This window comes from Oscillospiraceae bacterium MB24-C1 (assembly GCA_030913685.1).
Lineage (GTDB): Bacteria > Bacillota > Clostridia > Oscillospirales > Ruminococcaceae > Yanshouia.
The window spans coordinates 576,716-634,386 of the sequence record CP133187.1; the positions used below are offsets into that span (position 1 = coordinate 576,716).

The following is a 57,671-nucleotide window of genomic DNA, read 5'->3' on the forward strand; positions in this document are numbered from 1 at the left end:
GGTGTAGACCTCACCGATATAACCGCGCAGATAAATGGAGTCCGGCTTGCTCATTGTCAGCTTCAAAACCTTTTCATAGCTCAATTCCGGCGCAGAAATATCAGCAAAATCCCCTTCGGGTAAAACGGTATAGGTATCCGTTTCATAGCGCATACGGTGAATATCCATCAGGATATTGCGCTGATTCTTTTGCAGTAAGTATGCTGTTTTTGCCGGAACATTCCCCGGAACCAGCAGCAAAATTCCCGAACCGATCAGGCAGGCAGCTAACAACACCGCTCCCGCCGAAAGCATTACACCTCCACTGTTTTTAGCACCCGGTGCGGCGGCAAGGCAACGACACAGCAGCAGCGCCACGCCGATAAAAAGCAACGCCGACCAAACACCAGTGTGGTTGACCGCCTCAAACACACTGACGGCGACAAATGGCGCCAGGATGACCAACCCTACCCAGCCGAGCGCTTTACGTACTATAAAAATGCACGCCAGCGCCAGTAGCACGGCAAATGGCGTGAGAAAGAGTGTTCCACAGGCGAGAAAAATCGCTGGCGCCACGTCGATAGTATATTGCGCATTAATACGTAAAAATTCAATATCCACCGCCGTTGAAAGGCTATTCAAGGTCAAGGACAAGCCAGCCCGAGCATATTTCGCCGCCAAAATCCACAGGATGATGATACAGGTAATGAGCATGGCGACACCAAGCAAGCGGCTTTTCGTCGTGTGACAAAACATAAAGGCACAGATGATAATCAAAACACCTAGTACCGCCGGCACCACGCCGAGTACCGGCAGTTTAAATAGGCTGACCATCAGCCCACCTAAGCCAAAATAAAGCAGCAGTGCAAGGACAATGTTGCTAGCCGTTTCGGTGAGATCAATACCCGATGTCGCTTTATCGGGAGAAAGCGTCAATTGTATAGCAGAGCCGCGATGCAGTTTCAAACGGGTCACCTCACTCAGAGAATTAAGTTGGCCAGGTCCTTCTGATAAGACGCTGGCGTAAAAAAGACGACTGATTCATCGCCTTGTTCGTTGTCCTTTTGGCGTGAATCGGTGCAACACAGTACCGTCATCTTGGCGTTTGTATCAAAATAAATCGACGGCACTGCCGTACAGAGCCATATCATTTGTGAAAAGCGTAAATTCTCAAACAGATTGCTCCCCTGCCCTTCCGACAGCACACCCAAATCATGTGCACAAAGCATCTCGGGCAGCGCTTCTGTTAAGTCGTCGGCGTTTTGTACCGAAGCGTGCGCCAACGCTCCGTCTGGCTGGCGCCATCCGATGAGATGCGCAATGCCTGCGTCCAGCAGCGCCTGTGACAACGAAACCGCCACCTCTGCAAGCGCATCAAAACAAGCCGGTGAGCTTTTTTTCTTGTGACTGGTAGAAAAATCCAAAAATAAAAGCATCGCATGCTTTAGAGGCTGTCCGGCCTGTTTGACCATAAGGTGGTCAAATTTACCGGTCAGCTTCCAGTGGATCTGTCGCACGCTGTCCCCCGGAATATATCCGCGTATCTGGTGCACTTCACTGACATCATACCCCGCCCTGTCCGGCTCGTACTCATCGCTCTCCTCTGGGCAAACACTGTCTATCACAGGCAAAACCCGCATGAGAAAGGTGTTTGGCATAATAATGGTATCGGCCTCAGCTTCAAATTTCAGCGGATATCGTGTCATACCAAAAAAATCGACAGCGGCCACTCGCTTAAAGGTGACGGCCACCTGCCCGCAGTGTTGTGATTTTATGCGAAAGGTCACCTTTCGCCGACTCATTGGCAACACCGGTACCGAGACTGCCTGTCCGGTCTCCTCGCCAGTCAGCAGATTGCGCAGCAAAAGGGTGCAACGCAGTTGCATCACGGGCAGATAGCTGCGGTTTATAACCTGAAGTTCGCCCCGTGCGCCCTGCTTTTTACCTCCGCCCTCCTTAACCTTGACCGAAAGCGTCAGCTTTTTAGACGCCAGCCAAGTCGCAAGGGCCGATGCCACAAAGCAAAACGGCAACAGCATCAGCAGCCAGCGCAGCGCAGGAGTTTGTCCAAAAACTGCCACGAGGAGTATGGCAGCCAGCCAAATCAGCCATACTGCTGCATTCATCTGCGTCTTCCTCTACCAGAGAGTACCGACGAAGTGCCCGAAACCGGTTTTGCAATGGACTCCAGCACCTCTTTTAAAATGTCAGTAGCGACCAGGTTAGCCAATCGAGCCTTGGCACTCAGCAGCATGCGGTGTGCACAAACGTCACAGAAAATTTCGGCAATATCATCTGGCACAACAAAATCACGGTCATAAACATAGGCATAAGCCTTGGCCATACGGCAGACTGCCAGCGCACCACGCGGGGAAAGGCCCAATTGAATCATGGGGTGGCTGCGGGTGGCCTGCGCCAGCTGGGTGATATATTCATAGAGTGAATCGGCAATGTGTACCGACGCAACCTCGTTTTTCATCGCTACAAGTGCCGCTGCACTGATCACCGGCGAAACGGCGTCCAGCGGGTTTTCGGTCTGGCGGTCACGCAGGATGTTGACCTGGCTTGCAAAATCGGGATAGCCCATCTGAAGCCTGACCATAAAGCGGTCGAGCTGGGCGTGCGGCAGAATCTGCGTCCCGGCCGTACCCACGGGGTTTTGGGTGGCGATAACCACAAAAGGCTGAGGAACCGAGCGGGTCACACCATCCACGGTGATTTGCCCTTCTTCCATCACTTCCAGCAGTGCCGACTGTGTCTTGCTGGAGGTTCGGTTGATCTCATCAGCCAACAGTAGGTTGGTCATGGCAGCACCGGGCTTGTAGCTCAACGCACCACCGGCTTTGTCATAAACCGAAAAGCCAACAACATCCGAGGGCATGCTGTCGGATGTAAACTGAATGCGCTTAAAGTCGATACCCAGCGTCTTGGCGAACGCCAGTGCCAGCGTGGTTTTGCCGACGCCCGGAACGTCCTCCATCAGAATATGGCCGCCGGACAAGATTGCCATGAGCACACGAGAGAGCACCTCATCCTTGCCCACGATAACGGTTTGAACCTGCTTTAGAATCAAATTACTTTTATTAGCCATTTGTCCTGCTCCTTTATACTAATTCCGTCTAAAATCATAAAACAGAATTTTCAGCAACGGAATTGCATGAGACGTTTTTTCGCATAAAAAGCGAAGCCAGCACGGCGTAGCCGGGCTTTTCTCAATGAATATGTCTCATTTTAAATCAGTATTAAACATCGTGTAAAATCAAAATAAACGCGCCCTGTCTGCTGTTCAGTATACCATACTGTATAACAAACAGGGCGCATTTTTTAGAAATTCTGTTTAATCTTCGTCATCGTCATAGTACTCATCTTCGTCTTCGTTGAAGAAGTCTCTGCGCAGCGGTCTACTGTTCAGGTAATAAACGATACCGATAGCGACCGGAATAGCTGCAAGACCGACAATGATCAGTGCCCATACCCAGCCGGGAATTCCACTCTTTTCCTCAGGCCCTTCAGCGTCTTTGTCGTCGATAACGACATCGACAATTTCGTCCTCGTCTTCAAGCTCCTCAGGCTCGCTCTCCGATTCTTCTTCCTCTTCAGGCTCCTCGGATGAGGAGGAAGACGACTGGACAGGTGGCGCAGTGCTGGAGGATGATGCGGGCGGTGTGTAGGGATAGCTAGGCGTGGAGGGGATTGATGGTACAACAGTGGTACCCGTTCCGCCCGTTCCAGTACCAGTGCCAGTACCTGTTCCTGCCCCGCTCGAACTAGAACTATTCGACGAGCTGCTGGTGGTTTTAAGTCGGGTATCTGAAATCACGTAGCGACCCAGCGTTCTGGTTCGGATCTTATACGCTTCCTCATATTCGTCATATTCGGGGTCTATGCGTGTGAGCTTCCCGCTCTTGCTGACCTCATAAACATAGCCATCGTCGTTAGGGTAGCCTAAAAACAGGTCGCCCACACGGTTAAAGCTGGCATAGTTGCCGTTATAAAACCACAGTTCGGCATTGGGATAATCATCAAACAAATCTTCGTCAGGCTCATTGTTAAAGCTTAGTACAATGCTGCCCTGACTGTTGGTATCCACCACAAAGCGGCTATCGCTGTCATCTTCAAAGTCAAAGATGAAGTCGTCCTCGGCGTCAAAACCGTCGCCCTCCTTGAAAGTGGTGGGCGTGCTAGTGATAACACCTTCGCCAGCATCGCTATTTGACGCGGAAGTATAGCCGATTTCTAAATTGACGTCGGTGGTAAACTCAAAACCGTCGCTGCCACTTTTCTTGAGCTTTACAGTACCTAAAACGTCTCTGTTTTGTGTACTGCTGCCCTTCTTGATCCTGACGGCTAGAAAGTAAATGTATCGCATCGAGTTGGTAGTAGCGCCTTTTATCTCGCTGTGCACTCTCATTTTGACCACATCGACGTCCGAGACGTAGTTTCTGCCCTCTTCCCAGTCCGACGTAACCCGAACACTCTTGGTAGCTGCTTGTTCGTAAACATATTTATATTTGTTGGCTTCCTGTGCTTCTTTTAGCGCTTTCTCAGCGTTCTCTTTTATCGTTTTTTTCTTGCCCATGGCTATTCGGGCATCTTCTACCGCTTTTTTTGCCAACTCTATTTCCGTAGTGCCGGTTGCGGTTTTTAACGCAGTTTCTGCGTCAGTAAGCTCCTTAGCGGTGTTGGTTTTTGCATTTTCCAGCTCAGTTTGCTTAGTGCCCAAGGTGGTTTTTTCGTTCTTGGCATTCTTCAAATCGGTTTCTTTTTGAGACACGACACCATTTTGGTCGTTATAGGTTTTTTCGTCGGTCTTCATCTTTTCTTCTGCTTTGTCTCTGAGGTTTTTAAGCTCACTGGGGTCCGGGAAGCCACTATCCCGCCACGCCTTGTCTTTTGCTTCATAGTCCTTTCTCGATGCTTCATAAACTAACCCCGCCGCATCAAGGTCCTCTTTGGCTTTCTTAAACTCGCCCTCGAGCCTAGTGATCTTTGCTTCAATCGTCGCCAACTCAGTGGCATAATCGAAATTATTCAACGCTGTCGCCGCAGCGTCAGCCGCCGTCTTTTTTTGATTATAGGTAGCCAACTTGGGCTTATAATTGTTTTCATACAGCTTTTGGGCAGCGTCATATTCTTGTACTGCTTTGTCGTAAGCTGCTTGCTTTTCGCTCACTGCACTTGACGCTGCGCTAAGTAACGGAAAATAAGCCGTCTTACCATAACTAACCTTGCTAGCAGCCTTATCCAGATACAAATCGTTATCATCATCCAAAACATAGAAGCTGGAGGATACGTCGTCTACCGGATACTTAATATCCGCTGCAAAAGATGTCATAGACAGCGTGCAGGCCAGCATCGCTATTGCCATTATGAATGCTATTGTTTGTTTCATTATAACTCCTCCTGATGTGTGCAATATCCCAACATAAGTCATATCATTGGATACCACTTTGATGTTTCCTTAAATAAGGTGCTAAATTTGCCTTGAATTTTTCCATTATAAATAAATTTATTTAAAAGTTTCATTCTTTAGAATTCTACCATAACTTTGTAAAAAAGAGTAGGCCTTTTCGTTTTCTTTTCCACCAAGTTGGTTTTGATGTAAACTTTTTAAACACCACGGAAAATTACCTATAATTCTAATGTCTAAAATAGCCATGTACTTACGATCTTTTAAGCATGAAAACAACAACGTTTTTTATAACAAAGCTTTATGGTATAATAATTATAAAATACCTGTTTTGATTTGAGGTGAACAAGATTGAAGCAATTTCTGAGTACATTTTTTATCTGCCTTGTATTTTGCGTCGTCTCAGCGTTCTTTTTTGCGGAGCTTTTGATGCGTAGCTTTTGGGCAAATATTGTTGTCATCGCCTTGTTTTTGGCGATATTGATCACTGCTTTCATCAGTCAGGATGCCAGAATAGAAACACTTGAGAAGAAGGTAAAACAATTACAGGGCGAAAGTGAACCCCCTCCTAGCGATAGTTTTTAAGAACACTATACGCACTACGCCAAGTATGCAAGTCGGAGCCCAGCCGCTATATGACATTTATTAAACTGACATCCCCCGAGCCAAAAACGCTTCCCATTGCGCCAAAAGGCATATCTTCCATCAAAAGAAGATATGCCTTTTTAAACGTCGATCAAAATTAGCTGAGCATTTTTTCAGATTTGTTGTAAATATCGGCCAGTTCTTTTTTAGAAACCAATTTTGAAAGCGTATAGGCAATCAAAATGATACCCGGAATATTAACCGCGAGCCTCGTAAGCGCAAATTGCGGCCCCAGCGATTGAAATTCAAACATAATCATCGGTATTTTGGTCGTGGACCACGCTCCGATAAAGATCATGAGGTTTAAGAAACTGACACCTTTTTTCATAAAGACTGCAGCTATCGGGAACGCACCGTAAAGTGGGCCAGCTGCCGCAGAACCTATAAAAAAGGCCAACAACATGCCTTTGATTCCAGAGCCTTCCCCCATATAACGCACCATAGTAGTTTTGGGCACCCATATATCCAAGAGACCCAGCATCAAGAAAACCGGTGGAATAACGAACAGCATCTGCTTTAACTGATAAGCAGCGTTGTTTATCGCTTTAAGACCAATCGGTCGGTTTAATAATGTCATTATCCCCACCGCAAACACTAGAATTAAAAAATAACGATATTTTTTAATGATTGCAAGGTATGTTTTCATATCAACCCACCACCTTTAAAATAACAAACGCCACAAAGAATGAAAAAAAGAACGCCAAAATGTTGCGCGACAGTGTCAGCCTTTTGCCGAAATACTTAGATTCAACCGGTATGGTCGCAACACCTACTGTCATCAACGTCGACACAAACGCGCCAATTTGCATATACCCCGCGCCCGCTTCAAGTAACATAGCCGCAGTCGGGAAGGCCACAAACGCCGGAATCATGGTTATGGAACCAATCAAAGCAGCCATAATAACGCCCAACCAACTAGAATCATTTCCGATGACCTTGGAGATGATATCGGTATTTACAAACGCCAGAAAAACGCTGACCAGCAACAGCATGGTCAACAGCTGAGGCAAGATATTCTCCAGCGATTTCCACGCTTTTTTTACTGCAGCCTTGGTCTTTTGCTTGTCAAAACAAAATGAGATAAAAAACGCCAAAATGGCGATGCCATAAAAAAGATAGGTTTCCAAATTTACTCCCCCCTATGATGGCGCTCAAAAGCGCTTTGTGTTTCGTGTTCTTTTGGTTGTGCCACTTCTCCGTCCCGCTTTACAAATTCTGCCGCCAGACGGTCGACCAAGCCACCTAATATCTTTTTTTCTTCGACGCTCAGGCATTCGAACAATTCGGCCATTTCCCGCTTATGTTGCTCGGCCTGTTCGGCAGCAGCCTCGCCTTTGGATGTCAGTTGAATAATAAGCGCCCGACGGTCTTCGTCCGAAGCGACCCGGCGGATGCATCCACTGTTCTCAAGACGCGTCAAAAGCTCCCCCAGTGATTGGGCACGGATATCCAGCAGGGCGGACAGCTCTTTTTGATTAATGTTTGGATGAGATTTAAGCATCGACAATACACGCCCCTGCCCCCGACCAAAAGTGCCACGCAGTGTACCGACTTGATGGTGATGGTGATGCTGATGCAGTAGTCGGATGATTCGTAAAAATTTCTCCATCAATTCAAAATTATCTTGATTCAAATACGCGCCCTCCGCATTTTAATAAGGTACCTTCATACTTTTATATTATACAGGTACCTTATTAATTGTCAATACATAATTTCAATTTGTTTATTTTTGTACTCTTCCAATAAAAAAAATGCCCCACCGTGCAGCAACAAAGCGTTTGCACGGCGGGGCGACCTATTTTAAATTGGCAATCAGTTGTTATAAAATGCGTCGTGGATAACCATGACAGCGCGATCAGCCTCTTTTAAAGCGATCAGCACTGAGATTTTAATCTCGCTGGTGGAAACCATATCGATGTTGATGTTCGCTTGTGCCAACGCATCAAACAACTTGCTCGCGACACCGGGGTTGGACTCCATGCCCGCACCCACAATGGATACCTTGGCACTTTGCGTGTCGCACAGCACCTCTTTGATTCCAATGAGATGCTTGTTGGCATCCAGCACCGCAACCGCGCGCTCAGCATTATCCTTTGCGACGGTAAAAGTGATATCCTTGGTACCGCTGCGGCCTACCGACTGCAAAATAATGTCGACGTTGATCTTCTCCTTGGCTAGCAGCGAGAATACCTTGAAGGCAATTCCGGGCTGATCCTTTAGTTCCAATATCGAAATCCTTGCAATGTTTGTGTCTTTTGCGACACCGCTGATAATCATCTTTTCCACGTCAGCTTCCTCCTTGATGATGGTACCCGGTTTGTTCTCCAAGCTTGAAAGAACCTCAAGATCTACGTTATACCGTTTGGCCATTTCAACCGAACGGTTGTGCAACACCTGTGCGCCAAGAGACGCCAGCTCCAGCATTTCATCATAACTGATGGACTCGAGTTTCACCGCATTTTTTACCATACGTGGATCAGCGGTATAAACACCTTCAACATCGGTAAAAATCTGGCACTTTTTAGCGTTTAATGCCGCGGCCAACGCAACAGCACTGGTATCGGAGCCACCGCGCCCCAGCGTGGTCACATCATCATATCGGTTGATGCCCTGGAACCCCGCAACAATGATGATGGTGCGCTTTGACAGCTCGTTTTCGATGCGATCCTTGTTGATTTTTCGGATGCGCGCGTTTGAGTAGTGGGAATCGGTTATAAAGCCCGCCTGCCAACCTAAAAAGGATTTGACCGGCAGCCCGCGCTTTTCAATCGCCATGGCCAGCAGTGAGATCGAAATTTGTTCTCCCGCTGCAAGCAGCATATCCATCTCGCGCTTCGAGGCCTTGGGGTTGATTTCGTTGGCCTTGTCAACCAGCACATCGGTAAACTTGCCCTGTGCCGAAACAACCGCGACAACGTTATGTCCGGCGGCATAGGTACGTGTAATGATGTCCGCAACATGCTCAATGCGTGCAGCGTCGGCCACTGAAGTGCCACCAAACTTTTGTACTATGAGATTCAACTTCTTTTCCCCCTGTTTATAGTCTGCAACAGTATTTAAATCATTTTACATCATCGGGCAACGCGATGCTTTCTACGCAAATTGCGCCGGTATTATCCGCATCAAGCATGAGCAGCTTCCAGTTTTTATAGCCCTCAGAATCCAGGCGAGGCCGCATTCTGGAATAGAAAATATTTTCTTTTTCGCCGGGAACCATCGCCATTAGAGTAGATCCTGCGCCACTGATATAGGTACAGTAGGCGCCCTCCTCCTGCATCATCTTCATGGCGCGCTCTGCACCCGAGATCATAGGCAGGCGGTAGTCCTGATGAAGCCGGTCGCCCGCGGCGCAGTGAAGGTTGTGATAGCTGCCGGTCGCCAGCGAAGCGCTCATAAGCGCTGCGCGGGAGAGGTTATATACCGCATCCTTGTGGCTTATGCGTTTAGGGAGTACGCTTCTAGCCAATGAAGTTTTAAGTTCGGTGTCGGGAATAAGCGCAGCAAATTTGATGCCTACGTGCAGCTCCTGCCGGACAAAATGCACCTTTTCACCATCAAAAACAGAGGCTACAAAGCCGCCGAGCAACGCTGGGGTCGTGTTGTCAGGGTGCCCCTCAATCGACGCGGCCAAATTGATGATCTCCTGTTTTGAAAACGGGAACTTCATCATATGGTTGGCTGCCAACAATCCACCGATAATGCACGCCGAGCTGCTGCCCAGCCCGCGAGATAACGGGATATTGTTAATTTGCCCGAGGCGAACGCCATAAAACGGCCTGCCACACAACTCATACAACGATTTCATCGTAGTAAAGACTAAGTTGGTCTCATCGCAGGGCACATCGACATGGTCAAGCGACCGAATAGACAACCCTTCATATTCCTCCAGATGCAGCTCGTTATACAGCGTCACCGCCAGGCCAAGCGAGTCGAACCCCGAACCTACGTTGGCGGAGGTTGCCGGAACCTTTACGGTAATCAATACGGTTCCCCCTTAATAGTCCAAAACACGGATCAATGAAAGAATACTCACATTTTTCTGTGCGGCCTGAGCTGTTAGCTTCTCGGCCTGCTCGCCCGAAAGCGCCGGGGTGATAAACGCCGTCTCGCCGTCGCGCGAATAACCCTCAATCTTTTGCACGCAACCAAACATTTCTGCTGCAGCAGCTTCATCCTTGGCCGCCACACGCAACATCAGCGGGGTTACATCGCTGCGGTAATCAATAAGCGTATCATGCGCGGCATCCTCCCAGCCAAGAGAGGGAATGTTACCATCTGCTCTAGCTGCATCGACAATGTCGGAGATGACAGCCGACGCCGTGGGAGCTTTACCAGCACCCCGTCCATAAAACAGCACGTCACCAAGGTCCGATCCACGCACAAGAACAGCGTTAAAGACATCCGTCACGTTGCCAAGCTGGCTCGATTTTGAAACCAACGCCGGGGATACCATCGCCATAAGGCCCTGCTCTGTCGTTTTCACTCGACCGATCAGCTTAATTGCATAGCCCGCCTTTGAAGCGGCGCTGACATCGTTTAACGTGATGTTGGTGATCCCTTCGGTATGCACCTCATCTGGATAAACATGTTTGCCGTAGACGAGGGAGGCCAGAATGCAAATTTTGCGGCAAGCGTCTTTGCCCTCGACATCAGCAGCAGGATTCTGCTCGGCATAGCCATTTTTCTGCGCCAATTTGAGCGCATCTTCAAAGGACATGTTATCCTCGATCATCCGGGTCATGATAAAGTTGGTGGTGCCGTTTAAAATGCCCGCCACCTCGGTGATATCACCACTGCCAAGACACTGGTACAGCGGGTGTAACACCGGAATACCACCCCCGACACTCGCCTCAAAGAGATAATTGACATTCTTTTCTTTGGCGATGGCCAGCAACTCTGCGCCGTGGGTTGCCACAAGCTCTTTGTTCGAGGTCACGACATGCTTGCCTGCCAGCAAACTACGTTTAGAAAAATCATAGGCGGGCTTTAAGCCGCCTATTGTTTCAACGACAATGCCAACCTCGGGATCATTTAAAACTATTTCAAAGTCCGTGACGCTCTTGTCAGCATAGGGTGTTCCCGCCAAACTTCTAATGTCCACAATATATTTAACGTCCAGGTCTTTTCCGGCTTTGTTTGTAATACGCGCCCGGTTTTTATAAAAAACCTCTGCTACGCCGGAGCCGACTACACCGTAGCCGATTATTGCAATTTTCATAGCTTATGCCTCCTATTGTTAGGTATTTAAGCGCCATAGGGGCTTGAATACCGATATGGGTTTATAAATAAAAAGTAACGCTGGCCTGCTATAAACGATACAGGCGGGCTGTCGCCCGCCAAGAAGAATGACAATGCCAAGCGAAAAGCCGTTCTCTCGTCAGGTTCACCAACGAGTGCTATCAGCGACCGGCGAGCTTGCGCGCCTCAACAACGCCGTCAAGCTTTTTAATGGCAGTTACCAACTCCATGTCGTTGGTGCTGGTAGCATCCAGCGAGATAGATACCGAGACCGCGGCAAGGCCGTCAACCGGAATATTTTGATTGATGGTCAAAATATTGACACCGTTGCGATAAAGTTCGGCAATCAAGCCTGACAGCATTCCTGGTTTATCTCTAAGCAGCACATAAACACTGACCACCTTGCCAGACATTTCTCTGACATAAGGAAAAACCGCATCGCGATATTTATAGATCGCGCTACGTGAAATTCCGGCCATTTTGGCAGCATGAGAAATATTATTGGTTTCACCGTTTTCCAGCAGCTGCTTTGCATATACTACCTTTGAGAAAACTTCGGGGAGCATTTCCGTTTCAACAACCAAATATTTTGGGGGTGTCCACATGGTTTTGACCACTCCTTTCAATATACAAGAATAGCCTCTCAAAACCGGCGCCAGCCGGGTACAAACGCCACAGCCAAAAGGGCGACTATAACAATTCAGAATCTTTTCGCGCTTTTATTCCACCCACCACAAACGTTTGTACTTAGATTAGAAACACTATAACACTGACTTTCATTTATTGCAATTATCATTTATGGTTGTTTAAAGCTATTTAATCTTATTATCAGGCGTTATTTAAGATTATAACCTTAAATAAATCCATTTGCTCAATTTATCTTTGTTTTATATTATTTTTAACTGTATTTCCTCAATTAATCTGCATCATTATATTCATATCTCACAATAATCATATCATGTTTTTATGCAATTAATGAGAATAATGTATTTAACTCGCCAAGCACAATGGATTCGGCTTAAATATCCCAGCACAGATAATGCATCTATGCGTCCTCGCTTAAATATGCTAAGATGGTGGTAACTCATAATGTTGCCTGCGTTTAAATGTCATCTTGACAAGTCTCTTTTCCAGACGAAGGTATCAATGTGGGCTATTCTTTTGCCCGGTTGGGCAACGTGTTTTGATTTTAATTTATCATAAAAAAGGTGGTGGCGCACATGGAACAGCAAGATAAGCTTAACTTTATCATTCGGGTTCTCTACTGTGCAATTGTTGCGGCGCTTTGCTTTCTGGGGCTTCGCTTTTTGCTCCCATGGTTCTGGCCTTTTTTGTTCAGTTTAACGCTGGCATATCTGTTTAAACATCTGGCAACCCGCTTTCACGCTCGTTCAAAACTCGCTAGTGCTGCAATCGGAATTTTGTTTTACGCTACCGTTGTTTTGCTGTTTTGGTTGCTGGCCGGACTTGCCATCGGCAAATTGGCCGATATAGCAACCGATTTCCCCTTATATTATGCCGACGTTTTGCTGCCAAAAGCACAGCGGGCGGGCGACCGACTGCTATGGCTTTTGCAGCAATTGGCACCGGCTTCGGTCATATCGGTAGAAGGATTGTTTGCGCTGATTTCCAACGCTACTGAAGATCTGGTGGCTGGCATCTCAAACTCGTTAATAAATATGCTCACCAGCTTTTTGAAGGGGCTGCCGCTGTTCATCGTCGGCTTTGTCTTCATGATTATTTCCTCGTTTGCCATAGCGATGGATTATGACCGCGTCACGCTGTTTTTACTGCAGCAGCTACCCCATCGCATGCGCCCAATGATGCTGGATATTAAAAATTTTCTGCTCTCCTGTCTGTTGCGCTTAGCGCGTGCCTACGCCATCATCATGTTCATCACTTTCTGTGAACTTTCAATCGGGCTCTGGGCACTACGTATCGAACGATTTTGGACGATTGCCGCTGTCATCGCTGTGCTGGACATCATGCCTCTGCTGGGCTCAGGCGCCGTTTTGATTCCTTGGGGTATATTTGAGCTGGTCAACGGGCGCGGGCCTCTGGGTGCCGGATTGTTGGTGCTCTATGCTGTCATTGCCGTAATGCGTAATATTATCGAGCCACATGTAGTGGGCGATTCGCTGGGGTTGCACCCGGTAATCACACTGACCGCTATGTTTTTCGGGTTGCGCACCTTTGGTCTATTCGGTATGCTGGCTGCTCCTGTTGCGGCGCTTCTCGTCCGCTTTTTAAACTCAAATGGCAAAATTAAACTTTACCGAACCGAATAGTCTTTTTAAAAGTTCTAATACTGGCAGGGTGCGGGGGTTTTCCCCAGAAATATGGGAGTTTGTGCGTTTACCTAAACTTTATCATCAACCAAAAGCGCCCGAACTGCGTACAATCCGCAGCTCGGGCGCTTTAAATATTATTTGAAATTCTCAAGCGCCTCGTTTAAGATCGCAAAGCGCTCAATGGTTGTCCAGTCGGACTTAAAGCCGGTTATTTCGGTTAACGCGTCGAGCGCCAACGTAGGATTCAGGTTGATTTCAACACCAGCGCGGCAACGAAGTTTCAGCATCAAGCCATCCGATTGTTCTTCCACCGAGAGAATTTTTAGCATCGGCTTAATATCCACCGTTTTCATGCCTTTTTTGCTGCGCTTCTGCGTCGGAATTTCCTCCAGCGCAACAAAGCGTTCCAGCGCCTGCCGCCCCTCTGAAACAACGCAGCGCAGATGCACGTGATAATCTGCCCACATAATCTCCTTGGGAGCCATAACCGGCTCACCTGCAGAAACAGCTTGCACCCCCTCGGGCAGCGCAGCATTTAAGCGCGAGATAATTTCCTCATCAGAAACCTCCTCAAGCAGACGCACATCCATCGACTCGCACAGGCCGGTGGTTCCTAGTGACAACGGTAGCGCAAAAGTGATGTACAGATGCGGGTGAAAGCCCTGTGTATACCACACAGGGAGCCCGCTGCGTGAAAAAGCGCGAGTCATGGCGCGCATGAGGTCGAGGTGAGAAATATAGATGGCGCGCCCCGATTTGCTGAAAAAGATACGTACTGTTTTTATATACATTTACATACCCCTCCCGTCAGGCGCTGCGCACCGCAACCGTTACACCCTGCAAAGCAACTGGGCGTTGTGGCGGCCTGCATCGCCTTTTGGTGCTCACGGATGAAGAATGCCTTGGTCACACCGTAGTCGAGATGATCCCAGGGAAACACCTCATCATAGCTGCGACGGCGACGGGCATAAAAGTCCGGGTCGAGCCCCGCTTCTTCAAACGCCTCTTGCCAGGCCAGCGGCTTAAAGTGGTCGTCCCAGCCGTCTAAACGGCTGCCGCGCAAAAATGCACCCTCAACCACCTGGCAGAGTCTACGGTCACCACGTGCCAGCGCCGCTTCCGCCACACTGGTAGCCGAGTCGTGATAGCTAACAGAGATTTTACGTGAGCGTACACAGGAAAGCAAATATTTTTGCTTTTCGCGCAGCGCTTCCATCGAATCCTGGGGCTCAAATTCAAACGGCGTATAAGGCTTGGGTACAAAGCAGGCCACACTGATGTTGACGCTGACCGATTTGCCCTTGGGACGCTCCGGCATGCTGTAATAAAGGTCGACCACCTTTTGGGCGAGGTCGGCAATACCCTTGATATCGTCCAAAGTCTCGGTAGGCAGCCCCATCATAAAGTAGAGTTTCACCGCCGTATAGCCGCCTAAAAAGGCAGTCCGGCAGGTATCCGTAACATTTTGTTCAGTAATATTTTTGTTGATGACATCGCGCAGGCGCTGTGTACCTGCCTCTGGCGCGAAGGTCAGGCCGGATTTGCGCACCCGCGTGACCTTTTCCATCAGCGACTCCGAGAAATTGTCGATGCGCAGGCTCGGCAATGACAAATTGACGTGCTTTTCCTCGGTCCAATCCAGCAGCGAATCGAGCAGCGGCTCCAATCCGCAGTAATCGCTGGTGGAAAGGGACGACAGCCCAATCTCGTCATAACCGGTGGATTCAATCAGGTTCTTAGCATCTTTAGCAACCGTCTCAAACGATTTTTCGCGGATTGGGCGGTACAAAAAGCCCGCCTGACAAAAGCGACAGCCACGGTTGCAACCGCGAAAAAGCTCGACCACAGCGCGGTCGTGAACAATATCTAAAAACGGAACGATAAAATTCTCGGGGTAATAAACGCTGTCCAGATCGGTGATGACACGCTTTGATACCACGGCCGGCGCGCCCTCGCGGGGGGTAATAGTGCAAATGGTGCCATCTTCATTGTAGGTCACGTCGTAAAGCGAAGGCACATAGATGCCCGGTATCTGCGCGGCGCGGCGCAGAACTTCAGGCTTATCCCAACCCTCTTTCTTGGCCTGTATGCACAGGTCGAATAGCTCGTCCGAAACCTCTTCGCCCTCACCCAGTGAGACCAAGTCAATAAAATCTGCCAGCGGTTCAGGGTTGGAAGCACAAGGCCCACCCACCACCACCAGCGGGAACGGGTCAGTTCTATCCTTGGCGCGGATTGCCAATCCCGCTAAATTCAAGAGGTTTAAAACCTCGGTGTAGCACATTTCATATTGCAGCGTAAAACCGATGAGGTCAAAGTCTTTAACCGGATCAAGGCTTTCAAGCGCGAACAACGGCACCCCCATCTCTTCCATGGCGGTCTGCATATCGGCGTCGGGCGAAAACACTCGCTCGCACCAAACGTCGTCGCGGCGATTGGCGTGGCCATATAATATTTTCATACCGAGGTGGCTCATACCGACCTCGTATAAATCCGGGAAGCAAAACGCATAGCGCAGCATGCCGGGCGTCAACGTTTTGACCACCGCGCCCATCTCTCCCGCCGTGTAGCGCGCAGGTTTCTGCACCTGCGAAAGCAGCAGGTCAAGCTGATCTAAGGTCATGGGAAATCTCCTTTTCCATTTTAGTCTCTGTTATGACAGTTGCTATCCGCTTGACGGCGCACGCTGCCGGCCGATATAATAGCACAAAAGGGGCTGTGATAGAATGGGTGAACTGCAAAAAATCCCTGGAGTTGGCAAGCAAACTGAGCAGGCTTTGCTGTTGCTCGGTTTTTCGACCATCGCGTCACTGAAAGGTGCCGACCCCCAGGACATGTATGATAGGGAGTGTGCGCTGCGCGGGCAAAAAATTGATCGCTGTCAGCTTTATGTTTATCGCTGTGCCGTTTATTATGCCAGCCATACACAACACGACCCCCAAAAACTCAAATGGTGGAATTGGAAAGACTGAAAATGCGTTTTGTTTAAGGCAGCATCAGTGACTGCACCAGCGCCTCGTCAGGGTCGACGATGGCGGTGGAGAAATTTTCATATATAACCATGCCCGGCTTGCCCCCAGGTTGTTTTTTAACGTTTTTAATTGTGGTATAATCCACCGGCACCTTAGCGGAATTGCGTGCTTTGGAGTTAACCGCCGCAATAACTGCCGCCTCGGTCAGCGTGCGGTTGGGCACCTCCTGCCCTTCAGTAACAATCACAGTATGTGAGCCTGCAATTTTCTGTGTGTGAAACCAAATATCGGTTTTGCGGCTATCTTTTAACGTTAACCGTTCATTTTGTAGGTTGTTTCGACCTGAGAGAATTAAAAAACCGTCAGATGAACGATATTGCAGCGGGAGTAGCTTTTGCTCCTGCTTCTTTTTTCCCGATGGCGCGGCCTTTAGATAACCACCCTCACTCAGCTCTGCACGAATAGCTGAAAGCTCGGCTTCACTGCGCGCCCGGGTCATTAAGTCGTAGACGGTGTCAAGATACGCCAGTTCCTGTTCCCCCTGCGCAATCAGGTCTTTGAGCATCTTCTCGGCGGTATCGGCCCGGCGATATTCTTTGTAGTAACGCTGTACGTTTTGCACCGGTGTCAGGCGGATATCCAGCGGAATGGTCACGTCACCGCCCGCTTCATCAAAATAATCCGGCACTGTAATGCGGTTCATCCCTTTTTCAAGTTGGTACATATTTGCGGACAACAAATCGCCAAAACGGCGTAGCTGTTCTCGGTTTTTGCAATCAAGCAGCTCCTGCTTCTGAGCCGAGAGCTTACGCTCAATACGCTCTATGCGCGCAGTGATTAGGCGCGAAAAGTCGCTCATCTTCTGCTTCATGCGGTCTACGGCGTCTTTCTCGCCGTAAAATGCATCCAACATGACGGAAATTTCATCAAAGCGCTTTACCTGCATGGCATTGCCATACTGTCCGATGGGGATGAAAGAAAAATCCTTCGGCACCCCGTCAGATGTCAATACCGTGGTCGGTTCGGCTACGCCGGACTCCAGCACACTACAAAGCTTTTCCAGCTCTACAACCAGCGCGGCATACTGCGTCTGCGAAAGCTCGCTTTTGTTCGTCGAAATTCCGCCCAGCGCGCGGTGAACAATTTCTCTGGCCAATACTGGCGAGGCACCCGAGAGCGTCTCCTGCAAGAGCTTAGCGGTATCAATATCCCGCGGGGAAGCCTTCAGTGCATCTATAACCGCCTGTGCACCGTCGGCCAATAGATCGATCCGTTCCTGTGGCGGTGGATTTTCATAGCGCAGACCTGGCAAAATCTGGCGCAATGACGAACGGTCGGCCCCGACGCGCTTCATCGAATCAATAATGCGGCCGTCGGCCCCTATTAAAATCACATTGGAATAACGGCCCATCAGCTCGGCTGCCAGCGTGACAATGACGGTATCGCCAAGGTCGTTAACTGTTTCAAAATCAAAAAACAGCACTCGTTCAAAACCGGGCTGCCGAATAGCGACCAGCTTAGCATTGCCAACCCATTTACGCAGCAGCATGCAAAACATTGGCGGCTGCTTGGGATTTTCGACCGAAATGGTAGTAAAATGCGCCCGCGCGGACGCCGCATGGGCACAAAGCAACAACCGGCGATTTTCCTGCCGTGCGCGTATAGCTAGAATCAACTCTTCTTTAACGGGTTGATAAACCTTATCCACCCGGCTACCGATCAGCACCTGTGAAAGCTCGGCTTTTAATAGCGAGAGCATCATACCGTCGAGTGCCACAGGCTCACTTCCCCTCTTCTATGACCGTAATAAGTTTATTAATCAGGCAACGCAAACGAGCGGCCTTTTCAGGGCTTTTCAGCTCCACCCCGCGCTCTTGACGTTTGAGCGATAACACCGTGCGCCACAAATAAGCGCGAGCCTCCTCTGACAGGTCGCAAGCCAGCTCCCCTGCATAGCAGTATAGGTCATATTCACTTAGCTTACACCGCCAGCCAGTATATGCGACCCGCATCACGGTGTAGACATGATCACCTGATACACTGGCCTTTTCGCACGAGATGCAATAGCCGTTGGTGCAAAGCCAGTGGCGCAAGAACGGCGCTTTAGTCATGGGTTGAAGTAAAAACTGCTTATTCGCCAGACTTTCCCATGGACAACGTTCTAAAATAGATGCAATCATCTCGCCGCCCATACCGGCGATGACAATGTCGTCCACCTCATCCTGATTTAACGGAAAAAGCCCGTCGCCAAGGCGGCAGGCAATCTTATCAGTTAACCCCTGTCGTTCAATTTCTTTACGCGCCTTATTAAGCGGTTTTTCTTTGATGTCACAAGCAATACCGCTGTCTATTCTGTCGTCGCGCATCAGGGCGCAAATTAAATAGCCGTGATCACAACCGATGTCGGCCAGCCGTGAACCGCTGCGCACCATCGACGCGATGCTGCGCAAACGGGGATCAAGTGTTTCAACAGCACTCAAAATTGATGATCCTCTCTTCTTCTGGGCATTTTACACATTGCTCTTGTTGGATATAATCGTCCAGCGCCCCATTCAAAGGCGAGTCATTGGACATAATTCAGTACAACAATTGATGTTTCGTTATTATACCACAAACAACACCATTTTGCCAGTAATACCGGCATAAAACTCGTACACAAATAAAAAAAACACACCGCAGGATAACACTATCCTGCGGTGTATTCACATACGGATTTAAGCTTACACTTCTTTTAACTTTGCAAAGCACTCGCTGCAGTACACTGGGCGGTCTTCACGAGGTCTGAAAGGAACCTTTGCTTCTTTGCCGCATGCTGCGCATGTAGCAACAAACATTTCCCTTTCAGGCCTTGAAGCATTTTTGCGGGCATCGCGGCATTTTTTGCATCTTTGGGGTTCGTTTACGAAGCCGTGCTCCGCATAGAACTCCTGCTCTCCAGCGGTAAATACAAAATCAGCGCCACACTCTTTGCATTTTAAGGTTTTGTCTTCGTACATTTCTTTTACCTCGCTTATGGATTGGATTTACCCGAAGCATTCCGGAGACCTAGGGATCGCCAGTGTACCTAAGGGTATTATTTATGTAGCCGAATGGCGTACATTCTGGAAAAAGAAGATACTTGCCGCTGAACTCAGCGGTCATTACAACCTGCGCAGCTTGCGTCTGGTCCTCTGGAGTGCATTATCCACAGCCTTAGTCGTGCTCTGAAGAAGCCGAGCAATCTCCTGATAAGAATATCCACCCAGATAATAACGAATGACCTGATGCTCAAAGCCGGATAAGCAGGTGTCCACCCTATGTAACCACTGGCCTAATTGCTCGCGGTTTATCACAATCTCCTGCGGATCCTCTTCCTGCGTGGTCTTCCAATAATTTTCTCCCCATGGCGGACAGCTCTCAAGGCTGACTATTGGCAGCTTTCGGCTGGCTGTTGCCACTGCGGAGCGGAGGCGATTTGTAATACAAACGTATGCAAATGTTTCAAACGAAGCGCCATACTTATGGTCATAAGCGCGAATAGCATGTAAAAGACCGATAACACCTTCTTGGATAAGGTCGTCGGTTTCCACGCCCTTCTGCCTAAAGGCATTGGCGCGGCTGTGCACCATTGGCAGATAACGTTCAAGCAGTCCGTTCTCTCCGGCCGCCTTTGTAATGGTAGATTGCGCAATCGAATTCTTTTGCTGTGCCAAATCCACCGCCATACTGCCTCCACATTATTTCTTTCAATAGTCCTAATGTTATACCGGTTTTCATTTTTTGTCAATAGAATATTGTGCAATGCGCTACATTTCTTTGAACCCAAATACTATTTTTTTGTTTTTTGTCGCTTAATTATGATAATAATACCGCATTCGATAAAAAACGACAAGTTTCTGTGACTTTAATTTATAAAACACCGAGCTAGAAGGGAGAAAGTATTCTCTAGTGTTCCAAATAGAAAATGGGCGACCGGATCCCATCGTTATAAGAGCGGTTTTTTCAGGCAGTGCTTGGCCGTTTTGGCCGTACTGCCCGCCTCCGTTATTAGGTCCTAACCACCAAGCGTGACATCCTGTGTATCATACCACGCGAGAGCTTTTTCCAAATGCTCAGCTTTAAAGTCTGGCCACATCTCATCAAGCGTGTAAAAATCTGCATAGACGCTTTGAACTGGCAACAACCCCGAAAGCCGCTTTCTACCACCCCAGCGGATAACAAGATCAATGCGTGAAATTTCTCTTGACCTCAAGCTTTGCGTGATGGCGTTGCGATTATTGGCCGTTGTATGCATATTGCCCATATCCCACTCCCAGCCGTAATTGACCAGAAAATTGACCTTGATGACACCACTTCCAAAGGATGTCCTTTTTTTTGCATAGGGTAAAAGCGCCGGTGGAAACATCGGCGACTCGGTATTACCCACCACGATCAAATTGGCGTTTTCTTGTTGAATCAACTGTACCGCCTCGACACAGGCGTCGGAAAAAGCATTGACTTCGATATGCGGTCTTTTGCAGTTATCGGTAGTAAAACCGTAATAAGTAAGCTCCTTAACCCCATATCTCTGTGCCATTTTAAGGCAGGCCACCCCCGGATGCAGCCCGCGGCTGTATCCTTCATGCTTTTCAAGCCCAGCATTTTTGGCCCAACGTCTGTTACCGTCGGGGATAAGAGCAATGTGATTTGGAATTCTCATGCTGCCACCTCTTTCCTTTGCCCCTATATTATGGGCCCGCCCTATGCATATAATCGCCGATATTCAAGTAAATTTTAAAATGGTAGACCCACAAAGATGTTCAAGGTATCAATGTCCCATCAGCAAGTGATCCGTTTAATCTTAATCGTACCAACCTTTTAAAGCAACATATTAAAAATGGTGGTGATAACAGCATGAACAACATCAACAACTCTTACAAGTTTGTTAATCTTCCATTACCCTATGCCTATAATTCAATGGAACCATTTATTGACGCCAAGACCATGGAAATCCATCACGACAGACATTTACAGGGTTATGTCAACAATCTAAATAAGGCGCTTGAGCGCTATCCAGAACTACAAAGGTTGCCGCTTGAAGCACTGGTCACGCCGCCGGAGACACTGCCCGCTTCTAACAGCAATGCTATCAGGAATAATGCCGGAGGCGTTTATAACCACCGTTTCTATTTTAACGGTCTGATACCTGCCGCCAACGCAAAATCACTCTCCGGCATGCTGCTTGAGGATATCAACAAAACTTACGGCAGTTTTGATGCCTTTAAGTCTGCCTTTAAGAACGCCGCGCTATCGGTATTCGGTTCAGGCTATGCGTGGTTGGTTGTTGACAATAGAGGGGATCTTAAGATTATCACCACCGCAAACCAAGATACCCCGCTATCATGGAACCTCTGCCCTATTTTAAACATCGATGTTTGGGAACATGCCTATTATCTAAAGCACTACAACATGCGCGCAAGCTATATTGATGATTGGTTTAACGTTGTCGACTGGGACAATGCCAACATCAATTTCTCGGCATGTTTTAACACTTTTTAGTCTGAGTAATTGTTCGCACTTTGGCGCAATAAAAAGCCTTGTGGGACATATTTATTTTAACATTTAAAAACATAATGATGTCAATTATGCAGTCCTTTTATTTGCAGCATTTCCACCATGACATGCATATTTTATCATCACTGCCAAATACTAAGGCCGAGGTGATTAATTTATGACATTAAGCCAAAAAGAAACTATGCTTCTTCAAGATTTGAAATCTCATGAAAAACTTTGCGTTGATAAGTACGCACAGTATTCGTCCGAAGCTTCCGACAGCCAACTCAAAAACCTATTTTCGCAGATTGGCCAAACCGAACAAAACCACCTAAACACCATTGAACAAATCATGAGCGGAACTGTTCCCACTATGAGCAGCAGCAGCGGAGGCAGCCAGGGTAGCAGCTCTAGCCAGCAACAATCAAGTAGCACAGCAAGCGCTACTTCCACTTACAGCAGCAATTCCTCCGGTAAGCAGCGCGATCAATTCCTCTGCTCGGACATTCTGGCAACCGAGAAGCATGTTTCATCGGTATATGATACCAGCATTTTTGAGTTTAAAGACGATCAGGTAAGAAATGCGCTCAATCACATCCAAAAGGAAGAGCAACAGCACGGCAAACAAATCTATGACTTTATGTCGGCCAACGGCATGTACTCGTAAAAACAACGCCCACAAAGCCATACTCTATGGCTGCGTGGGCGTTTCTCTGTTTTACATGCATTCACCTAAGGCGCTTTTTCGACATCGGCAACGAATCAAAATACCCTTTTTCTGTCGATTCGCTGGCACCATCCAAAACTTATAGCCATATGATAGTATCGAGGTGATTATAAAATGCTTAATTATGTTATTCAACCGGGAGATACCCTATATAGAATTTCACAAATGTATGGTGTAACAGTTCAGGAAATTGTAGAAGCTAACCCCCACGTTAACCCGTATAACCTCTATGTAGGCCAAATCATACAAATACCCGCACGCCCGTTTGAACTGGTACAGCAGTTTCAAAGATCTTTTGAGCAAATGCCGGTGCAAAGAAATATGCCCACGCGACCGGGCAATTAAAAAGTAACAGGTTGCTTCTTTGTGTGGCATGCCGAACTAGGTCCTAAAACTACAATCATACATATATTATTCGGTAGTTTAGCGCAAAAGAGCCGACGCTAGGTAAAACAGCGTCAGGCTCCTTTTGTATTTAGATTGCCCTTTTGTCGGCAATCAATGCCCAGATAGATTTGACGCCTGAGCAAAAGGATGCTACAATCGGGGCAAAAGCCGATCAACTGTTGGCGAAAAATGATACGGGAGCGTTTTGCATGAACTATGACGTTGTTTTCCATGTGGACGAAATGAGCAAATGGGCGTTGACGTTAAAAAACGTATCCAATCTGTTACAACAGGTGGATAAAGAAAAAACGCGCATCGAAATTCTGGCCAACTCTGAAGCGGTAAAAGGCTATATGCTGTTAGATAATATTTTCGAGACAGATATACGGCAGTTACATGCACAGGGCGTCGTATTTGTTGCATGTAATAATGCCCTGAAAGCGCTGGCAATCGATCCAATTGAACTACTACCATTTATAAAGGTTGTTCCCGCCGGTGTTTTGGAGCTAATTGAACGGCAATCCGAGGGATATGCGTATATCAAACCATGACGATGATTGAGTAAAGCCCAGTCGCTATATGTCATGGATACACAGTTGATACCACCACATCAGCTGGTGATATCTCTCGTCCCTATTAAATCAAAAAAAGTCCAGCTTAGGCTGGGCTTTTTTGCATACATACGATAAAATAGAATCGTGCGATAAAAGATGCTAAAATACTAAAAATTAGACCTGACATAGTAAATACTAAGCATCTTTTACAGCGATAACACGACTGAATATGCGTTGACCCATTTATGTTGTTCAAAATGTTATTAAATACAGCGAATTGGAGTGATTAAATTGAACCTTCGCAAGCTTTCTTATTTTGTAAGTCTCGCAAATCATTTAAATTACACCCGAGCCGCTGAGGAAAATTATATTTCCCAACCAACCATGACAGCACAAATTAATTCACTCGAAGAAGAATTGCAGGTGAAATTGTTTGAAAGAAGTAATAAATCTGTAAGTCTAACCGCTTCCGGTGAGTTGTTTTTAAAAAATGCAGTCCATATTTTAAATTATTATCAGTCCAGCGTTCAGAAATTACGTGATTTTGATAAGAGGCAAGAATCCAGTCTTTCTGTTGGCTTTAGCGGCCCTATCGCTTCAGAGTATATTCCTACATTAATCGCAACATTTAAAAGCAAATTTGCCAAGATATCTTTAAATATGAAGAAAGGTACACTAAGCGGAATCACTCAAGACTTAAAAAAAGGTATTGTAGATGTCATTTTCTCCAATCAATTCGAAATACAAGGGCACCCCGAATTAGATTATGAAGTTTTATTTGAATCTGGGCCCTGTGTAATAATAAATTCAAACCACCCATTAGCTAATAAAAAATATCTTACACTACAGGATTTGCGTGGCGAACGCTTATTTGCCACTAAAGACCATGCTTCATCTGAACTGTCTCGGTCTGCACAAATTTTACAATCAGGCGGTTTGCAGTATAAAGACGAAGATATTATTTATGACGAAGAGGTTGTTTTATCGATGGTGGCCGGAGGCCTTGGTCTGTTCCCCACCTCCCGTTGGTATAATCAATATTTACCATATAAAAATAATAACAAATGTCTTGATTTACATATCAATGTTGAAAATATGAAGTTTGTTATAGCTTGGCAAAAAGACAATAATTCCTTTGCGCTTAAGCAATTTATTGATATATCACAAAACTACCAATGGGGTAAATATAGCATTTAGCACCTGCTATTTTACAATGATTTTTGCACTATAATCAATAGCCAAAACTACCATAGAAAAAAGCTATACCGCTATCTGATAATGTAATTTTACTTCTTTAAAGTCAAGTGTTATGATCTAGACAATCTTTTATTGATCAGGAGGGAAACCATGATAAGCAACAAGATAATAGCATCTGCGCTGGCTGTTTCAATGGCTTTAAGCTCAATGGCAGTATTTTCAGGCTGTGCTACGACAAAAGAATCGGCTACACTTGGCTATAAAACTGGAACTTACACAGCTTCAGCAGAGGGAAATAATGGCGATGTTAATGTAGAAGTTATCTTTACAGACAACAACATATCATCTGTAAACGTGGTTTCTCATGCAGAAACACCTGGTATTTCAGACCCTGCAATAAGCAGAATACCAAGTGCAATTGTAGAAGGTCAGACATTGGCTGTTGATAGTGTATCTGGCGCTACTGTTACTTCAAATGCAATACTTAGCGCTGTTGAAAAATGCGCAATAGAAGCTGGCGCTGATGTGACAAAACTAAAGGAAAAAACACAAAATACTAAAACTAGTGATATTGTAGAAGAACTATCCACAGATATTGTTGTGGTTGGTGCTGGCGGCGGCGGTATAGTTGCTGCTATTCAAGCCAGCACACTTGGTAAGGATGTAATCGTTCTTGAGAAGTTGGCTACCGTTGGTGGAACCAGTGCACATACTGAAGGCATGTTTGCCGTAGATTCCCCACTTCAACAAGAGGCTAATGTCTCTATCACAAGTGCAGAAGCTCTAAAAAAAGTAATGGCTTATCATCACTGGAAAGCAGACCCTGTATTAACCAAGACTTTTTTTGATAAATCTGGTGAAACAATTTCGTGGCTTATGGATCTTGGTGTCAAATTTACGGCTGTTGAGACCCTTGGTCCTTCCCTTCAAACCTGGCATGTATTTGAAGGCCTTGGTGAACAGTACATAAAAACCTTATATGATATCGCACAAGACAATGGCGTAAAATTCTATCTTGAAACACCTGCTACGGAATTAATTACTGAAGATAACATGATAACAGGCGTGAAAGCTCAAAAAGCGGATGGTGCAATCGTCAATATAAAAGCAAAAGCTGTAATCTTGGCAACAGGTGGTTTCGCTGACAGCGAAGAAATGATAAACAAGTACACAGACTTTAACTACGAAGATATCATGGCGATTGGTTCACCACAAAGAACAGGTGATGGCATCTCAATGGGTATTAATGTAGGCGCCGATACAGTTGGCATGTCTACAGTAATGATGTGCGGTGGTGTTCTTAGGAGCTTGTCGGTATACTCTCAGCTTAACGCTGCAGCAGGTCGTCAGCCTTTCCTCTGGGTAAATGAAAAAGCAAAACGTTTTGCGGACGAATCAATTGTTTTTGATTTTTCTTTCTCAGGAAATGCAATGAGCCAGCAACAGGAGGTATTCAATGTGATGGATACCGCAGCACTTGAATATATCAGGGATAAAGGCTGCTTCTTTGGGAGAGGCAAGTTTGTACCTACAGGTTCAAAGCTTACAAAGGTATTTGAAGAGCTCGAACATGAAATTAGTATTGGTAATCCCGATATTTTTGTAGCCGATTCTTACGAAGAGTTGGCACAAAAAATGGGGGTAGATCCTAAGGCATTTACAGAGACCGTCACCCAGTATAACGAGTATGCCACGAGCGGAGTAGATGAGGACTTTGGAAAACCTGATAAATTCCTGCTCCCCGTAACGAAGGGGCCTTACTATGCATTTAAGCTTACAAAAGTATATTACTGCACAGTTGGTGGACTAAAAGTTACACCCAGTGCAGAAGTTTTGGGAACAGATGGAAATGTCATCCGCGGATTATATGCTGCTGGTTGCGATGCTGGTGGCTTGTACGGCGACTCTTATGATGTTGGCATCGCGGCAGGTTCTCAAGAGGGATGGACGGTAAACTCTGGACGTATAGCCGCACAGCATGCAGTAGAAAACTTATTTTGATCAAGCCATTGGACAAAAATAAAAAACACTAAAAACACAGAGCAAAGCCGCAGAAACAAGCCGTTTCTGTGGCTTTGTAGTTGAGAAATCTTATCTCTTAGATGATGCAATAATATAAGATTTCTTCTATTTTTGTGACCTTCTAGCGAACTACTTATAATACTTAACAGCATCTATCACAAACGCAAAACGCAATGAGGTGCGAAGCGCCGACTTCGGACCAACTTAGCCCGAAGTCTCTGGGTTCGGAGAATACACTCCCCAACAAGCAAGTTTTGAGATTTTCCCGCAAGGGAAAATCTCAAAAGTGTGCAAGTGCCAATACACTTGCCCTGCTTGCAGGTTAGCGGAATAATGGAAATCGTGCATATTTAACTTGAACAGCACATCATAATCATGTATAATATAATTATAATTATGTAAAGGGGTTGGTTCAGTCCGGCGCACTTGATATTACAGAATCAGTAATATAAGTGAAACGTGGAAACCAAATAATCATTAGTTTCATAAGAACAAGGAAACCTGTTGGTTAGTACAGGCTATGTTTTTATGTCTTGAAATGATTATTTTTGTTTTCCACAGAGTAGCTAACCTTTAGGCTGTGGAAAAATTCCACAGCTTTTTTTGTTGTGGAAATTTTATAAAGAAAGGTAGAAATGATAATGATTAAAGCAGTAAAACCGTACCTAAAAAAACCAGTCCTCTTTGAAAAAAGCAAAGCAAAATTTTGGAACGACCCACATATTTCGCAAAGTATGCTAAAAGCACACTTAAATCCTGATTTTGAATCCGCAACCCGCAGATTGAGTTTTGTAGAACAATCTGCTAATTGGATTTCAGACACCCTACCCCCCTCATCCTATAAAAGGCTTTTGGATTTAGGCTGTGGCCCCGGTATCTATGCAGAGCTGTTTCATGCAAAAGGTTATCAAGTTACCGGCTTCGATATTTCAGAAAACTCAATACAGTATGCAGAGAAAATCGCCAGAGAAAAGGCGTTGAACATCGCATACCAAAAAGGTGATTATATTCAATCTCCAATTGAGGGAAGCTATGATTTGATAACGATGATCTATTGTGATTTGGGCGTTTTATCGCATACAGAACGCAAATCCTTGTTGCGAAAGGTTTACAATGCACTATCTCCAACCGGATGTTTTCTATTTGATGTTTTTACTCCTTCCGAATATGAAAATCAACCGGAATATAAGACTTGGAGTTACGAAGAAGGCGGTTTTTGGAAAGCAGCTCCATATATCTTGTTACAACAGCTTTACCGTTATGACCATGACAATACATTTCTTCGTCAGTATATTGTTGTAACAGACAGCGAAACAACTTGTTATAACAACTGGGAGCATACTTTTGAGATTGAGGAATTAAGAACAGAATTGCAGGAGGCAGGTTTCCATAATTTACAATTTTACGGAAATGTAGCCGGCGCAGAATATAAACACGGAAATAAAACTATATGTGTCGTGGCAAAAAATAACTGAAACTGACTTCTTTACATAAATGATGTCGGGCCGACTTAACCCAAAAGTGCAAAACAGAAAGACTGTTCCCAACAGCATCAACTGCGGAGATACAGCCTCCTTTACCTTTATGCCATCTACGGCCCCAGGAGCATAAATGCCGTCTTCAAAAAGAAATAGAAAAGTATCTTCATTCGCCAGCCGGAGGAATCGTCCTCCGGCTTTTGTTTTGACTAATAACCTGTTATTTAGCGGCTCTACATGGGTATTCAATTGCCGTTTTCAACAAGAGATAAGCTACCAGCCGGAGATTAACTCTCCGGCTGGTAGCTTTGCTAATGAACTACTATCTGCTTCCCTGAAAAGGTTCAGAGAAATGCGTAAGCGTCAATTCTTGAACTTGCGTACGCCACATATCGGCTATTGTAGCATTTTTTTCGTTTTATCTATCGCTACATAACCCTTGCGCGATCGCACTTAAATTCGGTTTAACTACATTTAGAAATTCAAATTTTCCGTCAAAATCTATACCTTTTACCACCATTTTATATTCACAACATCCTGGACATGTTCGGTCGCAGAAAGTAACAGTAAACGGTTCAGAAATCTCTACCTCAAGCTCATTTTCTGTTTCAAATTCTTTGACATAGTACCAGTTCTGAACACACTCTTTTTTGCCATTACAAATTCTTTCCAACTCAAATAATAGCTTAACTTCAATTTCATCATCACCATTATCATTGCTTTCCGCTTCAAAGCAAATAAGACTTGAAAACTCAATCTTTACTATTGGTCTGCATAAGTCAGTAGTATCTATTACTAATCTATCTAAATCAAAACATTGCTGTGGCTCAACATAGTCATCATCTATTGCAAAGATTGCAGGTTCAGGGTTAAACCCACACTCTAATAGTACTTTTCTGGCTTTGTCACAGCAATCCTTATCTTTATTCTTGTTTTTTGGGAAACTGTAAGCATTATAACATTCAGCATTATATCTTTCCATTATAATCACTCCTTTGTTAATAGAGAAGCGAGCGCTTTCCGTTAACATTTTATGAGTGTAAACAAAAATAAGTTCATTAGTAGAAATCAACCAGTCTCCCTGCGTCACCCTTTCCTGCTATCTGAATAGGATGTAGTACAACGGCAAAGCACAGGGGTACATACTCAAGAAAGGAGGCGTATCTTATGTGGTGTCAAAACAATTTCCGTTGTTTCCGGTGTGACTGGGTTTGGAATGGTCGCTGCTGGCGCTGCCAGTGCGGGCCTATTTGTAATTTAGATTAAATTATATAAGACATTCTGCTTTTATCTATATTGACGGAGCACCTATTTTATGGTGCTCCGTTTGCATGGAGCCAGTATTAACACACATTCCCGTTTCGCTACTAAATTACAATTTGACGGCCTATTAAAGATATTGCCATGCTTTTTAAATTGCGGTAGAATTATCCTATAGCATTTGAGCGACTACTATTATTGCTGGTGGTATCGGTGTTGTTTAAAACTTCCAAGGCCCCCTGGCCCTTGGACAGACAATGGTCCATTGGAAGATGATGTATCAATGGCAATTTTTGTATCAGGTGAAATTTATATTGTAAAGTCTGAACATACTTCTTACGAATATTTGTTATTGGAGAAATTATTAAAATTGGATTATAAAGCTATAATTGAATCATCTTCTAGCACTAACAACGCCGAATTTATTATATTTAAAAAACAAACCAACTGCGCGTTATGTTAAATTGAACTGCTCACTATGGTACAAAAAGTAATTATGTCACATTTAAAAACTGTATTTGGGAGATTGTTGTGAATAAGAAATTATTTGTGTCATTTCTATTATTACTCTTGTGTGCATGTTCTCAGAGTAATAAAAATAAAGAGTGTCTGTCTAATCAGTATGTCGATATTCTAAAAAGCGGAAATTATTATATGAGCTACATGGATTCTAGTATTGCCTATGATCATACACCAGTGTTTATGGAAAGGGCTCAAAAAGGTACATTAAGTGCTGTAAGATATGAAATGCAAGGGGATGTTCTCTCGTCAATAGCCGATAATAAAATAATTACTATTATTTGCAACGGAGAAGTTTTAGCAGAGTTGCCCATGCAGGAATATACGGATAAAACAGGTTTAAAATCCTGCGCACTTGATTTCAGCGACCTTACTTTCAGCGGAGTTTTCGGCGAAAAAACAATTGATGGGGTTGAATACTATTTTGAAACCTTTGAATACCGCGTTAAGGATAAAACGGCTACAATCGATTTTATGTATTCTAATGATCACTTGCAAGGAATTGTATTGTATGAGTCCGGGGGGCTGTTTAAAGACCCGACCATTAGCAACACTTATCCAGAGGACTTATTTGTGATTCCGGAGGCCCATGCAAATTACCAGGATTCCTCGTCGGCTCCGGCTCAATGATCGTTCACTATGTTATAGACAGGGATGCTTCAGCGTCCATTATTTATATAACAAGGGGGTTCAAATCATGATTGTATTAGCTATCATTTCTACTATTATTGCTGGTGGTATCGGTGCATTTTTAGAGCCAATTTCTTTTGCAGTTTCACTACCTATTGCAGTTATGGGTGGATTTATATTAAAGGCTATAAAAGATAAAAATCTGAAAATAGCAACGATACAAAATGAGCAAACTAGACAATTCAAATGCCGCTAGCTGTAAGTGAAGCTAGTGGCATTTGAATTTTTAATTTAATGGTTTATCATTTTCTTATGTTTTTAAAATCGGGAATGGCTTTCCATCTACTACTTCAGGTATGCTTACCCCCAAAAGCAGCGCCAATGTAGGATAAATTGACATCATGTCCCCGCTTATCAGGCGCTCACTGGGCAAAATATCAGGACCAAAGGCGATTAAAGGTGGCTTATTCCCCTTTGCGGGATGATGTCCGTGCATTGCCCGGTAAAACTTATATTCGGAAGATCCAAACGGAATAATAAGCGAATCGGTAAGACTGTTTTGAAAAAGCGTTCCCAAGGTACCCTCTAGAACAAAAGAAAAATCACCTTTCAGATGTTCTTCCCTTTCAACTTCATCAGCTTTATAAACGCGCTCGATATATTGTGGATATCGCATCTGAATATCAAGAAGCGCAGCGTATACTTTTTGCTCTAATTGTTGATCATCGGAGTTGGCCAGCATGATTTGCGTGGAGAAGCCCGCTGAAAAACTGTAAGCGTCGAAGCTCTCGGCTTTTCCGCAGGCATCTATACGGATGAATCCCATATCTTTTAGCAGGACATTCAAATTAAACACGGTATCAATATCAATCTGTCCATGATCACCAAGAATGATAAAATTAGTTTCTTCAAAGGTACCAGCTTCCCGTGTCGCCTGAATAAAGCGTTCGGCGATAATGTCTAGTTGTTTGAGGCAATTGTTTACCTCTCTACCCTGATCACCGTACAAATGCCGAATATGATCCAAATGCACAAGATGACACAACAGCAGATTAGGTTTTTGCTTTTTCAGAATATCCAGCGCAATTTCAACCCCATAATAGACCATATCTTCATTATTAGACCAGTCGTAATGCGCAATATATCTGTCATAATAGTCTCGCATTGCCAAAGGGGAAGAAGCCTTTGCATAAACTTCTTTCGCTTTTTGTTCGCTTCCCCGTACAGGCCATATTTCCGGAATATTATATCCTCGATTGTCCCCCGCTGTAACGGGCCATAAAACCGTCGCTACATTACCCCCCTGTTCCCATACGGTATCCACCAGCGTTTTAACTTTGATATTCTCTTTTTCCCAGTACCAATCTGAGCCCATAATGCTCCAATCAGGATCTTTGGGGTCTATGGAAGCCTTTTGATTGTGAGAAATACCGTGCTTATCAGGGTGTACGCCCGTGATAATGGTGGTATGGATAGGGTAGGTTAGCGTTGGGTAGATTTCTCTGATATGATTTACAACTGATGCTTTTTTAAGAATTTGCGAAAAATAAGGCAACCTTGAAAGTTGCTCCAAATCATTCGTTTGCAAAGCGTCAAAAGACAGTACAACCAGTTTATTGGCCATATTTGCTCCATTCCGCCGCACAGTAACGGCATAATAATGAGATAAAACCATTTCGGACGATAAGCTTCGCTCGATTGCTACAATGGTTTTCGTAGGGAGTTGGAAAAGTAAGCGAAATATTTATCGCTTCTTCTCCAGCTTTTTTAAATAATTATTTTTTTAAGTACTTGTTTATTTTGGTTTCCGCATCAGCTACCGTAGTAGCAATATCGGCGCCGTTGACCCAAATGGCATCCATAACAGCGACAAGCTCGTTGCTGGATTGTGCGTAGCCGGGATTCATCGGACGGCCATGACCAGAACTTTCAAGCTGATCCAGTGCAACCTTAAATTGTGGGGTAGTCTTGTAAAGATTCTGTATACGCTCAGTGGCGGTCGCACTCTTACGACTGGTGACATATCCGGTATATTCGCTCGCATAAGACGATTGCTCTGTGGCGGTCATCCATTTAATAAACTCCCATGCTGCCTCTTTTTCCTTATCCGAAATTTTAGTGGTCATAATCAGATTGCAACCGCCGGTTGGCACGCCGTAATCGGTGTTCTTTGGAATATAGCAAGTATTAACCTCAAAGTTATTTTCCTTAGCTACAGCGATCGCTTTACTCAGGTTTGCCGTGGATGTCATCCACATAGCGCAATTCTGATTCATATAGTCCGCATCCACCTTACTGGAATCAGTGCCTGCAACACAGCGAATATAGCCCTTGTCTTTAAGATCCTTGAAAAACTGCAGAGCAAATTTCGCTTCATTTGTATTGATATTGGTGGTCATCTCATCGTCGCTCAGAATTGAAGAACCGTTTTCAAGCATAAATGCTTCAAAGGTCCAGATGTAAGAATACATGGAAAGTCCATAAGCGCCTGTTTTTTCTTTGATGGTTTTGCAGTACTCAGCCAGCTCATCCCAGGTTTTGGGTCCGTTTAAATCGAGACCGGCTTGTTTAAGCAGCGTTGTGTTCATGTAAAGAATAGGGGTGCTTCTAAGATATGGCAGGCCATACCAAGTATCACTTACCTTGCAGTTTTCCAATAGCCCTTCATAGAAGTCGTTCATATCGATTCCGTCGCGTTTAATATAAGGGCTAAGCGGTTCAAGTACGCCGTTTTCAGCAAAGGTCTTGATTGAAGCAATTTCCATTACAGTAACAGCGGGAGTTGTGCCCGAGACATATGCAGCTTGAAGCTTCTGGTGCAGGTCATCATATGTACCTTGATACTCCGCAGTAACCTCTATCCCTTTTTCTTTGCCCACGGTTTCATTAAACTGCTTGACCAAGTTCTCATTGTTTTCCTGAATTTTATCACTCCAGGAATACCAAAAGATGATTTTGGTAGGCTCACTTTCCGCATCGGTGTTCGAGGAACCTGAAGCACTGCCCTGACTGGCACTGGAACTACCACAGGCCACCAAAGACAGCAGCATTGAAATCGCCATTACAATAGATATTAGTTTTTTCATGTTTAACCTCCGATTAAATTTTGGGGAACCACTTAGATTTTATATCTTTACAAATGCCAACGGCATACTTCTTCAGATTGAGATATTCTTATATCCCATTACTTTTCTCCCGTGTAAGTAAACGCTTTTATGATTTGCTTTTGTGCCAAGAAAAACGCAAGCATTACCGGTATGACTAACAAGACGTTTCCGGCCATGAGGATATGATAGCTAATTCCACTTTCCGACTGTCGCAGCGCGGCAATTCCCACTGGCAAAGTGCGCACCACATTGTTAGTCGTTAACACCAGCGGCCAAAAATAGTCGTTCCAGGTGCTAATAAAGGTAATCAAGGCTAGCGTAACCACCGTTGGACGCACAATAGGCAGCATAATTTTTGCCATGATATCCCATTCACTAGCGTTGTCTAACCGTGCGGCCTCTAAAATTTCCTCCGGTACTTGCTTAAAGGACTGGCGCAGCATAAATATTGCAAACGCACTGCTTGCCGAGGGAAGAATTAGGCTGGCGTAGCTGTTGATCATTCCGGCTTTACTGAACATCAAAAAAACCGGTAGAAATATCAACTGGGCAGGAATCATCATAGTGGCAAGCGTAACCCCGAACAAAAAGCGATCGCCCTTAAATCGGAATCGTGCAAAGGCATAAGCCGCCGGTATGACTGTGATGCATTGGCAAATCAGAATACCCACCGCCACGATAATGCTGTTTTTCAGCATATGGAAAAACGGGATTTTAGCAAATACGGTTAAAAAATTTTGCCATTGCGGGTTTTCTACCCAGAAGACAGGCGGCATTTTGAGTGTTTGCCCTAAATTTTTGATTGAGGTGAGCATCATCCAATAAAACGGTGTAAAAAAGATTAAGATGATAAGAATATTTACCACACTTTTTGTTGCTTTACTTAAAATCGATTCTTTCATAGACTATTACCCTCACCTGTAATAAACGCGGCTGTTTAGCACTTTGAAATATAAGTAAGTGCATACGCCGATAATTGCCATTAAAACTACGCCGATTGCAGAAGCGTTACCAATCTTGTAAAAATTAAATCCATATTGATAAATATTGTATACGAGCGTATTTGTTGAATTCATCGGTCCACCCTGCGTCATAATGTTCACCGTTTCAAACACTTTGAAGGCAGAAATCATATTCATTAGTGTCAAGAAAAAGAGAGTGGGCGATATCATCGGTAGCGTAATTTTGAAAAATACGGTGTGTTTTTTTGCTCTGTCAAGGCTTGCGGCTTCATAAAGATAGGCCGGTATCGTCTGCATAGCGGAGATAAGAATAATTGTGTTGTACCCGATTCCTTTCCAAACCGATACCAAAATTAAGGAAAATAGTGCTACCTTGGGACTGTCCAGCCAGCCAACTGGAGAGATGCCCGCCATTTTAAGAATATAGTTGAGAAGCCCATAGTCGGAGTCCATCAGCCACATCCATATGAATGCCACCGAGACTAGGGAAACAATATGAGGCGTAAAAATGACGCTTTGCATAATGCTGCTAATTTTGGTTTTATTCTTTAGATAAACGGCCAGCGGCAGAGCAAAGCCAACCGAAAATACCACCATAAAAAACGTGTACTGAAATGAATTGCTAACAACCTGCCAGAATTCCATATCACCTATAAGTCCAATAAAATTGTCGAGCCCTACAAACGTCTTTGGGCCGATCATGTTCCACTCAAAAAAGCTGAGATAAACCATGTAACCAATGGGGTAAAGTATAAAAACTGAAAAAACAATCATGGACGGTGCAACCATAATGTAAGGAAGCGTAGCGGAAGCAAACTGCTTTAGTTCCCTGTTAAGGCTTCGATGCTGTCCAAGGTTCACTGAAGAAAAACGTGCATTAGCGGTTATCGCTGTATCCATATTTTGCATTCTTATATACCACCTTTCGCTTAAACATCAATTCGTTGTTCATCGGCATCGAAAAAGAACAGACTATCTTTTTGGACATAAACCGTACATGCACCGTAATCTATCGGGCGGGTATCAAAGCTTTTGACATTAACAACACCACAGGGGGTTTCTACCTTATAGAGAATCTGGTCACCGAGCATTTCTCTAGTGAGGATATCACCTTTAAATGCTATCTCGTTTTCGGCCGGTGAGTTTTTAACGCCGAGTGATGCTTTTTCAGGACGAAAACCAACATGCTGTGCACCTGCTGGGAGAGCATGTCCCATTGAGGCATAAACCTTTGCTTCCAGTATATTCATAGGCGGAGATCCGATAAAACGCGCCGTAAAAACATTGTTGGGCTTTTCATATATCGCCGACGGACTTCCCTTTTGCTTAATTTCCCCCTTATCTAAAAGAATAATTTCTGTCCCCATGGACATGGCTTCCACCTGATCGTGAGTCACGTAAACAAAGGTGGTATTTAGCTTTCGGTAAAGCTCAATGAGGTCGGTGCGAATCTGATTGCGCAGCTTGGCGTCCAAATTCGACAGGGGTTCATCCATTAGAAACACCGACGGTTTTTTAACAATTGCCCTTGCTAGTGCCACCCTTTGACGTTGGCCACCTGAAAGATGCTGAGGTTTGCGTACAAGGTATTCTTCAAGCCCCACCATCTTGGCAATCTCATTGACACGGGTCTCGCGTTCTGCTTTAGGAATTTTGATATTCTTGAGACCAAATTCAATATTTTCCTTTACGTTCATAGTAGGATATAGCGCATAATTTTGAAACACCATGGCGATACGTCGTTCTCCCGGTTGCATATTTTTTACGTTTACGCCATCTATGTAGGTATCGCCCTCTGTTTCCTTTTCGAGCCCAGCGATCATCCGCAAAACAGTGGATTTCCCGCAACCCGAAGGTCCCAAAAGAACAGTAAAACTACCATCTTTGATATTGAGATCCAATTTTTCGATGACGGGAGAGTTAGCCCCATAGGCTTTTGTGATATTCCTCAACTCAATTTTGTTCATGAAGATCTCCATCCATTTATTTTTACTAATTGGATTATATTGTCTTTGTATGAAATCATCACGAATTTCAAGTTAAACTCGCGTTAAGCTGCATTTGTCTATCAATATTCCTTGTTCCCTCATTTTCGTCTAGTGTTTATGATATACTTAAATTCCAGATGCCTATTATTTATATTTGACGAGGTGGTTTTATGACAGCGATAGAAGTACGATTGGAACAGCGTGATGAGATAACTTTATATGGAAATATGGGGACAAACAAACGACAAGACCACCGCAAAAGACATTTCGCATTTGTCGTCAGAATTCCACAAAATGACTGGAACCAAGGACGGTACTGTATTACCTTTTTTGTGCTTTCTAAAAATTACGATGCCAACTTGTATGCTTCGCGTTATGCTCATTTGGTTCGTGTGCAAATTGCAAATACAATATCAACCGTAGGCTTTTTCCCTACCGCCTTTTCGGTATGATATTCGTACTCAAGGTTTTGTGCATAGTAATCACTTTGTGGAAGCCATTTCATGTAAAAGAAGCGTTTCGCTTCTCCAATAGCTAAACCCCATAGCGCACCAAATTTGGGTTTAACCGAAGCAATCGCATATTCGCCACAAGGCAAAATCAATTTACTCAATTTGTCATCTGCAATTAGGCTTCCAATAAATAATCCGGAGTTCCCAGTTATAATTTTATAGCGGGCCTGCAAAGCCACTCTAACGCGCACTCAAAGCACATTTCTTGAGGTATACCGTTTTCCGTTTCAAGCAGCGTATCGCATTCCGGCTTATTTTGGCAAAACGGTATTTTTTCTGCTATAGATTCCGCGACTAAAATTTCTTTTAGTGCTTCATCGCTCATATTTCAGATTTGGTCGGCGTAGCTCATGCCGCCGCAACTGTGTGATATCATTTCTGCGCCTCCATTCTGTTATTTGTCGTCACATTAGCAATTGCCGAACTTTTAAACAGGGGTAGAATTCTCCAGCGACATTTGAGATAATAAAATAAAATGTTTATTTTAGACGAAGGAGAATTTTAGTGAAGAATATTAATTGGAAAATATTAAATTTAGCATTTTGGATAGAGATTGTTTTATCTTATCTTTTACCATTTAAGATAATTGACAATTTTCAATATAAGGTTGGTTTTCCCATACCGTTTATTACTATTTATGATACGGCAATTAGAGTAACCCCCTTGATGTCCATGCAACTAAATCCTCTATCTCTGTTGCTTAATACAATGATTATTTATTTTATTATTTCGTTACCAATAAAAGCGTACTGCAGATTTAAATCCCAATCTAATCGCATAAAATGAACATAACGCAATGCAGGTAAATTATAATTTAACGGATTTCGCCTTCTCAATCCTCGCTTTAAGCGCCTGCAACAGCGCTTCCTGCGAGGGGGTTCGTCCAGCGGCAGCAACACGCGCAAATGCGGCACCGCCGAGGAATACTTTCTAGTTGAATAGACGCAGTACCCACAGCCCAAACCGTCGATTGGCGCAGCACGTCGTTCGCACCGCCCGCCGGGATGTAGTCGAGGTCGAGAGCCAGCACGGCGCTCAATTTCCTTAGATAGCCACTTGGAAAGCTGCGCAATGCTATTCGGGTTATCTAAGCCCGATATAGCTACAGCCTCCTCGCGAAGTGTCGTCGCGGTACTTTCCCCAATTAGGATCGCGCCATCCATCAGCTCAAGATCGACCGCAACACCACACGTGTTGATGATCTAGTCGGTTTCCCACTGCTTTTGCAGCGTGGGCTTTCATTTCGGTGACGGCGTCTTGCCGGTTGTATTCAACAAACAGCTGCCACTTCTCAGGGGCGTGGTGTAACAATGTTATTGAATCCAATTCAGAAGCGGGAATACGAACTGTAGCAACAGCCAAAAAAGTTTTTCCATACTTTAAATTTTGGATGAATAAGAATGATTGTGAATATCTAATTTCAACGCCAGAGGGCGAAGTATTCACGTATAGTAATTATTATGATTCGTATTGGAAGCCGTTGATGGAAACTGTTATATGAGGTATTGTCCACACGATACGCGGCACACATGTATATCATTATTAACCGCTGCTAAAGTAGACGAGCGTTTAATTAAAGAGATTGTCGGTCACAAGGGCAAGGTGTGACGGAGAAGGTTTACATGCACCTTGAGATACAAGAATTAATTAATAAAATATGGTGTGGTCTATACGTACCCTTTTTGACCTACGCGTGTAATCCGAGGTGTTCTAAGACAAACAAAAACCGCATGGATAAAGCATCCATGCGGTTTGTATAGATAATATATTATCTTTTTGAAAACTGCGGGGCACGACGTGCAGCCTTGAGGCCGTACTTCTTACGCTCTTTCATTCTCGGGTCACGGGTGAGAAGGCCAGCCTTCTTGAGGATGGGGCGCATCTCATCAGAAACCTGCAACAGTGCGCGGGAAAGACCATGGCGGATGGCACCAGCCTGGCCAGATACGCCGCCGCCTGCGACGGTGCAGATGATATCATATTTGCCAAGAGTATCGGTCAAAGCCATCGGCTGACGAACAATCAGCTTGAGGGTATCAAGGCCAAAATAATCGTCAATGTCTCTGCCGTTGATGGTGATGCTGCCGCTGCCGGGATAAACTCTTACGCGGGCAACGGAACTCTTTCTGCGGCCTGTGCCGTAGAGATAAGGCTTGCTATCATACATAACTTTCAGTCTCCTCTCTTATTCGTTCCAGGCCTTCGGCTGTTGGGCTTCCTGGTTGTGGTTAGCATCACGATAGATGCGCGCGCGGGTGAGCGCTTTTCTGCCGAGCGTATTGTCCGGCAGCATGCCCTTGACGGCCAACATCATGGCCTTTTCGGGATTGTTCTTCATCAGAGTGGCATAGTTGACCTCTTTAAGGCCGCCGACCCAACCACTGTGGTGACGATAATATTTGTCCTGCAGCTTGTTGCCGGTCAGAACTGCCTTAGCAGCGTTAATGACAACAACATGGTCGCCACAATCAACGTTGGGCGTAAAAATCGGCTTATGCTTGCCGCGCAGAATGCTGGCAACGGTAGTGGCAGTGCGGCCCAGGGGCTTGCCTGCAGCGTCGATAACATACCACTCGCGCTTGATGCCATCTGCCTTCGGAAGAAAGGTTGACATAAGGTGTTTACCTCCTCAAAATTTTGCTTATCTTTGCAATGCTTTACTAGTATAACCATGTCCGCAAAAGCTGTCAAGGCATTATTTTAATTTATCAGCCCACTCTTGCACATTATCTCTCGTTTTCTCTCTGTTTCTCTTCGATTTGCGCGCGCCATTCTATTTTTAGAAAAAATTAAAAAAAGCTGTATTAAAGCGGGTTTGATTGGCTTTTCTCTCTAAACAAGCCTCGCAACACGCCGATAATGCAGCTAAATTAATTCCTTTTAACTCACTTTTAAAACGGGTAGGCCATTCATGCAAAAACTATAGTACAATTACAGCCACAAAACAGTCTTCTGATCATTATTTACTTTGGCACACAGCTAGAATGTAGTCTGGGATACGCTCATACAGGCGATATTCAAATCCCTCCGGCCCGTCTACGGTTCCATCGGCACGCAGCGTAAAGGACGCGTTGAACATATCGGCAGCACTTTTGCCTGTGGCCTTTAGCCAGCTTTCTTTCAAAGCCCACAAGCGGATGACGTCACGGTAATAATCGTGGCTATTATTTAAATACTGCAATTCTTCCTCTGTGCAAAAGCGCGAAACTGCACGCTGAGAAACCGCCACAATTTTTTGAATATCTACACCAATAACCTTTTTATCAATAACGCATGCAGCATACTCCCCACTGTGCGACAGACTAAAGTACAGATCGTTACCAGCCAGATAGGGCTTTCCTTTTTCGGTATAGCAAATATCCACATCCAATACGCCGCATTGTTGCAGCCCATATTTGAGCAGAAGACCCGCCGACAGCGACGCCGCCCGAGTTTTCTCATCTCGAATGCCTTGCGCTTTTTTTCGCCGCTCGGGTAGGCTCAGAGCCATGACGCGTACAAGCAAGTCGGGGTCGTATTTAATATGGCAGCATAAAAGCATCGTTTCTCTCTCCTTTTTATCCTAAATCGGCGGTGCGCATAGAATAGTATAGTATCAGTATTAAATCATGTATGGGGGATTAACGGACGGCTCAGAATAATAACTACGGCGCCACAAATATGACAATGGCCGCCATCGTTATTGGTCTTTCCATCACCGAAAACATGTCCGCCGACGACCAAAACATTGTAGCCAACCTTTTGTTCGCAGCCGCTCAGGCCATTTCCACCCGTGCATCGCTGATACATGAAGAGCAACCAGAGATTACCCCTATCAATTAAGCATATATAATTTTCATAAATTACAATTCCGAAGCATAAAAATTAATATTCCAGTTGACACCACAGGTAATAAATGGTATGATAAGAAAATCAGAAGTATTTTGCTTCGGGCCAATTTTGGCAGCGTGTGATATCGCGGGACAGTGACCTTACATACACTAAGGTTGCTGTCTTTTTTATACACACCTACACCGGAGCCAAGGGGTGTTTTTATGATGGATGATTTACAAAAGCAAAAATTAGCTTTGCGTGTCTCAACGGTAAGCATAATGGGCAACGTGCTGTTGACGGTCGCCAAGTTGGCGGCTGGTATTATTGCACATTCTTCAGCGATGGTCTCAGACGCAGTGCATTCCGCCTCGGATATCATAAGCACTGTTGTAGTGATTTGGGGTGTACGCCTCTCAGCGCAGCGCGAGGACGCCGAGCATCCCTATGGGCATGAGCGCATGGAATCGGCGGCGGCAGTCGCGCTGGCCGGCCTGCTGATGGCTACTGGCGTCTACATCGGGCTGGGCGGGGTCAAGACCATTTTAACTGGCCTTTCAGGCGGATTTGTCGTGCCAGGCTTTCTGGCGTTGGCAGCGGCGGTTATTTCAATCGCTGTCAAGGAGATGATGTACCACTACACCCGCGCCGCAGCCAAAAAAGCCGATTCGGCCTCGCTCATGGCGGATGCCTGGCATCACCGTTCAGACGCACTGTCTTCAGTCGGCTCACTCATCGGCATCGGTGGAGCGCTGCTAGGTTTTCCAATCATGGATCCCATCGCCTGCGTCATCATCTCGGTTGTCATCGTCAAGGTTTCCTTCGACATTGCCCGGCAGGCGTTTGACCAGATGTTAGATCGCGCCTGCGAGCCTGCCCTGCAAACACAGATGCGTGATATTGTGATGGCACAGCAAGGCGTTCTGCGGCTTGACAGCCTGACCACCCGAAAATTCGGCTCTAAAATTTATGTCGATGTTAGCATCGCAGCGGACGGCGCCTTGAGCGTAAAAGAAGGGCACGACATCGCTCAAGCGGTGCACGAGCAGATTGAGCTGCATTTCCCCGCTGTCAAACACTGTATGGTGCATGTCAACCCTTACCCGGCCAAAGATTCGGAGCCTTAACCGAATCGACCGACGGATTTCGGTATCTAAGCAGGTGACGGTGGCATGTTGCTCATCAAAAAGCGGCAAGCCATCAGACGTCCGCCGGGTATAATAGCTATAATGTGGCTATTATACCCGCTTTTTTTTACCCTGACCAGTCCAATTATGCCCAAATTTTATCAAAAGTGTGTGGTTCTCTTTGTTTGCAGGCAACATCCTTTGCCGCCGCTCTAGCTTAATTCTTTTTTTCCTACGCTAAGTGTGATAGAATGAAGTGTATATTTGGTGAAATTTTTGGTTGATGCGGGCAACAATATGTCCTTATTTATACACTATTTTACCGGATAATGATTTAGTAAATTGAAAGGAGACGGGCGACGCTTGGATAATATCATCACCATAAAGGGCCTCTCCAAAACATATCGCGTCGGAGCTGAAAAGGTCAAGGCGCTCAGCAATATCAATCTCGCCATCGGCAAAGGGGAAATCTGCTGCATCCTCGGCACCTCTGGGTCGGGAAAATCAACGCTATTAAACCAGCTAGCCGGGCTAGAAAAACCCACTGCGGGCAGCGTCTACATAGGCAAAACCAATATCTCGCGCCTAACCGAAGATCAGCTTGCCGGTTTTCGGCAAAAGTATGTCGGCTTTGTGTTTCAGTCCTATAACCTGATACCCTCGATGACCGCTACAGAAAACGTAGCAATGCCATTGTTGTTTCGCGGGGTGCCGCGCGAGGTGCGCGACCGTGAATCGCTGCAAATGCTAAAAAAAGTGGGGCTGGGCAACCGGGCGCGGCATAAGCCTTCAGAGATGTCCGGTGGACAACAGCAGCGCGTAGGCATTGCCAGAGCCTTTGTGGCAAAGCCGAAGATCGTCTTTGCGGACGAACCAACCGGTAACCTCGATAGCCGCACCACGCTGGAGGTTATGCGTTTGCTTATCGAAATGGCGCACGACAACGGTATCACCTTTGTGCTGGTTACGCACGACAATGAATTAGCACGTTACGCCGACCGTATTATTACGATACGCGACGGCATGGTCATCAGCGACGAAACGAATCCTCACCCGGCCTACCTTGATCCGGTTCCAGTCGGCGAAGCGTCCACAAAAACGTTACCGTCGCTGGAGGACGTACAACCAGAAGCGCCGTCCCTATCTGTAGAAGACGCCGTCGAAGGCACTGAGGCCGCCGCACAGTCAAACATAGCCCCGGCACCAGACAACAACGTGCAGCCGCCAAACGAGACACAGGCCGAAGTCGCCGAACCAAAGCCCCTAGCAGATAATCAGCCCGAAATCGCTGCGCAGTCACCCCCGGGCAAGACCCAACCCAAGCCCAACGAGCCGCAGAGCGAACCGACGACAGAGGGCAAAACTGATGAATAACAGCAAGGAGAGAACACGCTTGAATATGATAAAAAGACTGTTTTGTTTACTGGTTGTGGTAATGATGGTGGCGGCTATGCTGCCCGCAACGGCGTTAGCCGTCAGTAAAGAGGCCGTCAATGTGGAAAACCACGGCCTTTCAATTAGCGGATATCCTAACTCGGCGTTGCCGATTGGCAGTGGTTACAGGCTGTGGGTAGAAGAACCTAACCCTGGAAGTATGGTGCTAAAACTCAGCGGCCCGAGTAGCGCGGTCGATCCAAAATACGATGACCAGACCATCTATTATAATCTCGGTAGCCAAAGCTACGTTATTTGGAACGGTATTACCATTACACGTAGTAGTGCGTACGATGGCTGGACTCCTGATCAATACTGCACGTTCAACGTTGTTGATGACGACAGCGACACAACCGTCAGCTCAAACAACATCACTCTGCTCGATTTTACCAAGCGAAAAATAACAAAAAACCAAGCCATTAACCCCACTTTTCAAATAGTCGACTACAATGTAGAGGATTCCGAGGTGGCATCCGACACTCTCCCCTACCTCACTGGCTACAACTCCAACGCCTCTTTTTCGTTATTAAGCACTGCTAAAGATCGACTTATCATAGAGCGTGTCCCCAATCCCGCAAGCGGCAAATTTACCTTTAAAATTACTTTACCGCTTAAATACACCGGCACCGGCAATAGTCTGTCCTTCACATTAGCATACCGCACCGACAGCGATTCCTTGCGCACACTGGATTGCACCACCACGATTCCATATACCGAAGAGTATAAAGACGATGACGATGACGATGATGACGATAATGACTCCGACTCCCCCGTCCCCTACATCATCGTAGATAGCTACTCCTACGGCGGCAACAGCGTGACGGCGGGCGATGAATTTACCTTAAAGCTGAGGCTTCGCAATACCAGCACTACAAACTCCCTTGTCAACATCGTCATGAACATCTCACCGATGGGTGTGTTCTCAATGGCCAGCTCGTCAAACACCTTCTTTATCAATCAGCTTCAAGCTGGTAGTGTAATAGAACGTGAAATTACGCTAAAGGCTGGACTGACCAAAGTAACCGACGACGACGACGCCAACTCCATTGACATGAAATTTACATACCAGTACGCCGGAACCGACGTTAAAAAACTAGAATCGGGCACCTCCAACGAAAGCATTACCCTGCCAGTAGATTTTCCTGATCGGTTCGAGTTAGGCGTTCCCGAGTCAGACGACGCCGCCTATATTGGCGAGGATTTTTATATCTCGGTGCCGATGGTCAACAAAGGGCGTAGCGGGGTTTATAACCTCACCGCTTTTGTCCGTGGCGACGGCCTCAAAAACCCGGGTCAAACTCAATACATCGGCAATCTAAACGCCGGTACTGAGTCAAGCGCAGACTTTTCGTTGCAATATCTCGAGCCCGGCGATTACAGCGGCGAAATCGTCGTCACTTATGAGGATGCCAACATGAATCCCAAGGAAATGATCTCGGTCTTTAATGTCACTGTTGAGGACATGTGGGGTGGCGAGCCGATGGAGCCGGAATTTCCCGATGGCTTTGACCCCAACGAGCCAGCCGAGCCGACGAATACCGAGCCGGAGAACGACCCCGTTCGACCCGTCAAAATTGTCGTCGGTCTCATCGTCTGTGCTATGAGTGCCTATGTGACCATCCAGAAGGCCAAAGCCAAGAGGAGTATCTATTTAGATGAAGACCTTTGATATCATCCAGATGTGCCTACGTAATCTGATCAGGCGCAAATACCGTACCTTGCTGACCTTGATCGGCGTGGTCGCGGGCACCTGCGCCGTTGTGCTGATGATTGCGGTAGGCCTCGGTATGAAAGCCAATCAGGAAGAGCAGCTGGCACAGATGGGCGACTTGACCATCATTGAGGTATATAGTTATGGTCAGACCGATAAATTGGGCAACAAAGTGATCATGGACGACGCCATGGTCGAGAAAATCAGATCAATGCCCGGCGTTTTGACCGCAACACCGCTTTATCGTCCCCAAAATCTAAGTGCGCAGCTCTTCGCTGGTAAAAACGAGCGATATATGACCTATTTTTACAACGTCATCGGTGTATATCCTGACGCCCTTCCCCTTCTGGGTTATGAGCTAATGGAGGGCACATGGGAGGATGCGTTTGCAGCGCCATATTCCATTGTCATGGGGCAATACGGCGCCTACAACCTTCAGGATACTCGAAAAAAGCGCGGCAATAACCGCGTGGACCCCTACCCCGACCGCTTTGGTAACATCTCCGATCCGTTTGTCAATATGTTGGAAAGCAAGCTGCTCATCCGTCTGCAACAGGAAAGCGAAAGCGCAAAAAAGATCGAATATAAGCCCAAGGTCACTGCCGTAATGAAAGAGGATTGGCAACGCGGCTATGAGACCTCACGCGGCATGTTTATGTCCATTACCGATTTAAAAAAGATGGAGGCCGACTACATGAAGGCCAACAAGATTAAAGTGGACAGAAACAACAATAACGGCTATGAAGAGACCAAGGTTAAGGTCACCGATATTAATTACGTCGATACGGTGCAGACCGCCATTGACGATATGGGCTTTGACACCTGGTCGATGGAAAGCATCCGCAAACCAATGGTTGAGCAGACCAAAAAAACTCAGATTTTCCTTGGGATGATCGCAGGCGTTTCGCTTTTTGTCGCATCGCTGGGCATCATCAACACCATGCTAATGAGTGTGTATGAGCGCACCCGCGAAATTGGCGTTATGAAGGTAGTCGGCTGTCACGTCAAGGATATCCGCACCCTGTTTCTTATGGAAGCCGGTTGCATCGGCCTGCTCGGCGGTATCGTAGGTATTGTTTTAAGTGGCTCTATTGCTTACCTGGTCAATTACATGGGCCTGAGCATTAGTTTCGGCACAGACATTTTCGGCAGAGGCGACGGCCCAGCGCAGATGTTCATCATCACACCGTGGCTTGTTATGCTGGCTCTGGTATTTTCAACCCTTATCGGCATTCTCTCTGGCTACTACCCGGCCAACCGCGCTGTTAAAATTTCGGCTCTAACCGCCATTAAACAAGAATAGTATGTATTGTTTATAGTTTTAAAAGGCCCTGATGCGGACAAAAGTCTACATCAGGGCCTTTTAAAACTATATTTTGCGTATGGTACAAGGTATGGTACGGCCATTTAACCGCCCGCTAGATTGCGAATTTCGATATGCTGATCCCAATCCCAAAGGCTTTGATAGCGAATTGAAGCACGTAACGCCTTATCAGCGGCTTCGCTGAATTCACCATAGTTTGGAACACTGATCTCCGCACCCAAGCCTTTAACATAATCGAAGCCCCTTTGTTCCTGCTGCAAAACCAACTCATCATTCGCCGCAATAGAATAGGCCACCGCCTCGGTAAGAACCGCTTGTTCAAAAGAGGTCAATAATTCCTTTGCTGGTTGAGACAGTACCAACCAGTTTACCCGCGCACGATGAAAGCTTTTGCATACCGAGAATTGGGAGTTTTCCTTAGGAGCACTCAGTTCTTCGAGGGCCAATGTATCACATTCCATAACCGCATTATCACGATTGCGTCCAAAGTTCAACAACAGATATTCGCTGCTGCGCTCCTTAACCGTGGCGCCGACCGCCTTGAGCACTTCGGCAAGCACCGGATCCTCCAAAATGTTGACTGTACTGTCCTGGAACTGGTCAACGGTATCAAATAGCTTATCACGCGATGAGAGAATCACGCTATTTCCATCGTAAAAAGCGCCTATCGGCATTGCGTTCATCAAGCTAAGGTTCTTCTCTCTTATGATATCATAAAAGTTCTTGGAATTCAGCGTTAAGGTCAGATGCTTATAGTCATAAAAATAGAATGGTGAAATATAAGAGTTAAAGTTACCGTTTGCCCGCACAAGCTCCGTCGTAGGGGCAAAAATTAGTTCACAGCCATTGTCGAGTGAGCCAAGCAAATCGTCGCTCTCCACCACTTTGACAATCAGCTGTCCGCCGGAAATTTGACGTACCTTTTTGGCGAAACAATCCACACCGGCCTGCCCATGAGAAGAGATATCCGTCTTAACCGCCAAGGTCAATATACGAACCTCTTTCCCTATTTCTGCGTACTCATCCTTGCCGCACCCGCCCAGCAGGCACAGCATCAGTATCATACACAGAAAAGCCAACCGTTTTTTCATGATTTCTCCTGCTGCTGCCCGGTTGCCGATTGTGCCTGCTGCTGATCTTCTACCCGGGTCATATCCTCCGGTTCAGCCTCCGACTCTGGCGGAACATAGGTACGGCTTGGCAACGAGGCAAGCTCCTGAATTCTGACTGCGGTATGTGCCGCAGCGATGTTATTGATAAACAACAGCTCATTGACGTTAAACTCATTAAGCACGTCGTAAAAGCTTTTTTCTAGATAACGCTGGTCAATCACCACAACCGTTTCATAATGATTCACCAAAAACGGAATAAACGCGTTACCAAAGGATTCTTTAACCACAGCGATGCGTCGACCATTCTTTATTTCAGTATCAATAACCGTCACAGGGAAATCACCGTGCATAAACACCGAATAAGAATTATAGCTTTGGGCATATTCGCCATAGAGCGAAATTCTGATAGCGGTTTCGGGCGAACCCTTTCGGTACTGATAACATTTATAAGCCGTTGGCATGATGTAATAATCCACATGATCGGGCCTACTGGCCATTCTGGAGTTTTGCGTCTGTGAATAAAGCGTCCCCAAAAAATTATCCAGCGTCCGCTTTTCCATTTTCTCAAGCGGTACCGGCTCAAAACCAGCTGCCTTGGCAAACTCAGCATAAGCATAGTATGCGCCCAAAGTGCTCCAATGATGATCGGTACGATAGTACAAATATTCGTCCTTGTGCTGTGAAAGCATCTCATATACATCTACCCAAGTGATAGCCGGATCAAGCGAGGCCGCAATGTTCTCCAGTCGGGACTTCTGTGGTGTCGTAACACTTTGAAATTGCTCGGGCAAATTAAATTCAATCGAAGAAGGAACCACGAGATTATAAAGTTTAATATGATCGCCGAGCACATTCTGATAAGTATTAAGCACCTGTGCATACCACTGTCCCATCCGGTTACTGCCGCCAAAGATGGTGTATCCGATGTCCTTGTAGATGAATATTGCACCCATTCGGACACCCTCGTCAACAGAATCCACACCTCCAACTTCGTCAACAGGCAAAAACGGCATAGTAGGGTCACTTGCCGCAGCTGCTGGCGGGGCAATGTCCGCTCGATTTACAACATTTGTACCTTCTGAACTTTCTTCAGATGGCAGAACTTCTTGAACTTCAGCACCCTGTGTCTCTTCAGGCCCCGAAGAAGCTGCCGGTAAAACTACAGGAGCCGCCGAATGTTCCGGCAGCAAGGGAAGATTTGAATCTATAGAAGATTTCTGCTCCGAAGTATCGTAGAACCAAACCTCGTTAAAGCGAAAACCTCTGTGTTCTCGAATCGCGCCGGCCAAATGCATAAGGTTCTCCCGCGCGGGAAAGGTATCGGCAAAATAAGTTGAAAGCTGCTTGGTGTATTGTCCGTGTAACAAAGAAGAAAGCGAAAACGCAGGCAGCGGTGCCAATTCGCGCTTTTCTATTTCTGACACGGTCGGGCGATTACCATACAAAACCGAAACTGTGCCCACCGCTGCAAGGATAACGGTGATTAGCAGCACATTAAATGCCGGCAATATAGGGAATCCTCGTTTTTCATTCTTCTTATTCATCAAGTGATACTCCTACGCGCAGAATTTAGAATCTGAAATACATAAAGGGGTTATAACTCTGCCCCACAAGCAGTGCGGTTCCCACTATCAGTAAAATAATATTGAATACAGGGCGCACCCATCCCAGCCGGTTTTGGTGCAACTTTGGAACACGTTCCCAAATGCATTCAAGCAAAACCGTCACCGGCAAGCTGAACAGAATGGAGAGGAAAAACCATATTCCATTGCTGCTGATGTCAAGCCAGACCGAAAGATCATAAAGCGGCGCACCATTCAGCCCAATCATTCTGCCCATATATAAGAAGGCATCCGACAGGTTAATATAATTAAATAGTACCCAGCCAAACAACATCAGGATTACAAAATATAGGTGCGAAATAAAGCGCGGCAAGCGTTCCAGCAGATTGAGCAAAAATAGGCGCTCTATTAATATTAGTACGCCATAATAACCGCCCCACAGCACAAAATTCCACGATGCGCCATGCCACAAGCCGGTTGCAAGCCATGTAATTAACAGATTGAATATCATATGCCGACGGTTTCCACCAAGCGGTATATAGAGATAATCCCTGAAAAAACGTCCCAGAGACACATGCCACCTGCGCCAAAACTCTGTGGCCGAGCGTGATATGTAAGGGTAACGGAAATTCTCAGGATGGCGGAAGCCAAACATATGGCCCAGCCCAATCGCCATATCCGAATATCCTGAAAAATCATAATAGATCTGCAGTGCGTAAAGTATGATGCCAAACCATGCACCCAGCACCGAAAGCGATGCAATATTCCCCTCGAGATAAGGGATAGCTAATTTGCCAGCCGTATTGGCCACCAGCGTTTTCTTGGTAAGACCAATCAAAAAGCGATTGATGCCGGATGAAAACTCCGCCCAGCTTTCGTGACGCTCTTCAATACGCTCACTAATTTCGTTGTAGCGCACAATCGGCCCCGCCACCAACTGATGATAAAGCGAAACAAACAGCAAAAACTTACCGAAATTGTGTTGGGGCTCGGCATCGCCCCGATAAACATCTATTGTATAAGAAATCGTCTGAAAAGTATAAAATGAAATACCGATCGGCAGCGCGAAGGATGGCGGTGTGAACGCAGTACCGAACAAATTGTTCACCGTCACTACAATCAGACCGCTATATTTAAAGCTGGCCAAAAGCGCCAAGTTGATCACCAACGAAGAAACTACCGCCAGCTTTGCGCCAATCTTTTGGCGTTGCTGTTCTATAATCAGCCCATGTATATAATCCACTGTTGCGGAAAACAGTAAAAGGACGATCCAGATCGGCTCGCCCCACGCATAAAAAAACAGTGAAAACAACACCAACACCAGATTCCGGTAGGTGCGGTTTTTTGATATGTAATACAAAATCAAATTTGCAGGTAGAAAAAGATACAAAAAAACTAGATCAGCAAAAACCATGTAAGATGTTTCTCCTCTTACGCTTTTCTTCAGATAGCACCGTTATGACGCCAAAGCAAAACGATTAACCGCCACGACGTAGCCACCGCAGCAAGGGTCATCCGTAAAAACAATCAGCCGCCAAAAAAGGCAAGCCGACAAAAGCTGTTTGGGGTACCTTATTCATGAAAATGACATGAACAGCATTAATTCTTTGCAGCCCAAACTATTGGTCACCATCGGTGTAATGACTACTTTTTGGATTATACCACAAACGCAAGCTGCGCAGTGGTACAATTGTCCATCAAAAGGCAGTTGCCGTGTTTGGCGGAAAGCCACTGGGCATCCTCGATGTAATAGCTGCTTTGCGGTTATTATACCGCAAATTCCCGCAAAAAGGAACAGTTTTTATACATATTTTGAACATTGTTGCATTCTTTCTAGATTTTGTTTGCAAACCTGCCAAAGCCGGGTTAAAATAGTGCTGTTGTAATTGTGAAAAGGAGTCGGTGTATCTTGTTGATTTCTTCGCAAAAAAAAGGCATATTAAGTCTGGTCGTATGTGCTTGTCTGTGGAGCACGGGTGGGTTATTTATAAAGCTTATCAGTTGGAATGCTATGGTGCTTGGCGGCTTTCGCAGCGCCATAGCCGCCAGTGTTTTGTGGGTGGCACTATGTAAATCGGGTTACGCCTGTCCAATCATCAACCGACGGACACTGCTCACCGGCTTTTTTCTGGGTAGCACCTGCTCTTTGTTTGTGGCAGCGAACAAGCTGACCACAGCCGCCAACGCTATTGTGTTACAATCGGCAAATCCCATTTTTGTATTGCTGTTTTGCGCTCTGTTTAATCATGAGCGCATTACAAAGCGTGATGCAACGGTGGTCGCTATTGTAATGGCCGGCGTGGCACTGTTCTTCTTCGATGAGTTATCGCCCGGCGGAATTCTTGGCAACATTTTGGCGCTTCTTTCGGCCGTGATGTTGGCTTCAGCCTTTGTATCTGCTTGCGGCTCTGACTCGCTACACGAGAGTATGAGCGGCGTCTTGTTGGGGCATCTGTTCAGTGCGCTGATCGGTCTGCCATTTGTGTTTGTTTTTCCGCCGCAGCTGTCTTTGACCTCGGTTGGTGCTATTTTGTTTCTGGGTTTGTTCCAGCTTGGGATTCCCTACACGTTATTTGCAGTTGGCACTCGTTATTGCCCGCCTATCGCTGTTTCGCTCATCTGCATGCTTGAGCCCATATTCAACCCAGTTTGGGTCGCCTTGTTCCTGCATGAAATACCTGGGTTGCCCGCTATTGTAGGCGGTATTGTTGTCATCGCTACGTTGGCTTTTTGGTGTGTGGATAATGCAAAACGCGAACCAGCAAAAACACTTTAACTTTGTTTTCTGCCTCTTAACTGAGCAAGCGCCACTGTTTATAACGGCGGCGCTTGAGCTATTTTTATAGAATGTAAGTGTTATGGTCATTCATAATATTCCACACCGTCAAGGGTGACGCGTGCAAATATGAGCGGCCTTTTGGCAGGTGGTGCACTGTCAACTTTAAACGCCTCCAACAGCCGTTCTTCAGCAAGCCCCAGTGCGTCGGAACGGTCGGTATAAACAGTGGCGAGTGGTGCGCCCGCTTCAACCCATTGGCCGGATTTGGCGTGCAGCATGATGCCCGCAGCAAAATCGATGGTGCTCTCTTTCGTTTCGCGTCCTGCCCCCAATAGCACCGAGGTGTTGCCAATTTCTTCGGTGTTCATCGCGGTAACATAGCCTGCGCGCTGCGTTTTAATGGTATGAGCCACATTGGCTTTTTTAAATAGCGATGTATCCCTCAGAGCAGCACTGTCGCCGCCCTGCGCCTCCACCATAGCGCACAATGTCTCAAACGCTTTTCCACTGGAAAGAGCCTCCTGAACTAGTGCGCGGCAATAAGCGATATCCCCCCTGCCGCCCAAATAGAGCATATTGGCCGCAAGTTCCAGCGATACCGTCGTCAAATCCTCAGGCCCGTGACCGCGAAGCGTTTCCACCGCCTCGATAACCTCCAATGTATTTCCGATGGCAAAGCCCAACGGACAATCCATATCAGTGATTAACGCGGCGGTTTTTCGTCCGGTGTGCTCGCCGATAGACACCATCTCCTCAGCCAGCGCAATCGAATCTGAAACAGTTTTCATGAACGCACCGCTACCGGTTTTAACGTCGAGCACAATGCCGTTTGCGCCAGAAGCCAGTTTCTTGCTCATAATCGAAGCGGCAATCAACGAGATATTCTCCACCGTGGCGGTCACATCCCGTAGCGCATAAAGCTTTTTATCAGCGGGAGCCAAATTTCCGGTCTGTCCCACTACCGCAACGCCGGTTTTGCGTACCACGTCAAAAAATTGCTCAGTTGAAAGTGCCGTGCAAAAACCCGGAATCGACTCGAGTTTGTCAACCGTACCGCCGGTGTGGCCCAGCCCGCGTCCCGACATCTTCGCCACCCGCACCCCACATGCCGCGACAATGGGCGCCGCAATCAACGTGGTTTTATCCCCCACGCCACCGGTGGAATGCTTATCCACCTTAAAACCTTCTATCGGTGACAGGTCGACCATATCGCCCGAATGCGCCATCAAGTCGGTGAGATCAGCGGTTTCGCGTCGGTCCATCTTCTGAAAATAGACTGCCATCATCAGTGCTGAGGTCTGATAGTCCGGTATGCTGCCATCGGTAACACCCTCGACAAAGAATTTTAACTCCTCGCGAGTCAACGCCCCGCCGTCGCGCTTTTTGTGAATGACATCGTACATCCTCATAATAAATCCCCCAGACAGGTGTATGTTTTGTGGTCTTATTAACAGTATACCGTACCTACAGAAATTTTTCCAGATGATTTATTAAGTGTTGTTTTGAATACTGCGCTCTTTTAATTGCCAATTTTTTTTGCTATACTGATAAAAATATCTCGTTAAAGGAGCTTAAAGCACATGAACGATACTATCGCTGGGCTGTTTGAAGTTATCAACATGCGTAAGGCACAGCCGCAGGAGGGCTCATATACCTGTTATTTATTCGAAAAAGGTACTGATAAAATTTTGAAAAAAGTCGGTGAAGAAGCGTCTGAGGTTATTATCGCAGCAAAAAACGGCGATAATAGCGAAACCTCCAATGAGATATGCGATTTGCTCTATCACCTGCTGGTGCTGATGGCGGAGCAGGATATTCCTTTAGAGCAGGTAACGGATATACTAGAGCAGCGCCGCCTGAAAATCGGCAATCTTAAAGAATTTCACATAAGCGACCATAACAGTTAGTCCATCGGCTAAGAGCTTAAGCGGCACACAGAAATCTGTGCGCCGCTTTTTAACGTCCCGCTTATTTAATCCAACATCATTGCCTTAAATTACTTAACTTCATTCACGTTATTTTTTTGTGAAATGTCTTAGACAATATATCTTGCGTTTCTGCCGAAGGTAAAAAAGTATTTTTCCCTTGGTTATATTCGCCCTTTACCGGCAATATTTCCACTGTCAGCGAACGCGACATCATATGTGTCAGTGCTCGACGGCGCGACTCAAAATCGCCAACCGCCATGTTCGAAGATCCGTTGTTCACCGCTGTTTCAAACGCTTTGACCAACAGCGATTCGGTCATCAGCGGCATGCGCTGTAACAGCATCTGTTCAGTGAGATCTCCCACCATCTTTAGTCGATCCCGCTCACCCGCAGCGTAACCTTGATAGTTGATCAAAAGGGCCGCCCTACGTCCGTCGATAATTTGCCGCCCCTGTGGCAAAGCCGACAATCCGTTCTCTGTCGACAGTGACGCGTCGAGCGTAAAATCAATGGCACCAACCACATCGCCCAGCTTTAAAAGACTGTCGGAGGTCAAATCCATCCAGCGGTCGCTCTCCACCGAAAGCGCATTTTCAAGTGCGGCCTCGGCGCGTGCGGCCCCCTCCCTTTTCCAAACACTGGCCACCGCATCAAATTTTCCGGCGTCCTCCACCATTGTCTCGGGGGGAATAACAGCTATTCTGACCGCGTTAGATAGCGGGTCAATCCTACAAAGCAGAATGCAATTGGGCTTTTCCTTGGCATTTTCGCGCAGCGCCACGCTGATGGTGATGGCGTCGCTGCTCTGTGGGTAGTAGCTTTCCGGTTGAGAATGAATCGCCATCCTGTTGCCTGCAAAGCGAAACAGGGCAAACGAAAATGGGATGGCCAACACCAGTATTCCTATTAAAAACGCGATAAAAAACTGCATGATTGCAGAACGTCCCTGTTTCATGTTTGTGCCTCCTGACCTGTATTAGTGTTGGCTCAAAACAAGGCAAAATATGCAAATTTAACCTTGTTGATTTAAATGAGACCAGCTCCACCCCAAAAAGGCCGTTTACTGTACGATCACGCTAAAAAAGGGCAAAAATATCGACTAGAGGCCTACTTTCAGTAATCTTATCGCTCGGCTGCAAACAAAACAAGAGCGAGGGCGCAGACATCACTGCCTGCGCCCATATTGCTGTACCTGTCATTATAACTTCGGTATACTCACCGCCTGGTGTTGGGGCCAAGCGCTTCTTTTTTTACATTGTGGTCGCTCATGGGCTGGGTGTTGTTTTGGTTCAAGGCAGCCTTTTCTTCTTCTTTAGAAACGATCTCTGCCGGGCCTTTGGCATTTGGCTTTGACATGGTATCCCCTCCCTACATGATATGGTCTTCGACAATGCTGCCGGTAATTTCATAGCCCAGCGTTTCAATCTTTTTTGCGAGCTGGTCCGATCTGACGCCGGTTGTATCAAAATCGACAGCAATACACTCAGTACGGTCATTGACACTGACCGAAATTACCCCTCTGAATGTATCAAGCTCACGTTTGAGCTGCTTAACATCATGTTTGCCGTTGACGTTGGTTACGTTAAAATACGCACTTGCTTTTGACATCAAAATCACCTCGCCCATAGTATTGTCAACTGCACTCTTTTTATGAAAGCAAAGTGCTTATACGGTCTAAAGATGATTTTTTATTAAGTTTTCAAGTGAACTACCAGAACGAACGATTGGCAGTATCCTAGATGCTTATTCTGCCTCTTTTCAGGTGTCGCCATCTTGCTTTAGTAATTTTTTGTATAGCCGGTCGATTGCCATTGCTCCAAGCGGCGCTGTGATTAAAATAGACAGCACCGCCACGGTCAAAACTTGCTGCCCGCCAGCTAGCCCCATTGAAAGCGGAATAGCACCAATGGCGGCTTGCACCGTCGCTTTCGGCGTATATGCCAGCATACAAAAATATTTTTCCCGCAAAGGGAGCCCGGTTTTAATCAGACAAAGCCATACACCCAGTATGCGGAAAAGCAACGCGCCTAGCACGATGATTACCGCCGCATAACCCTGCATTTTTACATATCTTAAATCCACTGTTGCGCCAACCAGTACAAATAGCAAAATCTGGGCAGCAAGCCACAGCTTGTTATATTTTGACGCCAACTGCTCGGATAAATCCGGGCATTTTTGATATAGCGCGATGCCCAAGCTCATAATAGCCAGTAGACCGGACATCGGCAGAATCCCCTCCAACCGGTTTTGACATTCTATAAGCAAAAAGGAGATGCTAAGCATTATCAGCACCTTAATGGAGTTGCGTATTTTAAACCGTTTGAAAAATGTCATGAGCAATAGACCACACACTGCGCCAACAATAATGCCCAAGACAATGGAAACGGGTATCTCAGCAAAACCGGCTGCGGAAAAATCCCCCCCTGCTGCCAGCGAAATGAATGCTGTAAACAACACGATGACAAAGACGTCATCCACCGAAGCTCCAGCCAAGATAAGCTGTGGAATACTGTGCTTTTTGCCATAACCCTCCGCCATAATGGTTATCATGCGCGGGACAATAACCGCGGGTGAAACGGCTGCGAGTACACTGCCCATAATGGCTGCCTGCAACTGCGTAACCCCTAAAATGATGGGCGCAATAATTATCACACCAATTATTTCCAAGCTAGCAGGTACAAAACACATTAAAACCGCCGGTCGGCCTACCCGCTTTAAATCCGCCACGTCGAGCGATAACCCCGCCCTTGTCAGGATGATGACCAGCGCAAGCTGGCGTAGCTCCGCAGAGATGTTCAAAATAGACTGATCCAGCAAATTAAACGCATGCGGCCCCAATATCATACCGGTCACTATCATGCCCAAAAGAGGCGGTAGCTTCAGGCGCTCGAATAGAACGCCGAACAATAAGCCCAACAAGAAAATGAGTGCAAGACTGGTTAGCATCAGTTTTCTCCTTAAATAAAAGCAAAATAAAAAGCTGATTGTTTCTGCGCAAAAAATCGCAGAAGTCATCAGCTTAAAGCGGTTTTGGTTGAACCAAGGGAGAACTTCATTCCCAATGGTTGTTATCATAACACAGCACAGGTTACGGCGCAAGCAAATGTTAAAATTTTTTTATCAGTTTTTCCGCCTTTGATCATAAACGCGCACCAGTTGATGTACCTCGCGCGCGAAAAATAGCAGTCCCAGCATGTTGAATATCATCATCAATCCAGTTAACAGGTCGCTTAACAACCAGATTCTGCGCACGCTCCACAATGCGCCAAGCGATACCCCAAGCGCATATAGAAGACGGTAAAGCTTTGGTGCGACGTAAGATTTTGGCAACAGGTATTGCAGTGCTGTTTTGCCATATGTATACCATCCGCACACCGATGTCACACCAAAAAGCGCAATGAATACTGCCACCATTGCTCCCCAGTGCCCACCCAACAGTGCCGAAAAGCAACGGATGGCCAACGCCGCACCGTCATGCGCACCATAAAGTAGCTG

At 46.0% G+C, this 57,671-nt stretch carries 57 protein-coding genes and 1 riboswitch (2 of these 58 running past the window's edge); of the genes, 19 read left to right on the plus strand and 38 right to left on the minus strand.

From position 1 onward, the window contains the following. The 4 genes from RBH76_02855 to RBH76_02870 form a co-directional block, all read right to left on the minus strand. A protein-coding gene (locus RBH76_02855) for a transglutaminase domain-containing protein (GenBank protein ID WMJ84380.1) crosses the window boundary here: on the minus strand, positions 1-945 show its start. 1,443 nt of this gene lie to the left of the window's left edge; only the first 945 of its 2,388 coding nucleotides appear in the window; it begins with the start codon at positions 943-945; the stop codon falls past the left edge of the window. Positions 946-959: 14 nt separating this feature from the next. Further along, positions 960-2,105: a DUF58 domain-containing protein gene (locus RBH76_02860; GenBank protein ID WMJ84381.1), complete on the minus strand. Its 1,146-nt coding sequence runs from the start codon at positions 2,103-2,105 to the stop codon at positions 960-962. After that, positions 2,102-3,070, minus strand: coding sequence for a MoxR family ATPase (locus RBH76_02865; GenBank protein ID WMJ84382.1), 969 nt, complete (start codon positions 3,068-3,070; stop codon positions 2,102-2,104). The genes RBH76_02860 and RBH76_02865 overlap by 4 nt, the downstream gene beginning before the upstream one ends. A 246-nt stretch (positions 3,071-3,316) precedes the next feature. Further along, on the minus strand, positions 3,317-5,371 hold the full coding sequence (locus RBH76_02870; GenBank protein WMJ84383.1) for a hypothetical protein: 2,055 nt from the start codon (positions 5,369-5,371) through the stop codon (positions 3,317-3,319). 369 nt (positions 5,372-5,740) lie between these two features. On the opposite strand from RBH76_02870, the gene RBH76_02875 reads away from it, so the two are divergent. Then, positions 5,741-5,974, plus strand: a complete 234-nt coding sequence (locus RBH76_02875; protein ID WMJ84384.1) for a hypothetical protein — start codon at positions 5,741-5,743, stop codon at positions 5,972-5,974. Positions 5,975-6,131: 157 nt separating this feature from the next. Here RBH76_02875 and RBH76_02880 read toward each other — a convergent pair whose 3' ends face one another. The 7 genes from RBH76_02880 to RBH76_02910 form a co-directional block, all read right to left on the minus strand. Continuing rightward, entirely contained in the window at positions 6,132-6,680 is a 549-nt protein-coding gene (locus RBH76_02880) for a permease (GenBank protein ID WMJ84385.1), read from the minus strand. Position 6,681: 1 nt separating this feature from the next. Further along, complete coding sequence (locus RBH76_02885; protein WMJ84386.1) at positions 6,682-7,161, minus strand: permease; 480 nt, start codon at positions 7,159-7,161, stop codon at positions 6,682-6,684. A gap of 2 nt (positions 7,162-7,163) precedes the next feature. Further along, entirely contained in the window at positions 7,164-7,667 is a 504-nt protein-coding gene (locus RBH76_02890; protein ID WMJ84387.1) for a MarR family transcriptional regulator, read from the minus strand. 179 nt (positions 7,668-7,846) lie between these two features. After that, the gene (locus tag RBH76_02895) at positions 7,847-9,055 is read right to left on the minus strand and encodes an aspartate kinase (GenBank protein WMJ84388.1); all 1,209 of its coding nucleotides are present in this window, start codon (positions 9,053-9,055) and stop codon (positions 7,847-7,849) included. Positions 9,056-9,095: 40 nt separating this feature from the next. Beyond that, positions 9,096-10,016 (minus strand): homoserine kinase, encoded by a 921-nt coding sequence (thrB, locus tag RBH76_02900; GenBank protein WMJ84389.1) that lies wholly within the window; start codon positions 10,014-10,016, stop codon positions 9,096-9,098. 12 nt (positions 10,017-10,028) lie between these two features. After that, entirely contained in the window at positions 10,029-11,252 is a 1,224-nt protein-coding gene (locus RBH76_02905) for a homoserine dehydrogenase (GenBank protein WMJ84390.1), read from the minus strand. Between the two features lie 181 nt (positions 11,253-11,433). After that, positions 11,434-11,877: an ACT domain-containing protein gene (locus tag RBH76_02910; GenBank protein ID WMJ84391.1), complete on the minus strand. Its 444-nt coding sequence runs from the start codon at positions 11,875-11,877 to the stop codon at positions 11,434-11,436. 615 nt (positions 11,878-12,492) lie between these two features. On the opposite strand from RBH76_02910, the gene ytvI reads away from it, so the two are divergent. Next, positions 12,493-13,560 (plus strand): sporulation integral membrane protein YtvI, encoded by a 1,068-nt coding sequence (gene ytvI, locus RBH76_02915; GenBank protein ID WMJ84392.1) that lies wholly within the window; start codon positions 12,493-12,495, stop codon positions 13,558-13,560. Between the two features lie 137 nt (positions 13,561-13,697). Here ytvI and RBH76_02920 read toward each other — a convergent pair whose 3' ends face one another. Continuing rightward, positions 13,698-14,354, minus strand: coding sequence for a TIGR03936 family radical SAM-associated protein (locus RBH76_02920; protein ID WMJ84393.1), 657 nt, complete (start codon positions 14,352-14,354; stop codon positions 13,698-13,700). Further along, positions 14,345-16,186, minus strand: a complete 1,842-nt coding sequence (locus RBH76_02925; GenBank protein WMJ84394.1) for a TIGR03960 family B12-binding radical SAM protein — start codon at positions 16,184-16,186, stop codon at positions 14,345-14,347. The genes RBH76_02920 and RBH76_02925 overlap by 10 nt, the downstream gene beginning before the upstream one ends. 103 nt (positions 16,187-16,289) lie before the next feature. Between RBH76_02925 and RBH76_02930 the strand changes: the two genes are divergently transcribed. Beyond that, complete coding sequence (locus RBH76_02930; GenBank protein ID WMJ84395.1) at positions 16,290-16,535, plus strand: helix-hairpin-helix domain-containing protein; 246 nt, start codon at positions 16,290-16,292, stop codon at positions 16,533-16,535. 13 nt (positions 16,536-16,548) lie between these two features. On the opposite strand, the gene RBH76_02935 is transcribed toward RBH76_02930, so the two are convergent. The 5 genes from RBH76_02935 to RBH76_02955 form a co-directional block, all read right to left on the minus strand. Then, entirely contained in the window at positions 16,549-18,312 is a 1,764-nt protein-coding gene (locus tag RBH76_02935) for an NFACT RNA binding domain-containing protein (protein ID WMJ84396.1), read from the minus strand. Between the two features lie 4 nt (positions 18,313-18,316). Then, entirely contained in the window at positions 18,317-19,015 is a 699-nt protein-coding gene (locus RBH76_02940) for a class I SAM-dependent methyltransferase (GenBank protein ID WMJ84397.1), read from the minus strand. 240 nt (positions 19,016-19,255) lie between these two features. Then, a complete protein-coding gene (locus RBH76_02945) occupies positions 19,256-19,531 on the minus strand; it encodes a zinc-ribbon domain containing protein (GenBank protein WMJ84398.1) in 276 nt (91 codons plus the stop codon). Between the two features lie 144 nt (positions 19,532-19,675). Beyond that, positions 19,676-20,239, minus strand: coding sequence for a sigma-70 family RNA polymerase sigma factor (locus RBH76_02950; protein WMJ84399.1), 564 nt, complete (start codon positions 20,237-20,239; stop codon positions 19,676-19,678). A gap of 329 nt (positions 20,240-20,568) precedes the next feature. Continuing rightward, positions 20,569-21,213, minus strand: coding sequence for an undecaprenyl diphosphate synthase family protein (locus RBH76_02955; GenBank protein WMJ84400.1), 645 nt, complete (start codon positions 21,211-21,213; stop codon positions 20,569-20,571). Between the two features lie 194 nt (positions 21,214-21,407). Here RBH76_02955 and RBH76_02960 point away from each other — a divergent pair, with 194 nt between their 5' ends. The 7 genes from RBH76_02960 to RBH76_02990 all read left to right on the plus strand — a co-directional run bounded on the left by RBH76_02960 (position 21,408) and on the right by RBH76_02990 (position 28,408). Beyond that, positions 21,408-22,052, plus strand: coding sequence for a superoxide dismutase (locus tag RBH76_02960; GenBank protein WMJ84401.1), 645 nt, complete (start codon positions 21,408-21,410; stop codon positions 22,050-22,052). A 172-nt stretch (positions 22,053-22,224) separates the two neighbouring features. Beyond that, positions 22,225-22,713 (plus strand): spore coat protein, encoded by a 489-nt coding sequence (locus RBH76_02965; GenBank protein ID WMJ84402.1) that lies wholly within the window; start codon positions 22,225-22,227, stop codon positions 22,711-22,713. A 225-nt stretch (positions 22,714-22,938) separates the two neighbouring features. Continuing rightward, entirely contained in the window at positions 22,939-23,118 is a 180-nt protein-coding gene (locus RBH76_02970; protein ID WMJ85189.1) for a LysM domain-containing protein, read from the plus strand. A 251-nt stretch (positions 23,119-23,369) separates the two neighbouring features. After that, the gene (locus RBH76_02975; GenBank protein WMJ84403.1) at positions 23,370-23,711 is read left to right on the plus strand and encodes a DsrE family protein; all 342 of its coding nucleotides are present in this window, start codon (positions 23,370-23,372) and stop codon (positions 23,709-23,711) included. A gap of 294 nt (positions 23,712-24,005) precedes the next feature. Beyond that, positions 24,006-24,911, plus strand: coding sequence for a LysR family transcriptional regulator (locus RBH76_02980; protein WMJ84404.1), 906 nt, complete (start codon positions 24,006-24,008; stop codon positions 24,909-24,911). 150 nt (positions 24,912-25,061) lie between these two features. Continuing rightward, the gene (locus tag RBH76_02985) at positions 25,062-26,912 is read left to right on the plus strand and encodes an FAD-dependent oxidoreductase (protein WMJ84405.1); all 1,851 of its coding nucleotides are present in this window, start codon (positions 25,062-25,064) and stop codon (positions 26,910-26,912) included. A gap of 662 nt (positions 26,913-27,574) precedes the next feature. Next, positions 27,575-28,408 carry a methyltransferase domain-containing protein gene (locus RBH76_02990; protein ID WMJ84406.1) on the plus strand — a complete coding sequence of 278 codons (834 nt, stop codon included), beginning with the start codon at positions 27,575-27,577 and terminating at the stop codon, positions 28,406-28,408. Positions 28,409-28,829: 421 nt separating this feature from the next. Here the strand turns inward: RBH76_02990 and RBH76_02995 are convergent, their stop codons facing one another. Further along, on the minus strand, positions 28,830-29,393 hold the full coding sequence (locus tag RBH76_02995; GenBank protein ID WMJ84407.1) for a DUF4489 domain-containing protein: 564 nt from the start codon (positions 29,391-29,393) through the stop codon (positions 28,830-28,832). Positions 29,394-30,202: 809 nt separating this feature from the next. Between RBH76_02995 and RBH76_03000 the strand changes: the two genes are divergently transcribed. After that, positions 30,203-30,820 (plus strand): hypothetical protein, encoded by a 618-nt coding sequence (locus tag RBH76_03000; protein WMJ84408.1) that lies wholly within the window; start codon positions 30,203-30,205, stop codon positions 30,818-30,820. A gap of 67 nt (positions 30,821-30,887) precedes the next feature. Then, positions 30,888-31,076: a hypothetical protein gene (locus tag RBH76_03005; GenBank protein ID WMJ84409.1), complete on the plus strand. Its 189-nt coding sequence runs from the start codon at positions 30,888-30,890 to the stop codon at positions 31,074-31,076. A 54-nt stretch (positions 31,077-31,130) separates the two neighbouring features. Here the strand turns inward: RBH76_03005 and RBH76_03010 are convergent, their stop codons facing one another. From RBH76_03010 to RBH76_03055, 10 genes are all read right to left on the minus strand, one after another. Further along, complete coding sequence (locus RBH76_03010) at positions 31,131-32,444, minus strand: alkaline phosphatase family protein (GenBank protein ID WMJ84410.1); 1,314 nt, start codon at positions 32,442-32,444, stop codon at positions 31,131-31,133. A gap of 151 nt (positions 32,445-32,595) precedes the next feature. Beyond that, positions 32,596-33,906: an ABC transporter substrate-binding protein gene (locus tag RBH76_03015; protein WMJ84411.1), complete on the minus strand. Its 1,311-nt coding sequence runs from the start codon at positions 33,904-33,906 to the stop codon at positions 32,596-32,598. 98 nt (positions 33,907-34,004) lie between these two features. Then, complete coding sequence (locus RBH76_03020; protein WMJ84412.1) at positions 34,005-34,829, minus strand: carbohydrate ABC transporter permease; 825 nt, start codon at positions 34,827-34,829, stop codon at positions 34,005-34,007. 12 nt (positions 34,830-34,841) lie between these two features. Further along, on the minus strand, positions 34,842-35,798 hold the full coding sequence (locus tag RBH76_03025) for a sugar ABC transporter permease (GenBank protein WMJ84413.1): 957 nt from the start codon (positions 35,796-35,798) through the stop codon (positions 34,842-34,844). A 20-nt stretch (positions 35,799-35,818) separates the two neighbouring features. Then, the gene (locus RBH76_03030) at positions 35,819-36,856 is read right to left on the minus strand and encodes an ATP-binding cassette domain-containing protein (GenBank protein WMJ84414.1); all 1,038 of its coding nucleotides are present in this window, start codon (positions 36,854-36,856) and stop codon (positions 35,819-35,821) included. A 400-nt stretch (positions 36,857-37,256) separates the two neighbouring features. Further along, entirely contained in the window at positions 37,257-37,568 is a 312-nt protein-coding gene (locus RBH76_03035; protein WMJ84415.1) for a hypothetical protein, read from the minus strand. 665 nt (positions 37,569-38,233) lie between these two features. Continuing rightward, entirely contained in the window at positions 38,234-38,419 is a 186-nt protein-coding gene (locus RBH76_03040; GenBank protein ID WMJ84416.1) for a hypothetical protein, read from the minus strand. Between the two features lie 738 nt (positions 38,420-39,157). Then, on the minus strand, positions 39,158-39,556 hold the full coding sequence (gene rpsI, locus RBH76_03045) for a 30S ribosomal protein S9 (GenBank protein ID WMJ84417.1): 399 nt from the start codon (positions 39,554-39,556) through the stop codon (positions 39,158-39,160). Between the two features lie 18 nt (positions 39,557-39,574). Further along, a complete protein-coding gene (rplM, locus tag RBH76_03050; GenBank protein ID WMJ84418.1) occupies positions 39,575-40,003 on the minus strand; it encodes a 50S ribosomal protein L13 in 429 nt (142 codons plus the stop codon). A 345-nt stretch (positions 40,004-40,348) separates the two neighbouring features. Next, on the minus strand, positions 40,349-40,930 hold the full coding sequence (locus RBH76_03055; GenBank protein WMJ84419.1) for a 4'-phosphopantetheinyl transferase superfamily protein: 582 nt from the start codon (positions 40,928-40,930) through the stop codon (positions 40,349-40,351). A gap of 119 nt (positions 40,931-41,049) precedes the next feature. On the opposite strand from RBH76_03055, the gene RBH76_03060 reads away from it, so the two are divergent. The 5 genes from RBH76_03060 (at position 41,050) to RBH76_03080 (ending at position 46,774) form a co-directional block, all read left to right on the plus strand. Beyond that, positions 41,050-41,211 (plus strand): hypothetical protein, encoded by a 162-nt coding sequence (locus tag RBH76_03060; GenBank protein WMJ84420.1) that lies wholly within the window; start codon positions 41,050-41,052, stop codon positions 41,209-41,211. Positions 41,212-41,423: 212 nt separating this feature from the next. Next, the gene (locus RBH76_03065) at positions 41,424-42,326 is read left to right on the plus strand and encodes a cation diffusion facilitator family transporter (protein WMJ84421.1); all 903 of its coding nucleotides are present in this window, start codon (positions 41,424-41,426) and stop codon (positions 42,324-42,326) included. 363 nt (positions 42,327-42,689) lie between these two features. Continuing rightward, complete coding sequence (locus RBH76_03070; protein ID WMJ84422.1) at positions 42,690-43,700, plus strand: ATP-binding cassette domain-containing protein; 1,011 nt, start codon at positions 42,690-42,692, stop codon at positions 43,698-43,700. A 19-nt stretch (positions 43,701-43,719) separates the two neighbouring features. Then, positions 43,720-45,429: a hypothetical protein gene (locus RBH76_03075; GenBank protein ID WMJ84423.1), complete on the plus strand. Its 1,710-nt coding sequence runs from the start codon at positions 43,720-43,722 to the stop codon at positions 45,427-45,429. Then, a complete protein-coding gene (locus tag RBH76_03080; GenBank protein WMJ84424.1) occupies positions 45,416-46,774 on the plus strand; it encodes an ABC transporter permease in 1,359 nt (452 codons plus the stop codon). The genes RBH76_03075 and RBH76_03080 overlap by 14 nt, the downstream gene beginning before the upstream one ends. Positions 46,775-46,878: 104 nt before the next feature. On the opposite strand, the gene RBH76_03085 is transcribed toward RBH76_03080, so the two are convergent. From RBH76_03085 to RBH76_03095, 3 genes are read right to left on the minus strand one after another with little or no spacing between them, the layout of a single operon-like run. Continuing rightward, positions 46,879-47,886: a hypothetical protein gene (locus tag RBH76_03085; GenBank protein WMJ84425.1), complete on the minus strand. Its 1,008-nt coding sequence runs from the start codon at positions 47,884-47,886 to the stop codon at positions 46,879-46,881. After that, entirely contained in the window at positions 47,883-49,451 is a 1,569-nt protein-coding gene (locus RBH76_03090; protein WMJ84426.1) for a DHHW family protein, read from the minus strand. Before RBH76_03090 ends, RBH76_03085 begins: the two co-directional genes overlap by 4 nt. 25 nt (positions 49,452-49,476) lie before the next feature. Then, positions 49,477-50,883: an MBOAT family O-acyltransferase gene (locus tag RBH76_03095; protein WMJ84427.1), complete on the minus strand. Its 1,407-nt coding sequence runs from the start codon at positions 50,881-50,883 to the stop codon at positions 49,477-49,479. 495 nt (positions 50,884-51,378) lie between these two features. Between RBH76_03095 and RBH76_03100 the strand changes: the two genes are divergently transcribed. Continuing rightward, positions 51,379-52,245, plus strand: a complete 867-nt coding sequence (locus tag RBH76_03100) for a DMT family transporter (protein ID WMJ84428.1) — start codon at positions 51,379-51,381, stop codon at positions 52,243-52,245. Between the two features lie 86 nt (positions 52,246-52,331). Here RBH76_03100 and RBH76_03105 read toward each other — a convergent pair whose 3' ends face one another. After that, on the minus strand, positions 52,332-53,657 hold the full coding sequence (locus RBH76_03105) for a thymidine phosphorylase (protein ID WMJ84429.1): 1,326 nt from the start codon (positions 53,655-53,657) through the stop codon (positions 52,332-52,334). 171 nt (positions 53,658-53,828) lie between these two features. Here RBH76_03105 and hisE point away from each other — a divergent pair, with 171 nt between their 5' ends. Next, a complete protein-coding gene (gene hisE / locus RBH76_03110; GenBank protein WMJ84430.1) occupies positions 53,829-54,155 on the plus strand; it encodes a phosphoribosyl-ATP diphosphatase in 327 nt (108 codons plus the stop codon). Positions 54,156-54,258: 103 nt separating this feature from the next. On the opposite strand, the gene RBH76_03115 is transcribed toward hisE, so the two are convergent. From RBH76_03115 to RBH76_03135, 5 genes are all read right to left on the minus strand, one after another. After that, positions 54,259-55,131 carry a hypothetical protein gene (locus RBH76_03115; GenBank protein WMJ84431.1) on the minus strand — a complete coding sequence of 291 codons (873 nt, stop codon included), beginning with the start codon at positions 55,129-55,131 and terminating at the stop codon, positions 54,259-54,261. Between the two features lie 260 nt (positions 55,132-55,391). Next, positions 55,392-55,532, minus strand: coding sequence for a hypothetical protein (locus tag RBH76_03120; protein WMJ84432.1), 141 nt, complete (start codon positions 55,530-55,532; stop codon positions 55,392-55,394). Positions 55,533-55,544: 12 nt separating this feature from the next. Then, positions 55,545-55,784 carry a heavy-metal-associated domain-containing protein gene (locus tag RBH76_03125; protein WMJ84433.1) on the minus strand — a complete coding sequence of 80 codons (240 nt, stop codon included), beginning with the start codon at positions 55,782-55,784 and terminating at the stop codon, positions 55,545-55,547. A 150-nt stretch (positions 55,785-55,934) separates the two neighbouring features. After that, positions 55,935-57,122 (minus strand): cation:proton antiporter, encoded by a 1,188-nt coding sequence (locus RBH76_03130; GenBank protein WMJ84434.1) that lies wholly within the window; start codon positions 57,120-57,122, stop codon positions 55,935-55,937. A gap of 52 nt (positions 57,123-57,174) precedes the next feature. Next, positions 57,175-57,245: riboswitch (Fluoride riboswitch) on the minus strand. Between the two features lie 51 nt (positions 57,246-57,296). Continuing rightward, positions 57,297-57,671: the end of an amino acid carrier protein gene (locus RBH76_03135; protein WMJ85190.1), read on the minus strand. The gene runs 951 nt beyond the window's last position; the window shows 375 of its 1,326 coding nt (coding positions 952-1,326); its start codon lies beyond the right edge, outside the window; its stop codon occupies positions 57,297-57,299.

What these genes read in the sequence shown, in the direction of transcription:
- RBH76_02860 (WMJ84381.1), bottom strand. Translation starts at nt 2,105, where the DNA reads ATGAATGCAGCAGTATGGCTGATTTGGCTGGCTGCCATACTCCTCGTG.
- RBH76_02865 (WMJ84382.1), bottom strand. Translation starts at nt 3,070, where the DNA reads ATGGCTAATAAAAGTAATTTGATTCTAAAGCAGGTTCAAACCGTTATC.
- RBH76_02870 (WMJ84383.1), bottom strand. Translation starts at nt 5,371, where the DNA reads ATGAAACAAACAATAGCATTCATAATGGCAATAGCGATGCTGGCCTGC.
- RBH76_02880 (WMJ84385.1), bottom strand. Translation starts at nt 6,680, where the DNA reads ATGAAAACATACCTTGCAATCATTAAAAAATATCGTTATTTTTTAATT.
- RBH76_02905 (WMJ84390.1), bottom strand. Translation starts at nt 11,252, where the DNA reads ATGAAAATTGCAATAATCGGCTACGGTGTAGTCGGCTCCGGCGTAGCA.
- RBH76_02910 (WMJ84391.1), bottom strand. Translation starts at nt 11,877, where the DNA reads ATGTGGACACCCCCAAAATATTTGGTTGTTGAAACGGAAATGCTCCCC.
- ytvI (WMJ84392.1), top strand. Translation starts at nt 12,493, where the DNA reads ATGGAACAGCAAGATAAGCTTAACTTTATCATTCGGGTTCTCTACTGT.
- RBH76_02920 (WMJ84393.1), bottom strand. Translation starts at nt 14,354, where the DNA reads ATGTATATAAAAACAGTACGTATCTTTTTCAGCAAATCGGGGCGCGCC.
- RBH76_02925 (WMJ84394.1), bottom strand. Translation starts at nt 16,186, where the DNA reads ATGACCTTAGATCAGCTTGACCTGCTGCTTTCGCAGGTGCAGAAACCT.
- RBH76_02930 (WMJ84395.1), top strand. Translation starts at nt 16,290, where the DNA reads ATGGGTGAACTGCAAAAAATCCCTGGAGTTGGCAAGCAAACTGAGCAG.
- RBH76_02945 (WMJ84398.1), bottom strand. Translation starts at nt 19,531, where the DNA reads ATGTACGAAGACAAAACCTTAAAATGCAAAGAGTGTGGCGCTGATTTT.
- RBH76_02950 (WMJ84399.1), bottom strand. Translation starts at nt 20,239, where the DNA reads ATGGCGGTGGATTTGGCACAGCAAAAGAATTCGATTGCGCAATCTACC.
- RBH76_02955 (WMJ84400.1), bottom strand. Translation starts at nt 21,213, where the DNA reads ATGAGAATTCCAAATCACATTGCTCTTATCCCCGACGGTAACAGACGT.
- RBH76_02960 (WMJ84401.1), top strand. Translation starts at nt 21,408, where the DNA reads ATGAACAACATCAACAACTCTTACAAGTTTGTTAATCTTCCATTACCC.
- RBH76_02965 (WMJ84402.1), top strand. Translation starts at nt 22,225, where the DNA reads ATGACATTAAGCCAAAAAGAAACTATGCTTCTTCAAGATTTGAAATCT.
- RBH76_02970 (WMJ85189.1), top strand. Translation starts at nt 22,939, where the DNA reads ATGTATGGTGTAACAGTTCAGGAAATTGTAGAAGCTAACCCCCACGTT.
- RBH76_02975 (WMJ84403.1), top strand. Translation starts at nt 23,370, where the DNA reads ATGAACTATGACGTTGTTTTCCATGTGGACGAAATGAGCAAATGGGCG.
- RBH76_02985 (WMJ84405.1), top strand. Translation starts at nt 25,062, where the DNA reads ATGATAAGCAACAAGATAATAGCATCTGCGCTGGCTGTTTCAATGGCT.
- RBH76_02990 (WMJ84406.1), top strand. Translation starts at nt 27,575, where the DNA reads ATGATTAAAGCAGTAAAACCGTACCTAAAAAAACCAGTCCTCTTTGAA.
- RBH76_02995 (WMJ84407.1), bottom strand. Translation starts at nt 29,393, where the DNA reads ATGGAAAGATATAATGCTGAATGTTATAATGCTTACAGTTTCCCAAAA.
- RBH76_03005 (WMJ84409.1), top strand. Translation starts at nt 30,888, where the DNA reads ATGATTGTATTAGCTATCATTTCTACTATTATTGCTGGTGGTATCGGT.
- RBH76_03010 (WMJ84410.1), bottom strand. Translation starts at nt 32,444, where the DNA reads ATGGCCAATAAACTGGTTGTACTGTCTTTTGACGCTTTGCAAACGAAT.
- RBH76_03015 (WMJ84411.1), bottom strand. Translation starts at nt 33,906, where the DNA reads ATGAAAAAACTAATATCTATTGTAATGGCGATTTCAATGCTGCTGTCT.
- RBH76_03020 (WMJ84412.1), bottom strand. Translation starts at nt 34,829, where the DNA reads ATGAAAGAATCGATTTTAAGTAAAGCAACAAAAAGTGTGGTAAATATT.
- RBH76_03025 (WMJ84413.1), bottom strand. Translation starts at nt 35,798, where the DNA reads ATGCAAAATATGGATACAGCGATAACCGCTAATGCACGTTTTTCTTCA.
- RBH76_03030 (WMJ84414.1), bottom strand. Translation starts at nt 36,856, where the DNA reads ATGAACAAAATTGAGTTGAGGAATATCACAAAAGCCTATGGGGCTAAC.
- rpsI (WMJ84417.1), bottom strand. Translation starts at nt 39,556, where the DNA reads ATGTATGATAGCAAGCCTTATCTCTACGGCACAGGCCGCAGAAAGAGT.
- rplM (WMJ84418.1), bottom strand. Translation starts at nt 40,003, where the DNA reads ATGTCAACCTTTCTTCCGAAGGCAGATGGCATCAAGCGCGAGTGGTAT.
- RBH76_03055 (WMJ84419.1), bottom strand. Translation starts at nt 40,930, where the DNA reads ATGCTTTTATGCTGCCATATTAAATACGACCCCGACTTGCTTGTACGC.
- RBH76_03060 (WMJ84420.1), top strand. Translation starts at nt 41,050, where the DNA reads ATGACAATGGCCGCCATCGTTATTGGTCTTTCCATCACCGAAAACATG.
- RBH76_03065 (WMJ84421.1), top strand. Translation starts at nt 41,424, where the DNA reads ATGATGGATGATTTACAAAAGCAAAAATTAGCTTTGCGTGTCTCAACG.
- RBH76_03080 (WMJ84424.1), top strand. Translation starts at nt 45,416, where the DNA reads ATGAAGACCTTTGATATCATCCAGATGTGCCTACGTAATCTGATCAGG.
- RBH76_03085 (WMJ84425.1), bottom strand. Translation starts at nt 47,886, where the DNA reads ATGAAAAAACGGTTGGCTTTTCTGTGTATGATACTGATGCTGTGCCTG.
- RBH76_03090 (WMJ84426.1), bottom strand. Translation starts at nt 49,451, where the DNA reads ATGAATAAGAAGAATGAAAAACGAGGATTCCCTATATTGCCGGCATTT.
- RBH76_03095 (WMJ84427.1), bottom strand. Translation starts at nt 50,883, where the DNA reads ATGGTTTTTGCTGATCTAGTTTTTTTGTATCTTTTTCTACCTGCAAAT.
- RBH76_03105 (WMJ84429.1), bottom strand. Translation starts at nt 53,657, where the DNA reads ATGAGGATGTACGATGTCATTCACAAAAAGCGCGACGGCGGGGCGTTG.
- hisE (WMJ84430.1), top strand. Translation starts at nt 53,829, where the DNA reads ATGAACGATACTATCGCTGGGCTGTTTGAAGTTATCAACATGCGTAAG.
- RBH76_03115 (WMJ84431.1), bottom strand. Translation starts at nt 55,131, where the DNA reads ATGAAACAGGGACGTTCTGCAATCATGCAGTTTTTTATCGCGTTTTTA.
- RBH76_03120 (WMJ84432.1), bottom strand. Translation starts at nt 55,532, where the DNA reads ATGTCAAAGCCAAATGCCAAAGGCCCGGCAGAGATCGTTTCTAAAGAA.
- RBH76_03125 (WMJ84433.1), bottom strand. Translation starts at nt 55,784, where the DNA reads ATGTCAAAAGCAAGTGCGTATTTTAACGTAACCAACGTCAACGGCAAA.
- RBH76_03130 (WMJ84434.1), bottom strand. Translation starts at nt 57,122, where the DNA reads ATGCTAACCAGTCTTGCACTCATTTTCTTGTTGGGCTTATTGTTCGGC.